Genomic DNA, 43,518 nt, shown 5'->3' on the forward strand with positions numbered 1-43,518 from the left:
GTTGACAGATGCCAGCACTTACAGCGGGTCTGTCCCTCGCCATCCGACGCGCCGAAACGCCCAATGACGGGCGTTTGGGGTTTTGTGGCAGGATGGCACGGGACGGGGCTGAACGCCCGCTGGCGGAGCGTTGCTGGCGCCTGCGAGCCGACCGGCTTTGCTGCGTCACCGGCCCAGTTTAGAATGGACAGCTTTGGCTGCTCTAGCGGACACACCAACCCCCGCCCCGTAGTGCGGGTGTGGTGGAGCGGTCGCCGCGCCATTGACCTTTAGTTCTTCGGCGCGCAAATCACCCCAACAATGCTCATGGCCCAAGGAGGGGTTCGATGTCGTCGTTCGGCGAAGCCACAAGGCTATTACAGCCACGAAGGAAGGTACCGGCTGGCGTTTGACGGTCAACCGCAACGGAACTCCGATCACAATCCAATCCCTGTACACGTCACAGTCTGCTGCGCTGCAGGCTGGTGAAAAATCTATGCCGCGTGGGAGCGAACGGGGCAGCCCCCGCGCTAGGATGATCTGGGGCGTTGGGGTCGGCTTGTGGGCTGATCCGACAGCTATCAATGATCGCTGCTGCTCACATCTGAGCGGCGGGCGCGTTCGTCACTCAATTTCAGGTTAACAGGCTGCGACATGGCGTAACGCCAGCCGCTAGACAGCAGTTTAGAAAGCTGTAGAAAGCGGTAGAGCAACAGCGATCTAGCATCTTGGCTAACTTACTGAAATACATAGATTGTTGCCTTCCGGTCCCGGGCACCACTCCCCCCTACATCGTAGACCCGTGCAGCGTCCCGATGACATCGTGCGCGAGCGGCGGAAGACCTTGAAATGCCTCGAGGGGCGGAACATGGTCGCCATGGGACGCCGCAGCGCCCCGAGGACCTGCCGATGCGACGCACCACAGCATGACCGACTACCAAGCCAAGCCACCGCTGGGGATCGACGACGCCGGCGCCTCCGAGGAAGGCGCCAGCGTCTATGAGCTGATCCGCGACGACATCATCTCCGGCCGGCTCAAGGCCAATGCGCGCCTGGTCGTCGCCGACCTCGCGGCGCGGCACCGTTCGTCATCCAACCCGGTACGCGAGGCGCTGCAGCTGCTGCGCGGCCAGGGGTTTGTCACCTTCGTCCCCAATCGCGGGGCACGGGTGCGGGCCATCGACCAGGATTTCGTGCGCGACATCTATGAGATCGGCGTGGCGCTCGAGCCGCGCTTCACCCGCTGGTTCGTCCAGATGGCGACCCCGGCCGATATTGCCGGGCTCGAGCGGCTGCAGCAGGCGATGGAAGCCAATGACTTCGCCGATCCGGTGCTGCACAGCGATCTCGACACCGAGTTCCACACGCTGATGTATGAGCGCCACTACAACCGGCTCGCCACCGAAATCTGGTGGAAGAACCGCGAGGTGCTGCGCGCCGTCACCCGCAGCTACAATTTCACCCTCGCCCGCCGAGCCCAGCTGATGCGCGAGCACCGCCGACTGATCGAGCTGATCAAGCAGGGCGACGCCGACGGCGCTGCCGCACTGATGGAGCAACATGTGGAAGGCGCCGGCCAACACGTGCTGCAGCAGCTGCGCGCCTCAACGGCGGCCTGGGCGAGCTGAGGGAGGCACTCTCCCTAGCGGAATTTACACCCGGTCGCCGATGGCCCTATGGTCCCACCCCTCACCCGTCTCGGCCTGCGGCCGATCCACCCTCTCCCCGACGGGGAGAGGAATACCGACTGCGCAGTCGGCACCCTGTTCTTCTCCCCGTCGGGGAGAAGGTGGCGCGTGAGCGCCGGATGAGGGGAGTGGGCACGCTGCCGTGCCCCATCCGCTCGTCCTACACCCGCACCCGCCGCCCATCGGCCCGCTCTTCCAGTCGGCTGGCATCCGCCCGGCTGAGCCGGTCGTTGCTGAACTGCAGCAGCTCGTTGGCCGGCTTGAGGTTGCCGGCGCCGGCATCGTCGGCCGAGAGCACCGAGGCCTTGAGCAGTTGCGAGTACGGGTGTTCGGGGTTGTCGAGCACGGCACGCGCCGGGCCCATTTCCACCACCCTGCCCTTCTGCATGATGATCAGCCGATCCGAGATGTAATAGGCGGTGGCGAGGTCGTGGGTGATGTAGATCACCGAGACGCCGAAATCGTCGCGCAGCGCTTTCAGGAGATTGACGATCGCCATGCGCAGCGACGCGTCGACCATCGACACCGGTTCGTCGGCAATCAGCAGCGGCGGATTGGGGATCAGCGCCCGGGCGATGGCGACGCGCTGCAGCTGTCCGCCCGACAACTCGTGCGGGAAACGGCCGGCAATTTCGGCGAGGCTCAGCCCCACTTTCTGCAGCGCCCCATCCATGGCGGCCTCGATCGCCGCCTTGTCGCGCGCCCCGAGATAGCGCCGCGCCGTCGACTGCAGGTAGCGGTCGACCCGCTTCAACGGGTTGAAGGCCTCGAACGGGTTCTGGAACACCGGCTGCACATTGGCCATGAACTTCAGCCGATCGGCTTTGTTCTCATGGTGCACCGGCTCGCCCCGGAACAGGATGCGGCCGCTGCTCGGCCGCTCGAGCCCCAGGATCATCCGCGCCAGGGTGGTCTTGCCCGAACCGCTCTCGCCGATAATGGTGAAGATCTCGGGCTTGTCGGCGGCGATGGCGAAACTGACCTCGTCAACGGCGCGAACCTCCTGGCGACCGAGAATGCCGCCCATCTGGAAGCGCTTGCCGACATCTGCGACTTCAAGCAGCGCGCTCATGCGGTAACTCCCACGCGGCCGTGACCTGGCACCAGCGGCTCGACATCGGCGGCGCGCCAGCAGGCGCTGCGGTGATCGGGGCCGACGGCAAGCAGCGGCGGGGCCTCGGTCTTGCATTTATCGATGGCCAGCGGACAGCGCGGATGAAAGCGGCAGCCGGCCGGCGGCGCCGCAAGGCTGGGCGGCCGCCCCTCCAGCGCCGGGCGCTGCGTGGTATCGCCGATGCGCGGCAGGCTGGCGACGAGATGCGCCGAATAGGGGTGCTTTGGCGCGGTGAACAGCGCGCGGGTTGGCGCTTCTTCGACCAGGCGGCCGGCATAGATGATGCCGATGCGGTCGGCGATATTGGCGTGAACGCTCATATCGTGGGTGACGAAGACGATCGAGGACCCCATCTCGGTCTGGAGGTTCTTGATCAGCGACAGCACATCCTTCTGCACCACCACATCGAGCGCCGTGGTGGGTTCGTCCGCGATGATGAAATCGGGCTTGCCCACCGTCGCGAGGCCGATGGTGACGCGCTGCCGCATGCCGCCCGAGAGCTCATGCGGATAGGCATTGAGCACGCTCGGCGGGAGCTTCAAATGCCCCAGGTGCTCGACCACGCGCTGGCGGAAGGCGCTGCCCGAGAGACCCAGCGGCCGGGCGGCGAAATCCTCGAAGATGCGGCCGATGCGGCGCACCGGGTTCAGCGTGCTCATCGAGCCCTGCATGATGTAGCTCAGGTGCCGCCAGCGGATGGCATCGATCTCGGCCGGCGTCGCCACGGTGACGTCGGTCGGCTTGCCGCCGAAATCGTAGGTGGCGCTGCCGGCTATGACGCGCAGCGGCGGGCGAATGGCGGCGGCCAGCACCTTGATGAAGCTGGTCTTGCCCGATGAGCTCTCGCCGGCAATGCCGTAGACCTCGCGGCGCTTGACGTTCATGGTGATGCCGTCGACGGCGCGGACCTCGCGGTTCACCCCGAAATAGCTCATCTGGTAGTAGGCCTTGAGCGCCTCGACTTCGAGAATGTTGTCGCCCATGGCGTCAGGCTCCCATGCGGCGCAGCCGGCTGCGCGGATCGATATATTCGTTCATGCTGACGGCGAGCAGGAACAGGCCGACAAAGGTGATGACGATCAGGATCACCGGGATCAACACCCACCACCAGACGCCCACCACCATGGCCGAGTGCGAGTTGGCCCAGTAGAGCACCGTGCCGATGGTGGGGTTGTTGATGTTGGTGAAGCCCAGCACCGCCAGGGTCACCTCCATGCCGATCGACCACAGCATGTTGTTCATGAAGGTCGAGAAGACGATCGGCATCACGTAAGGCAGATGTTCCTCGAGCAGCACCTTGCGGGTGCTCATGCCGGCGAACACCGCGTGACGGGTGAACTCGCGGTGCTTTAACCCGAGCGCCACCGAGCGGATCAGCCGCGCATCGAACGGCCAGCCGAAGCAGGCCATGATCAGCGCCATGGTGAAGCTGTCCATGTGGTTGCGCAGCACGAAATAGAACAGCACCAGGATCGGGAAGATCGGCACGGCGACGAAGATGTCGTTGATGAACATCAGCACCCGGTCGACCCAGCCGCCGAGGTAACCCGCCGCGAGCCCGACCGCGATCGAGATGATGCGGCTCAGCACCGCCACGGTGATGCCGAAGATCAAGCTGTTCTTGAACGCCGCCGAGAGCTGCCAGAACAGATCCTGGCCACGCGAATTGGTACCGAACCAATATTGCGCCGAGGGCGGCTGGTCGGGAATGGCGAGGTAGATCTGGGTGGGATCGACCGGCGAGAAGAAGCTGAGGGCAGCAAAGATCGCCACGATGCCGACGAGGATCAACCCGATGGTGAATTCGGCATTGTAGCGGATGAGGTCGCGGAGGACGGCAAACATCTGGGCTTACTCCGCCCGAACGCGGGGATCGAGCAGCGGGTGCAGCAGATCGACGATGAAAATGGCGAGGGCGACCGCGGCGATCGAGATGGTGCAGACCGCCAGCACGGTCGAGTAATCGCCGGCATTGACCGCATCGACGAGGAGCGAGCCCATCCCCGGATAGTTGAACACCTGCTCGGTGATGACCGTGCCGGAGAACACGCCGCCGATCACCATGGCGAGCGCCGTGACCTGCGGCACCAGGGCGTTGCGGATCACGTAGTCGCCGACAATGGTATCGCGCCGCACCCCGGCGAGCTCGGCATAGGTCACATAGTCCTCGGTGACGATGTTGGAGACCAGCGCCCGCATGCCGATGAACCAGCCGCCCAGCCCCACCAGCACCAGCGACAAAGCCGGCAGCAGCGAGTGCTGCAGCACCGAGAGGATAAAGGGCAGCGTCCAGCCCGGTCGCACGTCCATGGCGAAGCCGCCCGAGATCGGCAGGACCGGCCAGAGGTAGCCGAAGACGATCAGGATGATGAAGGCGACGATGTAATAGGGGATCGGCTGCAGCCCCATGGTGACGATGCCGAAGGCCTTGAGCAGGCGGCTGTTCTGGAAGTAGCCGGCAAGCCCGCCGGCGAGATTGCCGACGACGAAGGTGATGGCGGTCGAAGTGAGCAGCAGCCCCAGCGTCCAGGGCATCGCCCGCAGCACCAGTTCCATGGCCGGCGTCGGGAAGGCCATCAGTGACGCGCCGAGGTCGCCGCGCAGCAGGCGGCTCCAGAAGTTGACATACTGGGTGAGCACCGGCTGGTCGGTACCGAACATCTCGGTCAGCGCCAGGCGGGTGGCGGCAATTGCCTCAGGCGACAGGTTCGAGCGGGCGGACAACCGACCGAGCACCTGTTCGACGGGATCGATCGGCGACAGGTAGGTCACCACGAACATGGCCGACACGCCGAAGAATATCACCGCCAATAGCTGGATGAACCGTTTGGCGGCGAACCATAGATAGCCTTGCATATGCACTCCTCCGGAGCGGCCTCTTGGCCGGCTCCACCGGGGCGGCTTCTCAGCCGTCCCACAACGCGGCGGCCTCTTGGCCGTCCGCACGCTGCCAGCGGTCATCCCTGCTGCCGCGCTCTGCCGGCGCCTCGCGGGTCGCAAGGGGCCAGCAGAAGGCGGAAGGGAGCGCGGGAAAAAATTCCCCCGCGCCCCCCTTTCACCGTGGGAGATCGATCAGCCGGCGACCGGCGAAATCTGGGTGAAGATGTAGCGCCCGTTCGACCAGTTGGTGACCGGGTTGGCATACGGGTTCTCGGCATTGGGCCAGCCGGTCCAGAAGCGGTTCGACTGGATGGAGAACACGTTGTAGGCCATGATCGGAATGTTCGGCATCTCTTCGAGGTGCAGCTTGACGAACTCGTGGCCGTACTCGATGCCCTTGGGATCGTTGAAGTCGATCTTGCGGATATTCTCGATGATGGTGTCGAGGCGCGGATCGGTCCAGCGCATCCAGTTACGGTCGGGCTGGGACTCGCCCGGCTTGGCGACGTAGGCCGAGTGGTAGCTGTCGAGGAAGAAGCTGAGATCGGGGTGACCGCCCCAGGTTTCCACCGCCCAGGCGATATTGGTCTCGTAGTTGCCGACACGCTGCCGGCCCCACGGATCGCTGTCCACCTGTGCAGTTGCCTGCACGCCCGCCTGCGACCACATCTGCGCGATCATCACACCGAGCCGGTTGATCACGCCTTCCTGCGGCACCATCAGCTCGAAGGCGAACGGTTCGCCATTGGGCATCATCCACTGGTTGCCGTTCTTGGTGAAACCGGCGGCCGTCAGCAGCTCTTCGGCCGCCGCCACATCCTGCTTCCACCAGCCGTAACCAAAGGCGTTGCGCACGGCCGCTTCATCGGTCGGCACGGCGTCGCCGAACTGCGGACGCACCATGTCGGCGATCTGCAGGCCGATATTGGGGTCGTACGGCTTGATCTTGCGGGTGCCGGTGTCGACCTCGTAGTTGATCAGGAAATCCTGCAGCGGCGCATGATAGTCGCGCGGATGGGTGCCGGTCGGCGGCACCGAAATGGCCGAGAGGGTCGCCGCACCGCGATACGACGCCATCGACATGGCGCGCGCATCGAGCATCAGCGCCAGGGCCCAGCGCACGCGCTTGTCCTGGAACTTCTCGTTCTGGTGGTTGAAGATGATCATCGGCAGGGTCGGATCGGGATGGGCATAGGGGAAGCCCGGGAACCAGCCCTGGATCTGCGGATCGTCCTTGACCACCGCGAAGGTGCCTTCCGGGGTCAGGTCATGCACCATGTCGAGGTTGCCGTTGCGGATCTCGATCAGGCGGTTATCGGTGGTGATGTTGTTGCGGTAGATGACGAATTTCGGCTTGGGCTCGGCGATCATGCCGAGCGCGGTGCGTTGCCAGTCCTCACGCTTCTGCCAGATGTACCAGGTGCCGTTCGGATCGAACGAGTGCAGGGTATAGGGCCCGATGCTGACCGGCGGGTTGGCGTCATAGGTGAGGATGTCCTCGACCTTTTCGTAGACGTGCTTGGGCATGATCCAGGCCGCCGTCCAGCGCACCGAGAACAGCGCGTGGAAGCGCGAGTTCGGCGCGTTGAGCTTGAAATGGACGCTGTATTTGTCGGGCGCCGTGACTTCGGCGACCTGCGCACTGAAGGCGCCGTTATAGGGCGTGCCCGGCGTCGCCTTCTGTTTTTCGACCGTGAACACCACGTCGTCGGCGGTGAACTCGACACCGTCGCTCCAGAAGATGCCCTGTTTGAGCTTGACGCTCATTTCGGTGAAGTCGGCATTGTATTGCCAGAGATCGTCGGCCAGTGAGTTGTAGACCGCGTTCTCGCTGGCCCCTTCGATGCCCGCATCGGGATCGATGAACCAAAGGGTGTCGGTGGTCAGGTTGTGCAGCCCGTTGCTGGTGCCGTTGCCGGCACCGACGGCCCACAGGTTGAACCAGCTCGGATTGCGGATGATCCCTTCGGGATTGTGAACGATGACCGTCTCGTTGCGCGGGAACTGAGCCAGATCCGGAGCAGTGCCCCCGGCATCCTGCGCAAATGCCAAGCCATTGGCGGCAACGGTTAGGGCGCCGACAGCGGTGCCCAGCAAAAAGCTGCGTCTATCCATTTTTGTTTTTCCTCCCCACGGCGGCAGCGCCTCTCGCGCTCCCATCCCGAAAGCGCTCCACCGCTTTCGGGCGCCATCCTATCCGCGAAGCCTCCCTTGTCAACTTGTGTTTCGATGTACATCGGATATTCTAATATGAACTGCAGCCGCAATGAGGTACGTACGTCGCGTCATCCAGAGGCGTCAGTTTCGACCGCGAAAGCCAGTCAAATTGTGCAATATGTATGTTATTGATCAATATGTTAATGGCATAGACCGAATTCGGCCAGCATCCCTGTCAGCGCACCAATGCGCCGATCAGCCGTGACCACCAGTCGCAGGTGTCATCCTAAGATGAAAATTGATCTATACCAGATATTACGGTTGTTAGCAGTTTGCGTACCAACCTGCCCGGTTCACTCCACGGTGCTCAGGCGCATGACGATTTCCTGGTCATGATGCCCGAAGCCGCGGCCGAATATGTTCACCCCGCCCGGATGGCTGGCGTTGGCGGCGACGCCGATACGCAGTCGAATCGGTTGTGCCGGCTCGAGCTGCAGGTCGGCCAGCGACACCGAAGAGATCCTGACGCCATCGAGGAAGGTGCCGGCGCGGGTGACGCGCCAGTTGGTGAGCTCGCCATGATCCGAGCCATAGCGGCCCCAGCTGTCGCGCGGCTCGACCTGGCGGAAACCGCTGGATTTCAGGGTCCAGCTGCCGATTTCGACCTCATTGACACTGACCGAAATCTCGCTTGGCCAGTCCGGCGAGGTCCCCGGCGCGTCGGAGCCGAGCTCCATCGAGAATTCCAGCGCCGCGAGCGGCGCTCCGTTTCGATAGGGAAAGCGGTACTCGACGAAACCGCCGGTGAACCAGAGCAGCCCAGCCTTGACCCGTGCCGGATCGAGAAACGTATCGGGGATGTCGAGCAGGCCAATCACGCCGTCGACAGAACGGAGGCCACACGGCGCGCTAACGCTGAAGCTCGTATAGAGCCCCAACGGCACCGACGCCTGAAACAGCCCACCCGTTTCCACCCGGTAAACCTCGTTCGCGACCAGCCTGACGGCGACACTATCACCAAAAGCATGGGCCAGACCACGGATTGCGTACAATCTGATCGAAGATCTACGCGATTTTTCGCGATCCCGAACAAGTATGCGATCCATATCAACTATTGAGGTATAGAGCGGCGGCGCTGCTTGAGCCCCTTCTCGCCACGGAACTCCTTTTGATGACACCGGCAAAACCAACCTGGACCGCAGACAATGGTGATGGGACGTTCACCAACCCGCTGTTCTACGAAGAGTTTTCGGACCCCGATATCATCCGGGTCGGCGACGCCTACTACATGACGGGCACCACCATGCATTGCATGCCCGGGCTGCCGGTGCTGCGCTCCACCGATCTCGTGAACTGGACGCTCATCTGCTACGCCTTCGACCGGCTCGATCTCGGCCCGGCCTTCCGGCTCGAGGGCAGCGAGATTTACGGCCAGGGCATCTGGGCGCCGTGCATCCGCTATCGCGACGGCACCTTCTACATCTTCTCCAATGTCAACGGGCAGAAGACCCAGATCTTCACCGCCACCGATCCGGCAGGCCCGTGGACACGCAGCGAGGCCGAGTACAATTGCCACGACCTGACGGTGTTCTTCGACGATGACGGGCGCGCCTATGTGGTTTGGGGTTATCGCAACCTCAGGATCGCCGAACTCGACCAGAGCCTCCGCCGGGTGATCCCCGGCACCGAACGCGACCTCACCCCACCCGACAGCCTGATGGGCGAAGGCGCGCATTTCTACAAGGTCGACGGCAAATACCTGATCACCAGCGCCTGGTTCGCCGGGCCGATGCGCATGCCCTGCGCCCGCGCCGACAGCCTCGATGGCCCCTGGGAAATCAACCCGGCGATCTCGATCGACGAGGATTTCGGGCTCGTCGAAGGCTACAAGATCAAGGGCGCCGGCATCCCCTTCACCCTCGATCCGCCGTTCGAGCTGGTGCCGCCCAACCCCGCGGCCAATGGCCGGCTCAACCTGCACCAGGGCGGCATCGTCGACACCCCTGATGGCGAGTGGTGGGGCTGGTCGATGATGGATTACAACTCGCTCGGCCGGCTCACCTGCCTGTCGCCGATCACCTGGCAGGATGGCTGGCCGTATTTCGGGCTTCCCGGCAATCTCGGCCGCACCCCGCGCACCTGGGTCAAACCCTCCAGCCGCGGTGAGGGCCCCTCGCCCATCGCCCGGCCCTGGCCCGAACGCGGCGACGACTTCGATGGGCCGGCGCTCAATCCGCTCTGGCAGTGGAACCACGTGCCGGTCGATGCCAAGTGGTCGCTCGACGAACGGCCCGGCCACTTGAGGCTCCACACCCTGCCGGCCAGCGATTTCTGGTGGGCGAAGAACACCCTGACGCAGCGTGCCGTCGGGCCGCGCTCGACGGTTACCACGCTGCTCGATGGAGCGGGGCTCGCCCCGGGCGACGTGGCCGGCCTCGGGTTATTCGGCATGCCCTGGCGCTGGGTCGGCCTCGCCCGCACCGATAGCGGTTACGAGATCCGCGCCTTCGACTACCAGACCGGCCGGACCATCACGGCGCCGGCAGCGACTTCGCGCGTCTGGCTGCGCGCCGAGTGCGACTTCCTGACCGAGCTGGCGCAGCTCAGCTTCTCGACCGACGGCGAAAGCTTCACGGCCATCGGCGAGCCGATGATCATGGTGTTCCAGCTCGAGACCTTCCAGGGCATTCGCTATGCGCTGTTCGCCTATAACGAAGCCGGACGAGACGGCGGTCATGCCGATTTCGACAGCGTGAGCGTCGATGAGCCGCATCCGCGCGGCCTGATGCAGGCGATCCCGGCCGGCGAAACCGGCACGCTGGTCCTCACCAACGCCCCCGAACTCGGACTCGCCACCGCGCTTAGCACAGTCATCGGCCGTCAGCCCGAGCCGTTCATGGTCGAGCCGGTTGGCCTCGGCCGCGTCGCCTTGCGCCATGCCGGCGGCCTCGTGTCAGTGACGGCGGGGGGCGTGGTCACCGTCGGCGGCATCACCGGCGCCGCCACCCACTGGCAATGGATGGAAACCCCGACCGGCGAAGTGACCCTGATGTCCCTCACCACCCACCGCTTCCTCCGCATCGCCCCGGATGGCACGGTCAGGGCGGACAGCCCCGGCCCGACACCAGACGGCAAGGACGGCACGCGGTTTCGGTTTGCTGGAGTGGAATAACTCTTTGGGCCGGCAATCGGCGTCATCAACCAGAAATGCTGTACCCCACCCCCGCCTGCCCATCCCAGGCGAGACGCTGCCGGCCGGCCGTGGCGCCGCCAGCTGGGCGTGCCGGCATTGGACCGGATGGGCCTGTTACCCTCACCGGACCTTCCGGCAGGTCGACAAAGATCTCGCCATCGCGTCCAGCGAGAATGCCTGCCGAAACGAGCCTTCCCTCCTGCCAGGTGACGCTCGCCTGGTGCCCGCCGCGGCAGCGGATGTCGCGGATGCTGCCTGCCGTCCAGCTTGGCGGCAGTGTCTTCAACAGGCTGATGGCGCCTTCGTGGCTTTGCAGCACCAGTTCGGTCAGCCCGGCGACGGCGCCGAAATTGCCGTCGATCTGGAACACGTTGCCTTCGGGCCAGCCGTCATGCGGGTGGAGGACAAGCAGGGCGCGTGAGGTCAGATGGTCGAGCAGCCCGCCGATCGCGCGCTCGGCGAGAGCGCCGTCGCGCAGGCGCGCCGCGAGGCAGAGCACCCAGGCCTGGCTCCAGCCGGTATAGCCGGTGCCGTTGTCGAGCCGGAGCGCCAGAGCCCGTCGCACGGCTTCGAACGTCTCGGGCGTGCCGGCCTCGGTGATGCGGATGCCGGGATAGAGGCCATAGAGGTGGGAGAGGTGGCGATGCCCGAGCTCGTCCGGGGTCTTGTCGTCGTCCCATTCGAGCAGGTTGCCGGCCGCGCCGATCAGCGGCAGCCGCAGCCGGCCGAGCGCCGCGCGGGCCCGCACCGCGAGCGGATCGGCGGGGTCGGTGAGCCCGACAAAGCTTTCGAGCGTCTCGCCGATCAGTTCCTGGTCCATCGCCGTGCCCGCGGTAATGGCGACCTTGGCGTCCCCGACCACAAAGCTGTGCTCGGGCGAGGTCGAGGGGCTGGCGACCAGCTCGCCCTGCGTGTCCTCGACCAGCATGTCGAGGGCGAACTCGGTCGCGGCGCGGAACACCGGCAGGGCGGTCTCCGCCGCAAACCCATCGGCGGCGCTGCCGTGGTCGAGGTGATGCTGCAGGTGGGCGGCCATCCAGTAGAGGCCGGCCGGCCAGTTGGACCATTGCGGGATGCCGGGCACCGGCGCGGTGAAGCGCCAGAGGTCGGTATTGTGGTGGGCCGTGGCGCCGGCCGCGCCGTAGTAGTGCCGCGCCGTTGCGGCGCCGGCTTCGGCAATCTCACGAGTGAGCTTGAACATCGGGGTATGGAGGTCAGCGAGACCGGTGGCCTCGGCCGGCCAATAGTTCATCTGGGTGTTGATATTGATGGTGTAGTTGCTCGACCAGGCGGGGCGCACATCGACGTTCCAGATGCCCTGCAGGTTGCTGGCTTCGGTGCCTTCGCGCGAACTCGCGATCATCAGGTAGCGGCCGAAATGGAACAGCAGCTCGGCGCGCTCGGCTGCCGGGCCGGAGGCGCTGAGGTTGAGGTCGACGCGCTCGAAGAAGCCGTTGTAGTCGTTGCGGTGGCGCTGCCGGAGATCGTTCGTACCGATCTCGAGGGCCGCCGCGACCCGGCCCTGCGCCTCGCGCACCAGGGCGTCGAAATCGGCGCTGGGGCGCTGATCGTGGCCGCGATAGCCTGAGGCGGCGGAGGCGACCAGGCGGAGGCCGCCAGTTTCGCTGTCGCGCTCGACGGCGGCGACGACGGCATAGCCCATGCCGGTGGCGACGGTGCCATCAGGCTCAGGCGCCGTCGCGTCGTAGCGGATCGGCTCCTCACTCGGCACGTAATTGGGAACGACATGCGCAGCCACCCGGGCAGTGGCCACCAGCCACCTGACGCCATGCTCCTCGGACAGCGAGATGTGCGTGTCGGGGTGTGGCGAAACGAACGCCATGCCCACCCTGTCGAGCGTCAGCACCCCCGGCCCGGTGGCGGCCGCCACCAGCACGCCATCAGGATTGGAGACGAAGCTATCGAGCCGAACCGTGCCGTGGCTGGTGAGGGCCACGGCCTCGGCCAGATCGAGGCGGCGGGTGTAGCCGGCGCTATCGGCATCGGCATAGGTGAGTTCGATGGCGCCGAGCGGCTGATAGGACTGGGTCCAGGTCTTGCCCTGCAGCGCCCGGCCGAGTTCGTCGGCCCGAAGATAGTCGCGGCGGCGGATCGCCTCGCGCAGTTCGGGTATCAGGTGGGACGGACCCTCGTCGGCTGCAGGCTGCAGCGGCCCGCCGGACCAGACCGTATCGAGGTTGAGGGCGAACCGTTCGGTGCCGATGCCGCCGCCGAGCGTCGCCCCGAGCCAGCCATTACCGATGAGGAAGCTGTCGATGAACCCGGCCGCGGGGGTATCGAGGTCAAGGCAGTAACGGGGCATGGTCGGATCCTGGAATGGCGAGGCTTCAGCGGGAGCCGAGAGCCTGTGGCGTGATCAGGCGGCGGGTCGAGCCGCGGAGGATAATGTCGCAGTTGAGCGTGATGGTATGCGGCGCGTGGCTGAGGCCGCGATCCGACAGGCGCGAGGCCATGATGGAGGTGATGGTTTCAGCGATCTTGGCCACCGGCTGGGCCACCGCGGTGATGCCGGTGTCATGCAGCTGGAACAGCGGCACGTCGTCGAAGCTGACCAGCGAGATGTCGTCCGGGACCTTCAGCCCGTGCTCACGCAACAGCCGCAGCGCGCCGACCGCCATGTTGTAGTTGCAGCAATAGAGGGCGGTGGGAGGCTCGGGGAGCGAGAGCAGGCGCAGCATGCCGGAATAGGCTTCGGTCTCGTACCAATGCGAGTCGAGCACATAGTCGGGGTTGATCTCGATGCCGCGACCGAGCAGTGCCTGGCGATAACCCTCAAAGCGCTCGCCACCGGTCCAGTCGCCGATATTGCCGGTGAGGACCGCGATGCGGGAATGGCCGATATCGAGCAGGTGGGTGACAGCGCGAAAACTTGCGGCGCGGTTTTCGACCAGCACCCGATCCACCGGCAGGCCCGGCCAGCCATTGTCGTAAAAGATCACCGGCGTGCCATTGCCGATGAGCTCGAGGATACGCTCATCGACATCGTTGCGGCCGTCCATGATCAGGCAATCGACCCGATGGGTAACGAAGAAATCGAGCGCATCGGCAATCGATGCCGGGTTGGCATCGTGGCAATAGGTGAGCAGTGCCCGGCCGACCCGGCGCATCGCCCGGCTCAAATGCTCGAGCACCGGGGCGTGGAACTCCGACAGCGAGGGCACCATGAAGCCGACCGTATTGGTGAGGTCGGCCTTCATGGCGGCGGCGATGGCGTTGCGGCGATAGCCGAGTTGGCCAATCGCCTGTTCGATCTGCTCGCGATTGCCGCGGCGCACCGGGTGGCCGTTGAGGTAGCGCGACACCGTGCCGATAGCGACACCGGCGCGGTCGGCGACCTCGACGATGGTCGCATGGCGCCGCCGGCCGCTCTCGGTATCGTCGCTGTCGCTCAAACCGTTCCCTCAAAGACCAGCGCGGCGTGGATGCGTAGGCTCGGGAGCCGCACTTCCACGCGATCGCCACCATTGGTGAACGGCACGTCTTCCCCCGTCAGAGCGTCATAGACACGGGCTGGCGTGCGCGGCAAGCGCACCGAGGCCGTCACCGGCCCCAGCGTCGGGATATCCTCGATCATTTCCATGACGCGGGTAGTGCCCTCGCCGGCCGGTACCGCCTTGCCTCGGATCTGCGGCGCGCCATAGAGCAGGTGGAGGACGTGGCGCTGCTGCGCCGACTGCTGCGTCAGCGTCGCCCGGCCGGACGACGGCAGGTCGGTGACGATGGCGCGGCTGGGGAGCAGCCGGTCGATCAGCCCGCGCACCAGGTACTTGTAAAGCGGCTGACCCATGGCGTGGTACATCTCAAAGATCGGGTAGGCTATGTAGCCGATACCGCCCTTTACGGTCACCGCTGCCCCCAGCGCGGCCGCCGCCGGATCATCGGGAGCGTGCTGGTGCGAGCTGAAATGCTTGTAGCTGCGGTTGAAATAAGAAGGGCCGATTTCAGCCAGCACCTCGGCGCCCTCGGCAGTGATCGCCTGCCCTGCTCCGTACATGACGAAGGGCGAGGCGGTGAGCCCGGCATCGAGCCCGGAGGCGGCGCGGACATAAGACGGCTCGAACGCCACCTGGCCGGCGCTGCGGATGCCGGCGTCGACGGCAAAGCTGCCATCGGGGTTGATCGCCGACCTGCCGCTGAGGATCAGCTTGCCGCCCCTGTCGGTATAGGCCTTGAGCGCGGCCGCGAGCCTGGCATCAACCGGGATCTCGTCGGGGAGGATGATCAGCTTGTAATTCTCGAACGGCGTCGCCGGATCGATCACGTCGAAGGGGAGTTTCAGTTCCTGCAGCATCTGCGCGGCGCCATCGTCGCTCAGGTTGTTGCGGGCGCCGACCGGGTGGAAATACTCGGCGGTGAGGATTGCCACATCCGAAACCTGGCGGGCGCCCTCGAGATAAGGCTCGAGCTTTTCGATCCGCGCATAGGCCGGGCCGATCGAGGCATAGGTGTCCGGGTTGATCGAGCCATCGGGGTGCAACTGATCGCCGACGAGGCACTTCACACCCAGCGCCACCATCTGCGCCGCCTCGAACTCCAGCGCATCGGGATGCTTGAAGCCGCCGAACTCGCCCCAGCTGGTGTGGAACTTGCCGGTATGGGCTACCATGTCGAGCCCGAGCGTTGCCGCGTAACGGGCGCTCGAGGGGAAATGGTCATAACCCCAGCCGCCGGTCGGCAGGCTTTCGAGCTCGAGATGGGTGTAGGTGGAAAAACGCTGCGGCCCCTGCTTGTGGATATGGCCGCAATTGTAGAAGACGCGCAGCCCGGGGAACTCGGCGTTGAGCGCCGCGCTGGTCTCGGCGCGGAACCGCTCGTTGACGGCCTCATCGTTCTTCAATCGGTCCGCCGGGTTCTCGGGGTCGAGCCCGTGCTCGGCCATGCGGGCGAGGCATTCGGCACAGACGCAGTCGGGGGTGAGCACGATGTCGAAGAACAGGCCCGGCGTCTCGTATTTGCGGGCCACTTCGCGCGCCTGCTCGAGCAGTTCGGCGCGATAGGCCGGGTGGTTGAGGCAGAGCGTGTGCCAGCCGGCGGTCAGCTGGTCGGGGTCGAAGCGGTTCTTTGTGGCGCTGCGGGCCCGCCATTCGGGGTGGATGCGGGCGTTGCGCTCGTCCCACTGCACCGAGATGTAGATCGGCGCTTCGATATCGGCGGCGGTCAGCGCCTTGACCATTTCGCCCATCAGGTCGGGGCGCATCAGGTTCGGGTGCGGTGCGCCGACCTTGGTGGGGTAGTACGACCAGCCATGGTGGCACTTGGCAAAGATGGTGATCGAGTTGACGTGCGCTGCCTTGAGCGTCGCCACGAAATCCTCGGGGTCGAAGGCCGAGCCGATCCCCGGAATGTGCTCCGAAGTGTGGAAATCGAGGTGGATCTGGCGGTAGCGGAGCGGCTTGTTCGTGGCGGGCATGACTAATCCTTGGCGCCGGTCCGGGTTTCAGCCCCGGCGGCGAATTGACGTTGGAAGATGAGGAAGACGACGAGGGGGACCACGGTGGTGACGATGGCCGCTACCGATTGCAGGTCCCAGTTGAGTTCATAGGTGCCGTTGACGCGAGCGAGGATCACCGGCAGCGGCACGTTGGTCCTCAGATAGAGCAAGGGCAGCAGCAGGGCGTTCCAGGTCCACAGGAACTGCAGGATGCCGGTGGCAAAGACCGAGCTGAGGCTGTTGGGCAGGACGATGTACCAGAAGGTCTGCAGCGGCCCGGCGCCATCGATGCGCGAGGCCTCGACGACCTCGGTCGGAAAATCCTCGAGGAAGTTCTTTACGAGGAAGATCGACCAGGCAAAGCTCAGCCCGATGTAAGGGATGAGCACGGCGAGGAAATTGTCGATCAGCCCCAGTTCGCGCCACAGCTGGAACAGCGGGATGATCACCACCTGCTGGGGCAGCACGAAGGCGTTGATGATGATGATCAACAGCAGCCGGCGAAACGGGAACTTGAGGAAGTGGAAGGCGTAGGCCGCGGCGGGCGTCAGCAGCATGGTCCCGACGGTGGCGAGCGCCGCCAGGATAGCCGTGGTGACGAAGGCGGGGGCGAGCGGATAGGCCTCCCACACCCGCTGCCAGGCGCTGAGCGTGAGGGTGAAGCTGTCGATGCGCCACCAGCCGCGTGACGTCTCGGCCAGGGGGCGGATCGAGGTCATCACGATGCCGATGATCGGAATGATCCAGATGAAGCCGAAGATACCAAGCACGATAGTGGGCCAGCGGGGCGCGCGTCCGATCATCTTGCACCTGCCGTTCTCTGGATGATGGCGGGAATGGAAACGACCAAAACCGCGACCAGCAGCACCACGGTCGCCGCCGCGCCGTAGCCGAGTTTGAACTGGGTCATCGACTCCCGGTACATGAAGTAGCCAACCGTTTCGGTGCTGCGCACCGGACCACCGCCGGTCAGGATGTAGATGATGTCGAAGGCCCGCAGCGCGCCGAGCAGGTTGATGAACACCGCAACCCGCACGCCAGGCAGCGACAGCGGCATCATGATGTTGCGCATCACCTGCCAATGGTTGGCGCCATCGATATAAGCCGCCTCGAACAGGGTCTTGGGGATCGACTGCACCGAGGCAAAGCAGAGCATCAGCGGCAGGCCGACGCCGCCCCAGGATGCGGCGATGATGAGCACCCAGAGCGCAGTGCGCGGGTCACCCAGCCAGGGCTGCGCAAATCCGGGTTGGACGAGGCCGATCACCGCATTGAGCAGGCCGCCGGCGTCGGGGCGCAGGATGCCGATCCACATGTAGCCGGCCACCGCCTCGGAAATTCCGAATGCCGCGAAGATCATCACCCGGAAGGGCAGCGTCTGGCGCGGCGCGAAGGCGCTCACCATGGCCAGCATCCAGCCCAGCCCCACCGAAATGATGGTGGTCGAGATGGTGAAGGTCAGGGTGGTCAAGAGCGTGTTGCGAAACGCCGGATCGGTGAACAACTTCACGTAGTTGCCCACGCCGATGAACTTCGGCTTGGCGAGCCCCTTGATGTCGAAAAAGCTCAGCCGGATCGTATCGATCAGCGGGAATACCACGGCGATCCCGAACAGGATCAGCACCGGGGTGATCAGCAGCCAGGCTGCCGGCCAGTCCCCCATCCGCAGCCTGGTGGCGAGCCGATTGCTCTGCTCGCCACCAGACCGGGCGGGGCTGCCAGGACGCGCGTCCACCGTCCGGCTCGCCACCGTTTCCTGCATCTCAGTAGAGTTCCTGCGCCTTGGCTTCGATCGCCGCGGTTACCGCGTCGATCGTCGCATCGGACGGATCCTGCAGGAACTTCTGCAGCTGGACGCGATACTCATCGACGAGGTCGCCGGGAAGCAGGTCACCAAGGACGAACTGCACCTTGGACTGCGCCACGGCCGCGGTCGCGACCTGCTGCACCGGACCGAGCAGCGACGGGTCGGCATTCTTGCTGGGCGAGGCATAGCCATAGGAGGCGAGGATATCGGCAGCGTCCTTGCTGACCATGTAGACAGCAAAGGCATCGGCCGCCGCCGGGTTGGCGCCATTGGCGGTCACGGCCACTTCCTTGGCATCGACGCTTGAGGTGTCGTCATGCCCGAGGCCGAGCGCGGGGAACTGGAAGATCGAGTAGTCGACGCCTTCGTTGAGCTTGTAGTCGTTGCGGGCACGGGAGTTCATCCACATGCCGATCATCAGGTAGTTGGAGGCATCGGCAGTGAAGATCTGGTCGGCCGAGTAGTCCCAGTCGCCGGCGAACATCTGCTCGGGGGTGCCGCAGCAGCCGGCCTTGAGCAGCTCGGCATACTTCTTGAGCGTGGTCTTGACGATATCGTCGGTCCACGGGATCTCGTGGGCCGCGAGCTTCGACGCAGCCTCGACGCCACCGGTGCGCAGCAGCAGGGTTTCAAACCACTCGCCATGCGCCCAGTACTTGGCCGGCATGGCGATCGGCGCGGCAAAGCCGGCGGCCTTGAGCTTGTCGAGCGAGGCGAGGAACTCTTCCCAGGTCTTGGGGGGCTCGACGCCGGCCTTTTCGAGATGGGCCTTCTTGTACCAGATGGCCGAGCGGTCGCCGTAGGTGTAGTTCACCCCGTAGGTGACGCCGGCGGTAGAGCCGAGATCCTTCCAGGATGGATCGAGCACAGCGTCGAGGCCGGCCGAAGCCCACAGATCGTCGATCGGACGCAGGATGCCGGCATCGACCAACTCGGCGCGGAAAGCCGGCCAAGTGTTGATGATGATATCGACCTTTTCGCCGCCGAGCAGCGCCGTGCGCATCGGACCGCGCATGTCGCCCTGCCCCGTCACTACCAGCTCGCGGACGGCGACGCCCGGGTTCTTGGCGGTAAAATCGGCTTCGAGCTTCTGCCACATCTCGGCATCGGTGCCGCCCTGCCACTGCAGGATGACGAGCTCGCCGCTCAGGTCTTGTGCCAGCACCGGCATTGCCGCCAGCACGATGGCGAGGCTTGCCCCGGCCAGCACGGCGCGACGGCGGACTTTGGACGTGAGTTTATGCATGTTCATTGGTTCCTCCTCCTTGATTGCCGACCTTCAGGCCGTTCCTCCATCAAGTAAGTTGAAACGTTATCATCTAAGTTGCATGTCGCAACCCGATCAGGGCGATAGCAGATGAAAAATCCTTCTAACATGTCAGTGCCGCGCCCCCGCTTTGCAGCACCAAACGGGTAACGCCCCGCGGGTGCCATGACCCACGGGGTTCTACAGATCGCAGTCGCAAAGCGACCGGTGGCTAGGCGGTGATCTCGATCACCGCCTTGATAAGTCCACGCTTCTGCGTGGCCCAGAGTGCGATGTCGCGCGCCGCATCAGTCAGCGTCGTGCGATGCGTGATGAGCTTGTCGATGGGGATGCGACCGGACGCGATCGCGGCGATCACCTGTTGAAAATCTTCCGACGTGGCGTTGCGACTGCCGAGCAGTGCCATCTCCTTGCGATGAAAATCGGGGTCCTCGAAGCTGATCGAGCTCTTCACCACGCTGACGAGGACATAGGTCCCGCCATGCGCGACGAAATCGAAGCCGCCCTGCATCGAGCGGGCGTTGCCGGTCGCATCGAACACGATGTCGAAACCGTCTCCGCCGGTTTGTGCGGCGGCGGCCTCCCTGGCCCCGTCGCCCGCGACGATCGTTCGAGCCCCGACAATCGCCTCGGCGACCGCGAGTCGCGCCGGATCGAGATCCATCATGGTGACCGTAGCGCCCGAGAGCGCCGCAAAGAGCCCCACGCCAAGACCGATGGGACCCGCCCCGATCACCAAAGCGCGCTGTCCTGCCGCCGCCTTCGAGCGGCGCACGGCATGGGCCCCAATGGCGAGGAACTCGACGGTAGCGCAGGCATCGACGCTCAACCCCTCTGATTTGACCAGGTTCGCGGCAGGCAGGCTGAGCAGCGAGGCCATGCCGCCGTCGCGATGCACGCCGAGCACGGCGATCCGCACGCAGCAATTCGGCTTGCCGGCGCGGCAGGCGATGCAACTGCCGCAGGAAATGTAGGGGTTGACCACGCAGATCTCACCAGGATCGAAACCCGAGCCATCAGGCGCTTCCAGCACCTCGACCGCGAGCTCATGTCCCATGACGCGCGGATATTCGAGGAACGGGTGCTTGCCCTCGTAGATGTGGTAGTCGGTGCCGCAGATCCCCACCCGGAGCGGGCGCACCAGCGCCTCGCCTTCGCCGTGCTGTGGGGTTGGCCGGGTCTCGAGCTCGAGCACTCCGGGCTGGCGGCAGACAAGCGCATGCATACTCAAAGACTTTCGATTGACGTGGAGCGCTTTCAGGAAAAGTTGCAGACTTTTCCGGTTCGAAAGCGCGACAAACCGAAAACCTGCGTGGAAAATGCGAGAGCCGGGTCCCGGGGAGACCGAGGGCCCGGCTCTCGCGGCGCGTCACTGGAACTGAGACATGGTGTCCTTGGTCACCAGTGCGGCGCCCGAGTCGATGAGGAGTGGGACCTCATCGCCGCGGATGGCCTTGACCAGGGCATCGACGCCGAGCTCGGCCATCTTCGCCGGGAACTGCGCGACGGTCGCGTCTTCGATGCCTGCGGTCAGGGCTTCCGCTTCGCCGCAGCAGAAATCGAAGCCCACCAGGACGATCGCGTCGCTTGCGATGCCGGCGTTCTTGATGGCCTGCGCGGCGCCTGCGGCTGGAGGGCCGCAAGCAGCATAGATCGCCTTCAAATCAGGATTGGCGGTGAGCAGATCCTGGGCGACGTTAATCCCGAGTTCTTCGGTGCAGTTGGTGCCGGCACGCCCGACCACCTTGACCTCAACGCCCTTGAGGCCCTCGAGCATGCCGTTGACGCGATCGTCCAATGCCGGGACACCCGGGACGCCTTCGAGAATGCCGAGTGTATCGCCAGCCTTGAGCACCGACTTGAGGTACTGTCCGGCAATCACCCCGGCGGCATAGTTGTCGGTGGTGGCGAGTGAGGTCAGTCCCTTCCAGTCGGGGATGCTGTTGTCCATCAGGACGATCTTCACGCCCTGGGAAATCGCCTTGTCGAGCGCCGGCGCTACCGTCGGATCGACCGGGGTCAGGGCAATGCCCTGCACACCCTGGGTGACCATCGATTCGATCTGGGCGATCTGGCCCTCGATATCGGTGGCCGAGGTGCCTTGACCGTAGATGATCTCGACACCCGGATTGGCCGCCGCATAAGCCTTGGCCGCGTCTTCCATGGTGGCAAAGAACGGCACCGGGAACTTGGTGATGAACCCGAGCTTCACGTTGTCCTCTGCGACGGCAGGCCCGGCAATCGCCGCAGCGAGCGCCAACCCTCCCAGCAGTCGTTTGAGCTTCATAGTTTCCTCCCATTCCGACCGCGTTGGCGGTCGCTCTCCTCGATCCCTCTCGGAATCGATCCCCCGAGCGCTTGCACCGGCGCCCTTAGGCCTCTGCCCCGACGATGAGCGAGACCAGTTCGTGTTGATTTGCCTTGCTTGGCTTGAGCTCGCCGACCTTGCGCCCCTGCCGCAGCACCACGGCGCGGTCGGCCAGTTCGACGACATGTTCCATGTTGTGGGTGATGAGGATCACCGCGTTGCCCTCATCACGCAGCTGCGCGATGAGGTCGAGGACCTTGCGCGCCTCGCGCAGCCCGAGCGCCGCGGTCGGCTCGTCCAGCATCACCACCTTGCGGGCGAACACCGTCGCCCGCGCCACGGCGATGGCCTGGCGCTGCCCGCCCGACATCAGCGCCACCGGCGCATCGAAGCGGGGCAACCGCACCTTCAGCCGCTCGATCACCGCGGCGGCCTCCTGGTCCATCGCCCGGCGCCTCAGCAGCCGCATGCCGCGTGGCAGCCAGGAGGGGAAAGACAGCTCCCGCCCGCAGTAAAAGTTCTGCGCCGGGGTCAGGTTGTCGAACAGCGCCAGGTCCTGGTAGACGGTCTCGATGCCGGCGCTGCGCGCTGCGGCCGGATTGTGGATGGCGGTCCGCTGGCCATCGAGTTCGATCTCGCCGCCATCCAGCCCGTGGACGCCGCTGATGCATTTGACCAGTGTCGACTTGCCGGCGCCATTATCGCCAAGCAGCGCCAGCACCTCACCGCGATACGCTTCGAGGCTCACGCCCTTTAAGGCGTGCACGGCGCCGAAGCGCTTTTCGGCATTGCGCACAGCAAGGACCGGCGAGGCGGACGCGGCGGCGGTCATGACGCCCTCCCCGACTGCATGACGCGCACCCGCGCTTCCAGATGGTTGCGCAGCACGTCCGCCTCGACGGCCAGTACGATGATCGCCCCGATGGCAATCATCTGAAAGAACACATCGACATTGAGCAGGTTGAGGGCGTTGCGGATTACCCCGATCATCACGGCGCCGACCAGGGCATGCCCGATATGGCCGCGCCCGCCCAGGAAACTGGCGCCACCGATGATCACCGCCGCAATGGTGTCGAGCTCGAGCAGGTTCCCATAAAGCGGCGAGGCGGCTTCGGTGCGGCCCGCCAGCACGATGGCGCCGACGCCGGCACAGAGGCCCGAGATGACATAGACCGAGACCAGAACCCACTTGACCGGGATGCCCATCTGCACTGCTGCCTCGGGCTTACCGCCCACCGCATAGATCCAACGCCCCCACACCATGGCGCGGGCCATCAGCAGGACCAATGCCGCGACGCCGAACACCACGAAGAACGAGTTGGGAATGCCGAACGTCGCACCGCCGCCGATAAAGGCGATCTCGCTCGGCATGCCGCGCATCGTGGTGTGTCCGATGGCGAACTCCAGCGCCAGGCCACGGGCGATGCTGAGCGTCGCGAGCGTGATGATGAAGGGGTGGGGCAGCCGGCCAAACACATAGACGATACCGTTGACCGCCCCCACCAGGCCACCGGCGGTAAGCATTGCGATCATCACCAGCGGGCCGGAATCGGCGAGGCGGTAGACCAGCCCACCGATCACCGTTGCCAGCGCCAGGTTGGCGCCGACCGAGAGATCGATGCCGCGGGTCAGGATCACCAGGTGCTGGCCGATCGCGACGATGGCGATCACCGCAGACTGGGCCAGGATGTTGCCGAGATTGACCGGCTTGAGGAAGTTGGGGGTGGCGAGACTGATGCCGACCACCAGCAGGATCAGGATCAGCACCGGACCGATACCAAGCAGCTTCAGCGCCACGCCAAGCGCTGTGCCGTCCGCGAGCGACCGGGCACGTACCTCAGCCGTTTCGGTATCTGGTCCCTGTTTTGCCAGCACACGCCCCTCCCGTGTTTCTTATGTACAAAAAACTTCTATTTCCGCGCATCGTCAAATTGTTTTTTATCAGTTACAGAACAGATGAACGGAGAGCGATGTGAAGACCGATACGTTGTTCAAACGGGCATTCAACGATGCCCTGCTGTTGACCTCGCGGCTGCGCGACGGTGATCCGATACCGTCTGAGACCACGCTGGCGGCCGAGCTGGGTGTGAGCCGCACTACGGTGCGCAAGATCCTTCAGACGCTCACCGAAGAGGGCGTGGTGGCCGGTGCGGGACGGTCGCGCTTTGCGCGCGCTTCAGCCGGCGAGGTGCTGCCCTTCCCCGAAGCCGAGACGGTGCCGACCTCGGTGCAGGTCGAAAAACAGTTCATGGAATGGATGCTGCGCGGCGACGCTAAAGCCGGGGCGCTGATCAACGAGCTCGACCTGGCGCGTCAGTTCAAAGTTGCGACCACGGTGATCCGCGAATTTCTGAACAGTTTTCAGCGGTTCGGGCTGATCGAGCGGCGGCCGAGCGGCGGCTGGGTGTTGCAAGGCTTCACCCATAGCTTCGCGCTGGAGCTGTTCGAGATCCGCGAGATGTTCGAGCTGCGCTCAGCCCGGGAGTTCAGCAGCCTGCCGGAGAGCTCGCCGCTGTGGCACGAACTGCGCAGGTTGCGCCAGGAGCATCTCGACCTGCTGGGCGAGATCGAGACCCGCTTCCAGGATTTTTCCGACCTCGACAGCCGCTTTCACCGGCTGGTGAACACGGCCGTGCCGAACCGCTTCATCGACGGCTTCTTCGATATCATCACGCTGATTTTCCACTACCACTACCAGTGGAACAAGCAGGACGAGCGGGAGCGCAACGAGGTGGCGATCCGCGAGCATCTTGCCTACATCGATGCACTGCTGAGCCAATCGCGGAGCGCGGTCGCCAGCGCCTGCCGCAAGCACCTGGCTTCGGCGAGGCAAACGCTGATCCGCTCCACCAGCGATGCTGCGGCAGGCTGAGCGAGTTCGCTGCTCCGCTCAGCCCTTGGCGGCGCCGCCGGTCAGCCCCGAGATCACGTAGCGCTGGGCCAACAGGAAGAAGGCGATGGCCGGCAGGATCGACAGGGTCAGGAACGCCAGGATGCGCGGCCAGTCCGAACCGTACTGGCCCTGGAACTGCATGATCCCCAGCGGCCAGGTATAGTTGGCATCGGAGTTGAGCACGATCAGCGGCAGCAGGAAGCTATTCCAGCTGCCGACGAAATTGAACACCCCGACCGTAGCGATGATCGGCAGGCAGAGCGGCAGCGTGACGTACCAGTAGATGCGGATATAGCCGCAATTATCCATGCGCGCCGCGTCGATCAGCTCCTTGGGCAGCTCCTTGAAGAAGTTGTAGAACAGCAGCACCGAGAACGAGATGGAGAACGCCACCTGCGCGATGATGATGCCGAGGTGGCTGTCGAGCAGCCCCAGGTCGCGCATCTTGATGAACAGCGGCAGGATGGCGGTAGCCGACGGAAACAGCAGCCCCAGCATCAGGTAGCTCATCAGGAACCGGCTGCCGAAGAACTTGATATGGGCGAAGGCGAAGGCGGTCATCGAAGCGAGCAGCGTCGACAGCACCACCGAGCCCAGCGCGACGAGCAGCGAGTTGAGCAGCGAGGGCACATAGCGCGGCCCGCCGATGATCTCGGCGAAGCGCGCTGGATCCCAGCTCTGCGGCAACCCGAACGGATTGACCCGCAGCTCGCCGATCTCTTTGAAGCCGCCGAGGGCAGTGGTGTAGAACGGCACGATCACGAAGGCGGCCACCACCAGCAGGGTGATCCATTGGAAGGCCGAGATGGCCGGGCGACGTTTCCTCGATACCGTGGCCATCAGTTCTGCTCCACCCTGAAGAGAATACGCCGGTAGGCGAGCGCCACGATCACGCAGGCGATGAACAGCAGCACGCTCACCGCACCGCCAAAGCCCAGTTTCATGCGCAGGATGCCGAACTGGTAGAGGAAGGTCACGATGGTGTGGCTCGAATGCGAGGGGCCGCCATTGGTGAGCGGGATGATGATGTCGAACAGCTGCAGCGCGCCGGTGATGGCGAAGAACACCGACACCACAATGGCCGAGCGGATCATCGGGATCTTGATGTGGCGCACGATTTGCCACTTCTTGACGCCATCGAGCCGCGCCGCCTCGACCACCTCGTTGGGGATCGACTGCAGGCCGGCGATGAAGATCATCATGTGAAAGCCGAAATACTTCCAGGTGATGACCAGCATGATGGCCGGGATCACCCAGAACTTGTCGGCCAAAACGAACGGCATCTTGGTGCCGAGCGCATCGCCGATGATCGGCAAGAGCCCGTAATTGCCGTCATAGACGAACTTCCAGATCAGCCCCGCCGCCACCTCGGCCAGCATGAAGGGCAAAAAGAAGATCGTCCGCAGAATGTTGATGCTGACCGAGCGCTCGGACAGGGCAATGGCGCACCACATGGCGAGCGGCAGCTGGATCAGCAGCGATACGGCCACCACGATCAGGCTGTTGCGCACCGCAGTGCCGAAATTGCGATGGTTGATCACGTCGGCATAGTTTTCGAAGCCGACGAAATTGGTGATCGGCCCGTAGCCGTTCCACTGGAAGAACGAGAAGGTTCCCGCATCGACCATTGGCAGGACGACGAACACGGTGAACAGGATCAGCGAGGGCGGCAGGAAGATCAGCAGCGGGACCAGGCTCTTGCGATCCATGTAGCGGCGCCGGCGGACGGCGACACCTCTGCCCGCGGCAACTGCGGTCGTAATGCTTGCCATACTCGCTTCCCTTCGAGGCAGATGCGATCGGCGGGGCAATCGTTGCCCCGCCGACCTCAGGCCAAACGCCTTAGTTGGCCGCGTCGTCCACGGCTTCCTTGACCTGCAAGGCGGCGTCTTCGGCGCTGATCGCGTTGGCGGCGAGATCCGCCGACACATCGTTCACCACACCACCGACCGCCGGCCCGAGGGCCTGATCGAAGAACAGCGCATGCCAGTGGGCCTTGTTGATATCCTGCGCCACCAGCACCTTGAACGGGTTGGTCATGCCGTCGGCCGCCCCGTTGACGATCGGGATGTAGTAGCCGGCATTGGCGAAGCGGGACTGCACCGGCTTGGCGTTGTACCACTCGATGAACTTGACCGCGTCGTCGGAGGCGTTCTTGGAGAACAGGTAGCCGGACAGGCCGCCCAGCGTATCGGTTGGGTCGCCCTTGCCCCCGTCAATGGTCGGGAACGGCAGGATGCCGAGCTGGTCATCCGGGATACCCTGCTTGGTCGCCGAGTTGTCCTTCATGGCGCCGTAGTCCCAGTCGCCCATCAGGTGCATCGCGGCCTTGCCGTCGCCGAAATAGCCCGAGGCATCGCCATAGGTGGCGGCCTGGAAGCCCTCCTGCCACGGATCGAGTTGAGCCAGTTGCAGGAAGAACTGACCGGCCTTGACGAAGTCCTCGCCGGCAAAGCCGTCGCCCTCGCCGCGCGCCGCGGCGTTGAAGCCGTCCTGCCCGGCCAGACGCACCACCAGCTTGCTCCACCAGAAGTGCGCCGGCCACTTGTCCTTGCCACCCATCGCCAGCGGGGTGATGCCGGCATCCTTGAACTTCTGCACGGCAGCGAGGAACCCGTCCCAGGTCTTGAGGCTCTCGGGGTCGACGCCGGCCTGGGTGAACAGTGCCTTGTTGTACCACAGCACCACTTCGGCCACGTCGCGGGCGATACCGTAGATATGGCCGTCAGGCGCGGTGAAGGCCGCAACGCCTGCCGTACCCTGGGCATCCTTGGCTTCCTGCGACAGGACGCCCTCGATCGGCCGCAGCACACCGGCCTTGGCCTGCTCGTAGAACACCCCACCGCCCCATGAGTGGAACACATCGGGCGCATCGGCAGACTGCAGCAGCGTGGTCAGCTTGGCCTTGAACGCCTCGTTCTCGAGGAACGGCAGCTCGACCTTCACGCCCGGATTGGCGGCCTCGTACTCGGCCACCGCCTCAGTCATCAGCTTCACCTCATCCGGGATGGACGCGATGTTCAGATACTTCACCACTGTTTGAGCCTGCACCGGCGCGAGCGCCATCAGGCCGAGCATTGCGGCAAGCGCAATTCGCTTCATGGGTTTCCTCCTCCTTTGGGCAGCCGGGGGGGCGCTCTCTGGCGCAGTCGGCCGCAGCGGCAGACGCGGTCCCTACCGCAATCACCACTTGCTACTTTCTAAGCATCCCTTATTAAAGGAAGCAAGAGGCACGTACCTCAGCTCTGCAGAAACAGCTCAATCTGCGGATAGACGCTTGAGGACCGCCTGTTTTTCGGTACTCTGCCGCTGAGTGCCGGCTATTCGACGATCGTGCTATCAGCGCCTTTTGTACGGGTTACAAAGCAATTGACTGACCAGATGCCCGGGGCGAGTTCGTGGCCGTAAAGATCGCTGATCCGCTGCTGATGCGGGAAATCAACAAGTACCATGTGCTGGAGACGATCCGGTGCCATGGCCAGATTTCGCGGGTCGAGATCTCCGAACGCACCCTGCTCAGCGGCACCACGGTATCGGCGATCACCGGCGCGCTGATCGAGGAAGGGCTGATCGAGGCCATCCACACCACGCCGACCAACGAGACGCTGCGCGGCCGCCCACGGGTGCTGCTCGGGCTGGTGCGTGACGCGGCGTTCGTCATCGGCGTGCGCATCTCGCAGGCGCTGACCACCGCAACCCTGATCGATTTCCGCGGCGAAACAGTTGCCTCGGTGCAACTGCCGGTGCGGCTGGCCCGCCAGCCCGCCGAGGTGATCGTCGACCTGATCGAAGACGCCATGGAGGAGTGCATCGGCAAATCCGGGGTGGATCGGAGCCGCATCAAGGGCATCGGCATAGGCATCCCTGGCATCGTCGACCCGCGCTCCGGCCGCAGCTATGCGAGCTCAGTGTTCGGTGAGCGGGAAATCCCCATCGGGACGCTCCTGGCCGAGCGCACCGGCCTGCCGGTGAAACTCGAAAAGCCGGCAAACCTCCTCGCCTTGGCCGAGAGCTGGTTCGGCTACGCGCAGAGCGTCCGCAGCTTTGGCGTGGTGGTGCTGGACCAAACGGCGAGCCTCGGGCTGTGGCTCGAGGACGATCTGCAGCGCGGCTCCAGCAAGCTGGGGCCGGCCTTCGGCCACATCAAGGTCGGCAATGAGGGGATGGTTTGCGAATGCGGCCAGCACGATTGCCTCAACGCCCATGTGGGCGACGCCGCCATGCGCCGGCAGGCGCGACAGGAGTTGGGCGAAGCGCTGGACGCTGCCGCCTCGTATGACCTGCTCGACCACCTCGCCGGGCTCGCTCAGGCGGGCGATGCAAGGGGCCAGCGTCTCATCCAGCGGCAGGCCGAAAAGCTTGGTGTTGGGCTCTCCCACATCATCAACCTGGTCAACCCGGCCAAGATCATCGTCGCGGTTGAGTCGCAACGCTATGGCGAAGTGATTGCGCCGACGGTGCGCGCCGCGGCGCAGGCCAACAGCTTTCTCACTCACTTCAATTCCACCGAGCTGATCTTCCACACCCTGGATGACCAGCTCTGGGCACGGGGGGCCGCGGCGCTGATGCTGCGCGACATCTACAGCGCCCCGTGGAACGCAGCATAACTGGAGGAAACATTTCCATGAGCAAGTCAGCGCTGATCGTGTGGGGAGGCTGGGATGGCCATACGCCGGAGCAGAGCGCGCAGCTCGTCAGCGGCATGCTCGAGAGCCATGGCTTCGCGGTCACCCTCGAGAACACCACCGAGGCGTTTGCCGATGACGGCCTGAGCCAGTTCGACCTGATCGTGCCGGTCATCACCATGTCGCGGATCGAGCGCGAGGAACTGACGAACCTCCTCGCCGCCGTGCGCGGCGGCACCGGCCTTGCCGGGTTTCACGGGCTGATGTGCGACAGCTTCCGCAACGAGCCGGACTATCAGTTCATGACCGGCGGCCAGTGGGTGGCCCACCCCGGCAACATCATCGACTACACCGTGAACGTCACGCGCGGCGACGACCCGATCATGGCCGGCATCGGCGATTTTCCCTACCGGTCGGAGCAATATTACATGCACTTCGACCCCAGCGTGGAGGTGCTCGCCACCACCACCTTCTCGGGCGAGCAGTTCGAGGAGATCGACGGCGTGGTGATGCCGGTGGTGTGGAAGCGCCGCTTCGGCAAGGGCCGGGTGTTCTATTCGTCGCTCGGCCATGTGGTGGGAGAATTCGAGGTGCCGCAGATGCGCACCATCTTCGAGCGCGGCGCCCTCTGGGCAGCGCGCTAGCAGGCAGGCAGGGAGGGAAACCGTGGCTGAACTTCAGCTCAGAGGCATCAACAAGAGTTTCGGCGCGGTGACCGTGATCCACGACGTCGATCTCGACATCGGGGATGGCGAGTTCGTCGTCTTCGTCGGACCGTCCGGATGCGGCAAATCCACCCTGCTCCGGACCATTTCCGGCCTCGAGGAACCGAGCTCCGGCCAGGTGCTGATCGGCGGCGAGGACGTCACCGATTTCGACCCCTCCGAGCGTGGTGTGGCCATGGTGTTCCAGAGCTACGCGCTTTATCCGCACATGACGGTGGAACAGAACCTCGGCTTCGGCCTCAGGATGGGCGGCATGCCCGCCGACCAGGTCGCCCAGCGTGTCGCCAGTGCCGCCGGTACGCTGGAGCTGACCGAGCTGCTGCAGCGCAAGCCGCGTCAGCTCTCGGGCGGCCAGCGCCAGCGCGTCGCCATCGGCCGTGCCATCGTGCGCCAGCCGAAAGCCTTCCTGTTCGACGAGCCGCTATCCAACCTCGACGCCGAACTGCGCGTGCAGATGCGCATCGAGATCGCGAAGCTCCATCAGCAGCTCGGCGCCACCATGGTCTATGTGACGCATGACCAGGTCGAGGCGATGACCCTGGCCGACCGCATCGTGGTGCTGCGGGCCGGCAAGATCGAGCAGCAGGGCACGCCGATCGAGCTCTATGACGATCCCGACAACCTGTTCGTCGCCGGCTTCATCGGCTCACCGCGCATGAACTTTCTCGGGGGCACGGTAACCGGCAGCAACGATCGTGGCGTGACGGTTTCCCTGACCGCGTTCGACGCTCCGGAACTGCAGGTCCGTTGCCGTGGCAAAGGCGTCAGCGTCGGCCAGACGGTCAGCGTCGGAATCCGGCCCGAGCACTTTACCGAGGCCCGTCCGGAGGGCGGCGCGCTGACCGCGACGGCGCAGGTGGTCGAGCAGCTTGGCGGCGTCTCCTATGTCTATGCCGTCGGCCGGGACGGCGAGACCAAAGTGACGATCCAGCAGAAGGGTCACGCCCGGATCGCCACCGGCACGCCGATCAGCGTCGGCATCGAGCTCGACGCCGCGCTGGCGTTCGACGCCCACGGGCTGCGCCTCTAGCACAGATCGCTTCGAGTTCGACGAAGGGGCACCGATCCAGCAGGAACGGTGCCCTTCGACTAGCGATAGCGGACCTGGTTCCAGCGGTGCCCGAGCAGCGACAGGATGATGATCAGCCCGTAGAAGAACTGCACATAGAAGCCGGAGAGGCCCGCTCCCACAACGCCAGACTGAATGAACGACACAGTGAAGCTGCCGATGGCGCTCCCGATGATCGTGCCGATGCCGCCCCAGGGCGCCGTGCCTCCGACGAACACCGAGGCGAGCGCGGGAAGCAGGTAGCCATCACCGGAGGTCGGCCACCAGGTGTAATTGATCATCACGGCGGCGACACCCGCCAGCGCCGCGCCAAGGCCGACGAAGGCGAAGGTCTTCAGCCGCACCAGCTTGACGTTGATGCCCATCTGCTGCGCCGCGTCGGGGTTGTCGCCGACCATGTGCACATGCACGCCGAAGCGGTGCCGGTTGTAGATGAACGAGCAGATCGCCACGAACAGCAAGGCCCAGAGAACCTGCACGGGAATGCCGAAGAACTGGCCACCGAAGATCTGGAAGGTCAGGGTCTTGGGCAGGCCCACCAGCGCGATCGACTTGCCCTCGGTATTGATCTGGATCAGCCCGCGCAGCATGAAGTTCATGCCCAGTGTCGCGATGAGCGACGAGAGGTTGGCATAGACCACGAGCCAGCCGACGCAGAGCCCGAGGACCAGGCCGGTCAGCACGGCTGCGATGATGCCGAGAAACGGATCATACCCCGCCTGGACCACCAGCGCGAAAACCCACCCCGCCATGCCGATGGTCGCCGGAAACGACAGGTCGATTTCGCCTACGGTCACCACGTAGACCAGCGGCACCACGACGAAGAGCACGACCGGCAGGCCGATGAGCACGGCGCGGTACATGTTCCATTGCGAGAACACTTCCGGGTTGCCCACGAAGAAGCAGGCCAGCATCACCACCAGCACGACGAACGAACCGACGGCCGGGCGATGGTCGCGGAAGAAGCGGCGAAGTCTGGAGCGGTCGGCGTGCTTACCTTCGGCAACGCGACGGACGGTGTCCGCGTCGAGGGCCTTGGCCGGCGACTGACCGTCACGATTGGCTGTATCGGTCATACTGTCCCTCCTGTGGACTGAACGCCGGCGCCGCCCGGATGGGCGAGTTCTTCCATGAAACGCACCAGGGCTTCCGCTGAGCCGAGCTCGGCTTTGCTGGCCTGCAGCGCCACGCGCCCGCGGTCGAGCACGACGAAGCGATCGGAAATATCGAACACGTGGTGGATGTTGTGACCGATGAACAGGATCGAGCGCCCCGCTGCCCGCGCCTGCCGGACGAAATGGAAAACCTTGGCGGTCTCGGTGAGCGAGAGCGCCGTGGTGGGCTCATCGAGGATAATCAGGTCGCTTTGGTTGTACATGGCGCGGGCGATGGCCACGCCCTGGCGCTCGCCGCCGGACAGCTGCCCAACAATGGAACTGGGGCCGAAGACCTTGGAGGTGAAGCCGATCTCGCGCATCAGCCGTTCGGCCTCTTCGCGCTGCTTGCGAACTTTCAGAAAGCCAAGCGGGCCCACCAGTTCGCGGCCCATGAAGATGTTCCAGATGATGGTCTGCTGAACGGCCAGCGCCCGGTCCTGGAACACCGTCTCGATGCCCGCCTCGCGCGAGCGTCCGGCGTTCCAGTTCGAAACCGGCTCGCCGCGGACCAAAATCTCACCGGTTGTCGGCCGAACCGCGCCGGCGAGAATTTTGATGAGTGTGGACTTACCGGCGCCATTGTCGCCGACCAGGCCAACCACCTCGCCCTGGTCGACGTGAAGGTCAACGCCGCCAAGGGCGTAAACCTGCCCATAGGACTTCTTGATGTCCTTGAGCTCGATAATACGATTTTGCACGATGCCCTCGCTGCAAGTGGATAGGCCGGGGCCCGGCGGGAGCCGGACCCCTGCCGCCGAGAACTCTTAGCGAAGACCTTCCTTGGCCAGGTCCGCAACCGCTCCGTAGTTCTCGGGCGTAACGAAGCCGGCGCCGGTATCGACGTTGATCGCGCCGAGGCCGTAGACGACTTGCTGGCAGAGCGACAGGATCGGCATGTAGCCCTGCAGGAACGGCTGCTGGTCGGAGGTCAGCTGGACCCAGCCGTCCTTGAACGCCTCGACGATCTGCGGGCTGGTGTCAAAACCGATATTGATGATGTCGCCGGCATTCTTGCCTGCCGCCTGCATGTAGGTCGCGGCATTGCCGAGCGGCTGGCCGCCCGGATAGGCGATCAGCTTGACGTCCGGATTGGCGGTAATGGCGGCGGTGATCACCGGAATGCCGGTGTTCGGATCGGTGCCCAGGCCCTCGGGGCTCTGCAGCTTCACGACCTTCAGCCCGGCCGCCTCGAACGCCTCCAGCGTCCCCAGTTCGCGTTCGGCACGCTCGAGCTGCGACCAGTCGCTCATGACGATGGCAACATCGCCGGCCTTGAGGCCGAAGCGGCGGATGGCTTCCTCGCCCAGAGCCTTGCCTTGCGGCTTCTGCTGGGCCCCGACATAGCCGCCGCCGAACTTTGCAGTCGCCTCGTCGACCGGCACGTTCTGGTACATCATCTTGATGCCCGCGGCAGAGGCCTCTTCGGCCAGCGGCAGGATCGCGGCATTGCCCGGGTGACCCATCATGGCGATGCCATTGGGCGCCGCGCCGATGGCCTCGCGCAGCTGCTGGATCATCTTTTCCGAGCTCCAGCCCGAGAACACATAGTCAACTTGAGCGCCCGTATCTTTGGCCGCCTGGACAGCGCCGTTGTAGACGATCGAGGCAAAGGCATCTCCCTCGGCGCCACCGGCAAAGAAGCGGATCTTGACGTCGCTGCACCAGTTGTCGCGCAGGGTTTCGGCCATGGCGACACTGGTCAGGCTGGCGATGGTGACGGTTGCAAAAGCTGCAGCCGTCAGTGCCTTCAGAGCAATCCTAGTCATAGTCACGTCCTCCCTTTCGTGCTGTGCACGGTTTGCGTGCCGGCTCCCCCGCCGGCACCACTCATCAGCTGGCGCGTCGAAGCGACGGGTCTCCGCCCTCGTATTGCGCCGTCAGATTCACGAAGTCGCCGCCGCGGCTGTGTTTGAGATAGTTGAGCGCCCGGACCTGGCCGGTCATTTCGAGGGCATCGCGATAGACCGGGTCGTGCCAGCCTTCGATGTCGATCGATCCCGACCAGCCGGCGAGGCGCAGTTCGGAGATGATGTCGGTCCAGTTGCTGTCGCCGAACCCCGGCGTGCGCATGAACACGAACTTCTGTTTGCCGAAGATGCCGTGCTCCTTGATCACGTCCCAGCGGACGGTCGCGTCCTTGCCGTGCACGTGGAAGAACTTGTGCGCCCACTTGCGGATCTGCGGCAGCGGATCGATCAGGTAAACGAGCTGGTGGCAGGGCTCCCACTCGAGCCCGATATTGTCGTCCGGCGTCTCGTTGAACATCAGCTCCCAGGCATCCGGGTTGTGGGCGATGTTCCAGTCGCCGGTCTGCCAGTTGCCATCCATGGCGCAGTTCTCAAAGGCAATGCGGACGCCCTTGTCGGCCGCGCGCCTGGCCAGTTCCGACCAGACCTTTTTGTACTGCGGCAGGCTGTCGGTGAGCGGCTTGCCGCGTACCCGGCCGGTAAAGCCGGCAACGGTGGTGGCGCCGAAGTGATGGGCGTTGTCGATGCAATCCTTCCAGCCCTCGAGCGTCTGGCGGTCCATTTCCTGGTCCTCCAGCGGATTGCCGAACATGCCGAGGGTGGAAATGGTGATGTCGCGGTTGCCGATGGCGTCGAGCGAGCGCTTGCCGAGCTCGGCGAGATCCTGTCCGTTGGTGGTCTGCCAGAAGAACGGCTCGAAGCTTTCGAAGCCGAGGTCGGCGATCTCGGCGATGCGGTTGGCGGCGTGGCCGGCGCTGGCGGAGATCATGGTGCCGATGCGGATGGCCTTGGCGGGATCGGTCAATTCGAAATCCTCAAGCTGCAATGGTGACGCGCTGCCGCGTCCTGGCGCTCTCGATGGCGGCGAACACCATGGCGAGGCTGTTGATGTTGTCGCTGCCGACAGTTTCCGGCGGCGTGCCGGTTTCGATGGCGCGGAGGAAATCGGCAATGACGCTGGCATGACCACGGGTCTGGCCCGCATCGGCCGGCTCCGGCACGGCAAGGTCCGCCAGCGGCCGGTGGAAGCCCTCGTCGCCAGCGACGACATGCGCTGCAAAGCCGTCGAGCCCATCCCAGAGCAGCGTGCCGCGGGTGCCGATGATCCGCCACTGGCTTTCCCAGCTTGTGTTGGCGCCCTCGGCAGCCCATGAGCCGCGATAGGTGAAGGTGGCGTCCCCCGCGAGCTCGAAGATGGCGTTGGCGGCGGCGCCGTGCTGGTACCACGAGCCGCGTGGGTTGCTTTCGAGGCAATAGACCGCCAGGGCATCCCTGCCCGACATGAACCGGGCGGCGTCGAAGGTGTGGATGGCCATGTCGAGTAGCAGCACGTTCTGCATGACATCGCGGAAGCCGCCGAAATGCGCCCCGATGAAGAAATCCGCATGCAGGGCGGTCAGCTCGCCGAGCGCCCCGCTGTCGATCAGTCCGCGAATGCGTCGCGCACCGGCAATGTAGCGGCGGTTCTGCACGACGGCGTGCGTCTTGCCCGCTTTCGCCGCGAGGGCCACCAGGGCACGGGCATCGGCAAGGCTGGTTGCCATCGGCTTTTCGGACAGCACGTGACAGCCGTGTTCGAGCGCGGTTGCCACCACGTCGTGCCGGGCGCCCGGGATCACCACATCGAACAGCAGATCAGGCCTGGTGCCGTTGAGCAGGGCGTCGAGATCGCTCTCGACCGCCGCCCGGCTCAGACCGAACTCCGCCGCGAGGCGATGCGCGGCATCGGGGTTGATGTCGTTGAGGCCGACAATGGTGATGCGGTCCCGCAGCGCCGGCGTCTCGGCAATGGCCTTGAGCCAACCTTTAGACATAGCTCCGCACCCGGCCAGAACGGCACGAAATGACACGTAATTACCCCTCCCAGGGAAACCTGTCGGCGCCTTTCGCAGCTCTGCGCGACAGTTTCGTAAACGTTTACGACGCTATATTCGGAGACATTTCTGTGTCAAGAGAATTGCGTAAACGTTTTCGGAAGCACCTGGCGCACCGGGAAAAGCGAGTATTATGAAGGGCATACGGAGGCTTGCCGAACATCTGAGCATCTCGATCGGTACGGTCTCGCGCGCCTTGAACGGGCGTCCTGACGTCAATGAAGCCACCCGGCGTCGGGTGCTCGATGCGGCAGCCGAACTCGGCTACGTACCCAACCAGGCGGGACGCACGCTGCGACAGGGCACAACCAATGCCGTCGGGTTCATGATGGAGGCCGGCGCCGACACCTCGGGGAACCCGGACAACTTCTTTTTTGGCGTCTTCGATGGCGTCCAGGCGGTATTGAGCCGACACCAGCTGGATCTGGTGGTGCTCCCCTGCGCCACCGACGAGGACCCCACCGAGTATCTGCGCCGCATGATCGCGCGGCGGCTGGTCGACGCGCTGATCATCTCGGCGACCCATCGCAAGGACCCGCGCGTCGAACTGCTGAACAAGGCGCACGTGCCGTTCATCGCGCTCGGCCGGACGGGCACCCCGAGCGACCATCCGTGGATTGACCTCGATTTCGAGGGCGTGGCGAACCGCGCAGTGGACCGGTTGGTCGCCAAGGGCCACCGCAGCATCGCTGTCGCTGTACCGAGCAGCGATATCAATCTCGGCGTCATTTTCCTTCAGGCCTACAAGGAGGCCCTGGCCCGGCACGGCATCGCCTTCGACCAGAGCCTGGTGATCTACACCTCGTCATCAGAACAGGGCGGGTACCAGGCGGCGCATGAGTTGATCGGCATGGCGCAGCGGCCGACGGCTATCCTGCTGGTCTACGAGCTGATGGCGATCGGCTTCTACCGGGGCCTTCGGGATGCGGGACTGAACCCGGGCCAGGACGTGGCGGTCATCGCCTTCCGGGAGTCGCCGCTGTCCCGGTTTCTGTCGCCGGCGCTCACCTGCTTCAGGGTGTCGCTGCGCGACGTGGGGATTGGTCTGGGGGAATCGCTGCTCGCCTCGATGCCGGCGTACGCCGACATCTATCCACAGGGCATCGTGCGTCGGGTCTGGCCGATGGAACTGGTTGAAGGCGACAGCGACAACGCGCGGAGCAGTTGAGCGCCGGGTTGCGGCATTTGGAACCCAACGACGGGTTCATCGTGCACATACACCTCATAGGGCCCGCAGCGAGCGGATACTTTCGCTAGCAGACGTGCCGCCCCCGTTCTTAGGTGGCCCCCCGCTCCCCAAACACCGCCGCCAGATACGCCATCGTCGCAAATGGCATCACCTCGTCGACGCGGGCCAGCCGCTCGGCCGTGTAATACCCCGCCTCGTGCAGCAGGTTGAAGGCGCCGATGGTTTGACCGCCGACCACGATGGGCAGGTTGGCGATCGACTCGCAGCCGAGCGAACCGATGAGCTGCCAGTCGGCGAAATCCACGGCGATCGCTTCGAGGCTGAGCGCGGTATAGATCTGCTGCCGGCGGATCAGCGTTTCGGTCCACTGGTTGTCCGGGATCGGCTTGAAGCCGCCGACCGCATAGGCCGTGGCGTTCTGAGTGTAGAGGCGGCGGAGCCGGCCGGCCGGCACATCGAACAGCGTGGCCGTGGTGAGCTTGCTGCCGATCGCTTCGCCGATCAGCCCGGCGACGAAATCGAACAGCGGTTCAGCCGGACCGGATTGGCGGACCAGCGCGAGAAAAGCCGGCCAGTGCTTGTCGAGGGAAGCCATCACACCGTCCAGAAATCGCGCAGTGTCGAGGGGGTGTGCATGTTGCCGTAGAGATAGGCCCAGAACTCCTTGCGGCGCTCTTTCGGCACTTTCTCCCACACCGCATGGGTCGATGTATCGCCGCACCAGTAGCCGTAAACGAACGGCGCCCTCAGGCCATGGCGGAGGAAGGCAATGCGGCTCTTCGCGGTTTCGAGATCCTGGTAGCCTGCCTCGGCGATAATCGGCGCCACCTCCTCGTGCGAGCGGCCCTCGGCATGCAGCATCCAGGCGGCGTTGCAGCGGAGCGCCGCGCGCAGCCGCTCGAGCGTCATGCCGACGACATCTTCGGGGGTGTTGATCCAGTCGAGGAAGAACCAGCCATTATCGGCAATGCCTTCGAACAGCGCACTGCTGGCGGAACTGGTCACCACCTGCGCGCCGTCGAGCGGCATCTTGCCCTCGGCGACATAGCGTTGGCGCAGCGCCATATGCACCAGGTGGCCGGGGAAAGCCTCATGGCAGGCAAGGTGCTTGATGGCTGAGCGGGTGAACGGCATGGCGAGGTTGAGCCGCATCTTGCGCTCGGGAAAATCGCAATAGGCAGTGAACGGCACGTCATCGAGCCGCACCGGCTCGAGCCATTCGTCGTTCATCAGGTACATCATCTCGCTGGTGCGGCGCTGCGCCTCGCGCGTCACCTCACTCATGGTGGCCAGCACCTGGTCGGCTGGCACCAGCGTATCGGCTTCAAACCGCCCCACATCCTCGGCGAGCGAGCCGCCGCGATAGCCCAGTTCGTCGAGGTTCTCGCGGATGGTGTGGCGATAGCCATCGAGGATTTCGTCGCTCACCAGCTGCGTGTCGACCCGCATCTGCCGGCGCAGCCGCTCGGCATAGGAGATCTGCCGGCTCTCGAAGGTATCGAGCAGCGCCAGCAGCGAATCCACCATTTCGGTAAGGTAGGCGCGGCGGAGATCGCTCTCGGCCTCGCCGGGAATCCGCGCCGCAAAGGCTTCCAGGCGGTCGCGCGCCTCGCCGTAACTGGCGAGCGCATAGGGCTCGACCTGCGCCATGGCAACCGGGATCAGCCCCTCGCGGTCGAGAAAACTCTGGGTGCGTGGCACATCGCGATAGAGCCGGTCGAGGCCGGCAGTCAGCCGCGCCAGTTCCAATCCCAGTTGCATGCTCATGGCCGCTCCTCACCCCTGATTGACATAGCAAACTAGAACACCATCGGCCGGCTCGCCGCCAGTGGCACAGATCGACTTTCGTTGCATATGTGGTGCGAACTGCGACCGGAACCGGCCCCGCTCGGCCGATAACACGCTGTTTTGCATGACATTTGAGCAGTCGACAGCTTGTGCACGAATTTTGCGCGACACCCGATTGTCATCCGCAAAGATGAGCGCTACCGTCGAGGTGTATCAGGTGGTTAGAACACATGTTCTCGATCGACGCCAACAGCATCGACAAGTCCCTGCCCGTGCCGGTCGGCACGCAGCTCTATGGCCTGTTGAGCTATGCGCTGTCGTTTGGCGGCATTGCCCACGGCACCCGCCTGCAGTCGGTCCGCCAGCTCGCCGCCGAGCTCGGCATCGCGCCGATGACGGTGGCTCAGGTGTATCAGCGGCTGCGCGACGCCGGCCTCGTCGAGATGAAGCATGGGCTGGGCGCCTTTGCCGTTTCCGACATGAAGAAGCACGGCGTCGACAACCTGCCGGTCTCCTCGCTCCGTGCCGATATCGAGGTGCTGATCGGCAAGGCCGAAAAGCTCGGCATCTCGACCCTGACGCTCAATTCGATGATCAACGCCCAATCGCTGCTGCGCCGCCCCAAGGCCGGGTTGAAGATCGTGTTCGTCGCGATCTTCGAGGGGCCGGGGCGGGATTATGTGGCGCAGCTGAAGCCGGTGCTGGCGACCAACGACCAGGTGCAACTGGTGACGCTCGACTCCCTCAGGGTTACCGAGGAGCTGCGCCGGATCAGCACCGAGGCCGATATCGTCCTCACCTTCCTCCATCGTGAAGCCGAAGTGCAGGCGCTGATCCCCGAGGCACGGGTGCTGGGCCTGCGCTTCATCCCGTCGGTGCGCACGCGGCAGGCGCTGGCCGGGCTCGACCCGCGCACCCGCATCGCCGCTGTGACCTATTTCGAGGAATACATCGCCATCATGCGGCCGAGCGTGCGCGAGTTCGCGCCGCACGTCTCCGATATCCGCGTCACCTGGCTGTCCTCGCCGGACCTTGGCGAGGTCATCGCCCAATGCGACGCGGTGATCTTTGCCTCGGGCGCCGACCATGTGGCCGACCTGGTCCAGCCGGGTGTGCCCTGTTTCGAATACCGGCATGCGCCGGATCCGGGTGCGCTCGAGGGCGTGCTCGTGCCGCACCTCGCCGACCTCCGCCGCAGCAAGATTGCCGGCAACGAGACGGGGCCCGAAAGCGACATCCCCGAAAGGGGCGTCGCCGAGGGGTGAGACCAAACCAATCCCTGGCGCCTTCGAGGGTGGAACGTGGCTGTTCCTGAAGGCGCCGGGGCAATGACTGCAACAAAGTTCACAGGGGAACGGGAATGAACAAACTACTGCTGCTGACCACCGCCATCGTGGCGCTGGGGGCGATGCCGGCGACCGTCACGCTGGCTCAGGACAAGGCGATCGTCATCGGCACCGACGTCGATGCCGGCACGCTCGATCCGCGCCTGACGCGCGACACCACCGCCTATCGCACCGCCGACCTGATCTATGCGGGCCTCGTGCACCTCACCGCCAAGCTCGAAGCGGTGCCGGATCTCGCCGAAAGCTGGGAATCGCCCGACCCGCAGACCTACATTTTCAAGCTCCGCTCGGGGCTCACCTTCTCGGACGGCTCGCCGCTCACCGCCGATGACGTGGTGTTCACCTATGAGAGCGTCATCAACCCCGATTTCAACGCCCCCGACCGGGCGCTCTACAGCCCGATCAGCAAGATCGAAGCGGTCGACCCGCAGACGGTGAAGTTCACCCTCTCGGCGCCCTATGCGCCGCTGCTCAGCTATCTCGACAAGGGGATTGTGTCGAAGGCGGCGGTCGAAGCCGGCAAGGACCCGGCCACCGATCCGGTCGGCGCCGGCCCGATGGTGCTCACTGCCTGGAACCGCGGCAGCGATATCGTGCTCAAGGCCAACCCGAGCTACTGGGGCGGCGCCCCTGAAGTGACCGATGTCACGGTGAAGATCATCGGCGACAACTCGGCCCGCGCCCAGGCCTTCGAGGCGGGCGATCTCGACGTCATCCAGTCGCCGCTGTCGCCCAACGACATCGAACGGTTGAAGGCCGATACCCGCTTCGGCAACGTCATCACCGCGGGCCTCGGCGTCACCTACATCAACTACAACGTCAAGGACCCGCTGCTTGCCGAGCCCGGCATGCGGCAGGCCTTCTCGATGCTGATCGACCAGAATTCGATCGTCAACGACATCTACCAGGGCGTCGACGAGATCGCCTCCTCGATCATCCTGCCCTCGTCCTGGGCCTATTCGGCCGATATCAAGCAGCCGACCTTCAGTGTCGAAGGCGCGGTGGCCAAGTTCAACGAACTGGGCTGGAAGGATTCTGACGCCGACGGCATCCTCGATAAGGACGGCAAGAAGCTGACGGTGACGCTCTCCACCCACAGCGAAGACCCCAACCGCGTGCAGTCGGTCGAATTGACCCAGGCGCTGATGCAGTCGGCCGGTGTCGATGCCCAGGTGCAGATAACCGACTGGCCGTCTTTCTCCACCAACTATGTGCAGAAGGGCCTGCACCAGATCGCCCTGCTCGGCTGGCTCAACATCGTCGATCCGGACCGGCTGCTGTTCGGCCAGCTGTCGACCGGCGGCTCGACCAACTGGGGCGGCTATTCCAACCCCGAGGTCGATAAGCTCTTGCAGGAAGGCCGCTCGTCGCTCGACCAGGCGGCGCGCGCCACCGCCTACCAGAAAGCGGCGACCATCCTAGCCTCCGACCTGCCCTACTTCATCATCTCCGACCAGGGCTACCAGCTGTTCTACAAGCAGCCCTTCCCGGTTGAAGTGCAGGCCACTCCCCGCGGCAATTTCCGCGGCCTGATCGGCATGGACGAATAAGTCCCTGCCCCTCCCCCGGCCGGCGTTCCCTCCCAGGCGCCGGCCGGAACTTTGGTTTGAAATTCGGAACGGACTGCCCCTCACCCTAACCCTCTCCCCAGAGGGGAGAGGGGACGAGAGGAGCACCAACAGTGCCGCAGCGCCCCCTCTCCCCTCTGGGGAGAGGGTCGGGGTGAGGGGCAGTGCGCTTCCATCACAACGTGAATGCCCGAGGAGATGACATGAGTTTCTCGCAGCGCCTTGGCGCCGATTTCTATGCTCGCGTCCATCGCGACATCCGCGCTCGCATGGCCGAGACCGGGGTGGACCTGCTGCTGCTCGATGCCAATGACGATGTCATCTACACCACGGGCTTTTCGCACTACACGACCGAGCGGCCGGTGGTCTTTGCCATCAGCCAGACCGGTGCCTGGTTGCTGCTGCCGCGGCTCGAACAGGGGCATGCGGCGCATCAGATCATCGCCGCCGAGCCGGTGATCTATTTCGAGTTTCCCGGGGTCGACAAACCCTTTGACGTACTGGCGCGGGCCCTCCCCGCCCAATCCGGCACCGTCGCCCATAGCTACGGCATTGCGTTCGGCCGGATCGCGCAGATCGCGGCGGCCTTCCCCAATGCGAAGGTCGTGCCCTCCACCATCGTCCAGCAGATGCGGCTCAGGAAGTATCCCGAGGAGATCGTGCTGCACCGCGAGGCGGCGCGGATCTCCGACGAGATGGTGCGCGCCGGCGTGGCGCTGATCGGCGAGGCCGTGCGCCAAGGCGGCGAGCTGCCGAGCGAGATCGCCATCGAGCAACACGTGTCGCGGCACGCCATGAACATCATGTATTCCGAGCATAACGAGCTGATGCTGGTGCAGGGCCTCGCCTCGGGCCTCGTCTATTCCGGCATCCGCTCGAGCTTTCCGCACGGCATGCCGACCGGCAATCCGGTCAAGCGCGGCGAAAGCCTGATCCTGTCGCTAGGCTGCCGGGTTGGCGGGCGGGCGGCCGAGAGCGAGCGCACCTTCTTCATCGGCGAGCCGACAACTGAACAGCAACGGCACTACTCGGTCGCCTATGAGGCGCAGCGTATGGCCACCGCCGCGCTGATCGCCGGCCACACCTGCGCCTCCTCGGACAACCTGGCGCTCGGTTACATCCGCGACCAGGGCATGGCCGACAATGCCCTGCACCGGGTGGGCCACGGCATGGGCATCATGTTCCACGAGTCCCCGTGGATCGAGGCGGGCGACCAGACTATCCTCGAGCCCGGCATGATCGCCTCGAGCGAGCCCTCGATCACCATCCCCGGCTTTGCCGGCTACCGCATTGCCGACACCGTGCTGGTCACCGCCGAAGGCCCAGACAGCATGACCCACTATCCGCGTAGGATCGACGAGATCGTTATCGCATGAGGTGGGGTTCCGACATGGCGGGGCTGGTGTCAACGCAGCCGACAGGCCGGCGCGCGAAGAGCACCCCCTGGCCCGTATATCCCTCTTACGCCGCCG

Annotated in this window: 36 protein-coding genes; 10 read left to right on the forward strand and 26 right to left on the reverse strand. The window is 64.7% G+C overall.

All coding sequences use genetic code 11. The features are described from left to right. The first annotated feature begins 905 nt into the window (after positions 1–905). Positions 906–1,607, forward strand: coding sequence for a GntR family transcriptional regulator (locus VW23_RS16885; RefSeq protein WP_069910716.1), 702 nt, complete (start codon positions 906–908; stop codon positions 1,605–1,607). A 220-nt stretch (positions 1,608–1,827) separates the two neighbouring features. Here the strand turns inward: VW23_RS16885 and VW23_RS16890 are convergent, their stop codons facing one another. From VW23_RS16890 to VW23_RS16915, 6 genes are all read right to left on the reverse strand, one after another. After that, positions 1,828–2,739, reverse strand: a complete 912-nt coding sequence (locus VW23_RS16890; protein ID WP_069910717.1) for an ABC transporter ATP-binding protein — start codon at positions 2,737–2,739, stop codon at positions 1,828–1,830. Further along, positions 2,736–3,764: an ABC transporter ATP-binding protein gene (locus tag VW23_RS16895; protein WP_069910718.1), complete on the reverse strand. Its 1,029-nt coding sequence runs from the start codon at positions 3,762–3,764 to the stop codon at positions 2,736–2,738. The genes VW23_RS16890 and VW23_RS16895 overlap by 4 nt, the downstream gene beginning before the upstream one ends. Positions 3,765–3,768: 4 nt before the next feature. Further along, a complete protein-coding gene (locus VW23_RS16900) occupies positions 3,769–4,626 on the reverse strand; it encodes an ABC transporter permease (RefSeq protein ID WP_069910719.1) in 858 nt (285 codons plus the stop codon). A gap of 6 nt (positions 4,627–4,632) precedes the next feature. After that, on the reverse strand, positions 4,633–5,637 hold the full coding sequence (locus tag VW23_RS16905) for an ABC transporter permease (protein WP_069910720.1): 1,005 nt from the start codon (positions 5,635–5,637) through the stop codon (positions 4,633–4,635). 216 nt (positions 5,638–5,853) lie between these two features. Further along, positions 5,854–7,776 (reverse strand): ABC transporter substrate-binding protein, encoded by a 1,923-nt coding sequence (locus VW23_RS16910; protein WP_069910721.1) that lies wholly within the window; start codon positions 7,774–7,776, stop codon positions 5,854–5,856. A gap of 395 nt (positions 7,777–8,171) precedes the next feature. Further along, positions 8,172–8,924, reverse strand: coding sequence for a transcriptional regulator (locus VW23_RS16915; protein WP_141728369.1), 753 nt, complete (start codon positions 8,922–8,924; stop codon positions 8,172–8,174). Positions 8,925–8,989: 65 nt separating this feature from the next. Between VW23_RS16915 and VW23_RS16920 the strand changes: the two genes are divergently transcribed. Further along, on the forward strand, positions 8,990–10,990 hold the full coding sequence (locus tag VW23_RS16920; RefSeq protein ID WP_084646254.1) for a family 43 glycosylhydrolase: 2,001 nt from the start codon (positions 8,990–8,992) through the stop codon (positions 10,988–10,990). Positions 10,991–11,015: 25 nt separating this feature from the next. On the opposite strand, the gene VW23_RS16925 is transcribed toward VW23_RS16920, so the two are convergent. The 10 genes from VW23_RS16925 to VW23_RS16970 form a co-directional block, all read right to left on the reverse strand. Beyond that, the gene (locus VW23_RS16925) at positions 11,016–13,334 is read right to left on the reverse strand and encodes a glycosyl hydrolase family 95 catalytic domain-containing protein (protein ID WP_069910724.1); all 2,319 of its coding nucleotides are present in this window, start codon (positions 13,332–13,334) and stop codon (positions 11,016–11,018) included. A 25-nt stretch (positions 13,335–13,359) separates the two neighbouring features. Further along, entirely contained in the window at positions 13,360–14,424 is a 1,065-nt protein-coding gene (locus VW23_RS16930; RefSeq protein WP_069910725.1) for a LacI family DNA-binding transcriptional regulator, read from the reverse strand. Next, positions 14,421–16,442 carry an alpha-amylase family protein gene (locus tag VW23_RS16935; protein WP_069910726.1) on the reverse strand — a complete coding sequence of 674 codons (2,022 nt, stop codon included), beginning with the start codon at positions 16,440–16,442 and terminating at the stop codon, positions 14,421–14,423. The genes VW23_RS16930 and VW23_RS16935 overlap by 4 nt, the downstream gene beginning before the upstream one ends. 2 nt (positions 16,443–16,444) lie before the next feature. Then, positions 16,445–17,266: a carbohydrate ABC transporter permease gene (locus VW23_RS16940; protein ID WP_069910727.1), complete on the reverse strand. Its 822-nt coding sequence runs from the start codon at positions 17,264–17,266 to the stop codon at positions 16,445–16,447. Continuing rightward, positions 17,263–18,225, reverse strand: coding sequence for a carbohydrate ABC transporter permease (locus VW23_RS16945; protein WP_084646255.1), 963 nt, complete (start codon positions 18,223–18,225; stop codon positions 17,263–17,265). Before VW23_RS16945 ends, VW23_RS16940 begins: the two co-directional genes overlap by 4 nt. A gap of 1 nt (position 18,226) precedes the next feature. After that, complete coding sequence (locus VW23_RS16950; protein WP_069910728.1) at positions 18,227–19,522, reverse strand: ABC transporter substrate-binding protein; 1,296 nt, start codon at positions 19,520–19,522, stop codon at positions 18,227–18,229. A gap of 226 nt (positions 19,523–19,748) precedes the next feature. Continuing rightward, positions 19,749–20,762 (reverse strand): zinc-binding alcohol dehydrogenase family protein, encoded by a 1,014-nt coding sequence (locus tag VW23_RS16955; protein ID WP_069910729.1) that lies wholly within the window; start codon positions 20,760–20,762, stop codon positions 19,749–19,751. 144 nt (positions 20,763–20,906) lie between these two features. Continuing rightward, positions 20,907–21,824, reverse strand: coding sequence for a sugar ABC transporter substrate-binding protein (locus tag VW23_RS16960; RefSeq protein WP_069910730.1), 918 nt, complete (start codon positions 21,822–21,824; stop codon positions 20,907–20,909). 85 nt (positions 21,825–21,909) lie between these two features. Further along, complete coding sequence (locus tag VW23_RS16965; protein WP_069910731.1) at positions 21,910–22,677, reverse strand: ATP-binding cassette domain-containing protein; 768 nt, start codon at positions 22,675–22,677, stop codon at positions 21,910–21,912. Next, positions 22,674–23,636: an ABC transporter permease gene (locus VW23_RS16970; protein WP_425285216.1), complete on the reverse strand. Its 963-nt coding sequence runs from the start codon at positions 23,634–23,636 to the stop codon at positions 22,674–22,676. The genes VW23_RS16965 and VW23_RS16970 overlap by 4 nt, the downstream gene beginning before the upstream one ends. A 181-nt stretch (positions 23,637–23,817) precedes the next feature. Here VW23_RS16970 and VW23_RS16975 point away from each other — a divergent pair, with 181 nt between their 5' ends. Further along, positions 23,818–24,717, forward strand: coding sequence for a GntR family transcriptional regulator (locus VW23_RS16975; protein WP_069910732.1), 900 nt, complete (start codon positions 23,818–23,820; stop codon positions 24,715–24,717). Between the two features lie 18 nt (positions 24,718–24,735). Here VW23_RS16975 and VW23_RS16980 read toward each other — a convergent pair whose 3' ends face one another. The 3 genes from VW23_RS16980 to VW23_RS16990 form a co-directional block, all read right to left on the reverse strand. Then, on the reverse strand, positions 24,736–25,578 hold the full coding sequence (locus tag VW23_RS16980) for a carbohydrate ABC transporter permease (protein ID WP_069910733.1): 843 nt from the start codon (positions 25,576–25,578) through the stop codon (positions 24,736–24,738). After that, positions 25,578–26,510, reverse strand: a complete 933-nt coding sequence (locus VW23_RS16985; RefSeq protein ID WP_069910734.1) for a carbohydrate ABC transporter permease — start codon at positions 26,508–26,510, stop codon at positions 25,578–25,580. Before VW23_RS16985 ends, VW23_RS16980 begins: the two co-directional genes overlap by 1 nt. Positions 26,511–26,580: 70 nt before the next feature. Further along, positions 26,581–27,840, reverse strand: coding sequence for an extracellular solute-binding protein (locus tag VW23_RS16990; RefSeq protein ID WP_069910735.1), 1,260 nt, complete (start codon positions 27,838–27,840; stop codon positions 26,581–26,583). A gap of 296 nt (positions 27,841–28,136) precedes the next feature. Between VW23_RS16990 and VW23_RS16995 the strand changes: the two genes are divergently transcribed. The 3 genes from VW23_RS16995 to VW23_RS17005 are packed head-to-tail and all read left to right on the forward strand — an operon-like array spanning position 28,137 to position 31,118. Continuing rightward, the gene (locus VW23_RS16995) at positions 28,137–29,345 is read left to right on the forward strand and encodes an ROK family transcriptional regulator (RefSeq protein ID WP_069910736.1); all 1,209 of its coding nucleotides are present in this window, start codon (positions 28,137–28,139) and stop codon (positions 29,343–29,345) included. Positions 29,346–29,362: 17 nt separating this feature from the next. Continuing rightward, positions 29,363–30,007, forward strand: coding sequence for a ThuA domain-containing protein (locus VW23_RS17000; RefSeq protein ID WP_069910737.1), 645 nt, complete (start codon positions 29,363–29,365; stop codon positions 30,005–30,007). A 22-nt stretch (positions 30,008–30,029) separates the two neighbouring features. Beyond that, positions 30,030–31,118 (forward strand): ABC transporter ATP-binding protein, encoded by a 1,089-nt coding sequence (locus tag VW23_RS17005; protein WP_069910738.1) that lies wholly within the window; start codon positions 30,030–30,032, stop codon positions 31,116–31,118. 59 nt (positions 31,119–31,177) lie between these two features. Here the strand turns inward: VW23_RS17005 and VW23_RS17010 are convergent, their stop codons facing one another. The 5 genes from VW23_RS17010 to VW23_RS17030 all read right to left on the reverse strand — a co-directional run bounded on the left by VW23_RS17010 (position 31,178) and on the right by VW23_RS17030 (position 36,131). Next, positions 31,178–32,233 (reverse strand): ABC transporter permease, encoded by a 1,056-nt coding sequence (locus tag VW23_RS17010; protein ID WP_069910739.1) that lies wholly within the window; start codon positions 32,231–32,233, stop codon positions 31,178–31,180. Then, positions 32,230–33,012, reverse strand: a complete 783-nt coding sequence (locus VW23_RS17015; protein WP_084646256.1) for an ATP-binding cassette domain-containing protein — start codon at positions 33,010–33,012, stop codon at positions 32,230–32,232. The genes VW23_RS17010 and VW23_RS17015 overlap by 4 nt, the downstream gene beginning before the upstream one ends. A gap of 66 nt (positions 33,013–33,078) precedes the next feature. Beyond that, positions 33,079–34,080: a substrate-binding domain-containing protein gene (locus VW23_RS17020; RefSeq protein WP_069910741.1), complete on the reverse strand. Its 1,002-nt coding sequence runs from the start codon at positions 34,078–34,080 to the stop codon at positions 33,079–33,081. Positions 34,081–34,144: 64 nt separating this feature from the next. After that, on the reverse strand, positions 34,145–35,086 hold the full coding sequence (locus VW23_RS17025) for a sugar phosphate isomerase/epimerase family protein (RefSeq protein WP_069910749.1): 942 nt from the start codon (positions 35,084–35,086) through the stop codon (positions 34,145–34,147). A 10-nt stretch (positions 35,087–35,096) separates the two neighbouring features. Continuing rightward, positions 35,097–36,131 (reverse strand): Gfo/Idh/MocA family protein, encoded by a 1,035-nt coding sequence (locus VW23_RS17030; RefSeq protein WP_141728370.1) that lies wholly within the window; start codon positions 36,129–36,131, stop codon positions 35,097–35,099. 157 nt (positions 36,132–36,288) lie between these two features. On the opposite strand from VW23_RS17030, the gene VW23_RS17035 reads away from it, so the two are divergent. After that, positions 36,289–37,323 (forward strand): LacI family DNA-binding transcriptional regulator, encoded by a 1,035-nt coding sequence (locus VW23_RS17035; protein ID WP_069910743.1) that lies wholly within the window; start codon positions 36,289–36,291, stop codon positions 37,321–37,323. A 109-nt stretch (positions 37,324–37,432) separates the two neighbouring features. On the opposite strand, the gene VW23_RS17040 is transcribed toward VW23_RS17035, so the two are convergent. After that, complete coding sequence (locus tag VW23_RS17040; protein ID WP_084646257.1) at positions 37,433–37,939, reverse strand: hypothetical protein; 507 nt, start codon at positions 37,937–37,939, stop codon at positions 37,433–37,435. Then, positions 37,939–39,111: a hypothetical protein gene (locus VW23_RS17045; RefSeq protein WP_244513633.1), complete on the reverse strand. Its 1,173-nt coding sequence runs from the start codon at positions 39,109–39,111 to the stop codon at positions 37,939–37,941. The genes VW23_RS17040 and VW23_RS17045 overlap by 1 nt, the downstream gene beginning before the upstream one ends. Before the next feature lie 251 nt (positions 39,112–39,362). On the opposite strand from VW23_RS17045, the gene VW23_RS17050 reads away from it, so the two are divergent. From VW23_RS17050 to VW23_RS17060, 3 genes are all read left to right on the forward strand, one after another. Further along, positions 39,363–40,397: a GntR family transcriptional regulator gene (locus VW23_RS17050; protein WP_069910744.1), complete on the forward strand. Its 1,035-nt coding sequence runs from the start codon at positions 39,363–39,365 to the stop codon at positions 40,395–40,397. 95 nt (positions 40,398–40,492) lie between these two features. Beyond that, positions 40,493–42,028 carry an ABC transporter substrate-binding protein gene (locus VW23_RS17055; protein WP_069910745.1) on the forward strand — a complete coding sequence of 512 codons (1,536 nt, stop codon included), beginning with the start codon at positions 40,493–40,495 and terminating at the stop codon, positions 42,026–42,028. Between the two features lie 221 nt (positions 42,029–42,249). Continuing rightward, positions 42,250–43,422: a M24 family metallopeptidase gene (locus tag VW23_RS17060; protein ID WP_069910746.1), complete on the forward strand. Its 1,173-nt coding sequence runs from the start codon at positions 42,250–42,252 to the stop codon at positions 43,420–43,422. Positions 43,423–43,518: the final 96 nt, after the last annotated feature.

Source organism: Devosia insulae DS-56 (assembly GCF_000970465.2).
GTDB lineage: Bacteria > Pseudomonadota > Alphaproteobacteria > Rhizobiales > Devosiaceae > Devosia_A > Devosia_A insulae.

Coding starts and splice junctions, on each gene's coding strand:
- VW23_RS16885 (WP_069910716.1), top strand. CDS start 906: ATGACCGACTACCAAGCCAAGCCACCGCTGGGGATCGACGACGCCGGC.
- VW23_RS16890 (WP_069910717.1), bottom strand. CDS start 2,739: ATGAGCGCGCTGCTTGAAGTCGCAGATGTCGGCAAGCGCTTCCAGATG.
- VW23_RS16895 (WP_069910718.1), bottom strand. CDS start 3,764: ATGGGCGACAACATTCTCGAAGTCGAGGCGCTCAAGGCCTACTACCAG.
- VW23_RS16900 (WP_069910719.1), bottom strand. CDS start 4,626: ATGTTTGCCGTCCTCCGCGACCTCATCCGCTACAATGCCGAATTCACC.
- VW23_RS16905 (WP_069910720.1), bottom strand. CDS start 5,637: ATGCAAGGCTATCTATGGTTCGCCGCCAAACGGTTCATCCAGCTATTG.
- VW23_RS16910 (WP_069910721.1), bottom strand. CDS start 7,776: ATGGATAGACGCAGCTTTTTGCTGGGCACCGCTGTCGGCGCCCTAACC.
- VW23_RS16915 (WP_141728369.1), bottom strand. CDS start 8,924: ATGGATCGCATACTTGTTCGGGATCGCGAAAAATCGCGTAGATCTTCG.
- VW23_RS16920 (WP_084646254.1), top strand. CDS start 8,990: ATGACACCGGCAAAACCAACCTGGACCGCAGACAATGGTGATGGGACG.
- VW23_RS16925 (WP_069910724.1), bottom strand. CDS start 13,334: ATGCCCCGTTACTGCCTTGACCTCGATACCCCCGCGGCCGGGTTCATC.
- VW23_RS16935 (WP_069910726.1), bottom strand. CDS start 16,442: ATGCCCGCCACGAACAAGCCGCTCCGCTACCGCCAGATCCACCTCGAT.
- VW23_RS16940 (WP_069910727.1), bottom strand. CDS start 17,266: ATGATCGGACGCGCGCCCCGCTGGCCCACTATCGTGCTTGGTATCTTC.
- VW23_RS16945 (WP_084646255.1), bottom strand. CDS start 18,225: ATGCAGGAAACGGTGGCGAGCCGGACGGTGGACGCGCGTCCTGGCAGC.
- VW23_RS16950 (WP_069910728.1), bottom strand. CDS start 19,522: ATGAACATGCATAAACTCACGTCCAAAGTCCGCCGTCGCGCCGTGCTG.
- VW23_RS16955 (WP_069910729.1), bottom strand. CDS start 20,762: ATGCATGCGCTTGTCTGCCGCCAGCCCGGAGTGCTCGAGCTCGAGACC.
- VW23_RS16960 (WP_069910730.1), bottom strand. CDS start 21,824: ATGAAGCTCAAACGACTGCTGGGAGGGTTGGCGCTCGCTGCGGCGATT.
- VW23_RS16965 (WP_069910731.1), bottom strand. CDS start 22,677: ATGACCGCCGCCGCGTCCGCCTCGCCGGTCCTTGCTGTGCGCAATGCC.
- VW23_RS16980 (WP_069910733.1), bottom strand. CDS start 25,578: ATGGCCACGGTATCGAGGAAACGTCGCCCGGCCATCTCGGCCTTCCAA.
- VW23_RS16985 (WP_069910734.1), bottom strand. CDS start 26,510: ATGGCAAGCATTACGACCGCAGTTGCCGCGGGCAGAGGTGTCGCCGTC.
- VW23_RS16990 (WP_069910735.1), bottom strand. CDS start 27,840: ATGAAGCGAATTGCGCTTGCCGCAATGCTCGGCCTGATGGCGCTCGCG.
- VW23_RS17000 (WP_069910737.1), top strand. CDS start 29,363: ATGAGCAAGTCAGCGCTGATCGTGTGGGGAGGCTGGGATGGCCATACG.
- VW23_RS17010 (WP_069910739.1), bottom strand. CDS start 32,233: ATGACCGATACAGCCAATCGTGACGGTCAGTCGCCGGCCAAGGCCCTC.
- VW23_RS17020 (WP_069910741.1), bottom strand. CDS start 34,080: ATGACTAGGATTGCTCTGAAGGCACTGACGGCTGCAGCTTTTGCAACC.
- VW23_RS17035 (WP_069910743.1), top strand. CDS start 36,289: ATGAAGGGCATACGGAGGCTTGCCGAACATCTGAGCATCTCGATCGGT.
- VW23_RS17040 (WP_084646257.1), bottom strand. CDS start 37,939: ATGGCTTCCCTCGACAAGCACTGGCCGGCTTTTCTCGCGCTGGTCCGC.
- VW23_RS17045 (WP_244513633.1), bottom strand. CDS start 39,111: ATGAGCATGCAACTGGGATTGGAACTGGCGCGGCTGACTGCCGGCCTC.
- VW23_RS17050 (WP_069910744.1), top strand. CDS start 39,363: ATGTTCTCGATCGACGCCAACAGCATCGACAAGTCCCTGCCCGTGCCG.
- VW23_RS17055 (WP_069910745.1), top strand. CDS start 40,493: ATGAACAAACTACTGCTGCTGACCACCGCCATCGTGGCGCTGGGGGCG.
- VW23_RS17060 (WP_069910746.1), top strand. CDS start 42,250: ATGAGTTTCTCGCAGCGCCTTGGCGCCGATTTCTATGCTCGCGTCCAT.